Origin of the sequence: Streptomyces hygroscopicus (assembly GCF_026168105.1) — a bacterium.
In the GTDB taxonomy this organism is placed as follows: Bacteria; Actinomycetota; Actinomycetes; order Streptomycetales; family Streptomycetaceae; genus Streptomyces; species Streptomyces hygroscopicus_D.
This window is the reverse complement of sequence record NZ_LBMW01000015.1, coordinates 1-57,671: the sequence shown is the minus strand read 5'-3', so window position 1 is coordinate 57,671 and position 57,671 is coordinate 1. Positions and strand designations below refer to the sequence as shown.

Below are 57,671 nucleotides of genomic sequence, written 5' to 3'. Positions count from 1 at the left end.
CAGGCTCGCGTCGCAGACCGTGAACCAGCTGTCCTCGTCGAGCCGGAGCTGGACCTTCAGAGCGGTGGTCTCGAGTGTCAGGGTCATCGCTGGGCGCTTCCTTCCAGGGTTCGCGTGCCGATGGTCAGCAGCGGCAGGTCGGGCTTGATCTGGTCGCGCTCGGGGACGAAGGCGACCACCGGGTCGGGGGTGTCCGGCGCGTTCACGAAGGACACGAACCGGGCCAGCTTCTCCGGGTCGTTGACGGTCTCCGCCCACTCGTCGCGGTAGCCCGCGACATGGGCGGCCATCAGGGACTCCAGCTCCGCGCAGATGCCGAGCGAGTCGTGCACGACCACGTCCCGTACGTGGTCCAGGCCGCCGGGGATCCGCTCCAGCCACACGGAGGTCCGCTCCAGGCGGTCGGCCGTGCGGATGTAGAACATCAGGAAACGGTCGATCAGCCGGACCAGTTCGGCGTCGGACAGGTCCTGCGCCAGCAGGTCCGCGTGGCGCGGTGTGGCGCCGCCGTTGCCGCCGACGTACAGGTTCCAGCCGTTGGCCGTGGCGATCACCCCGAAGTCCTTCGACTGGGCCTCGGCGCACTCACGGGCACACCCGGAGACCGCAGACTTCAGCTTGTGCGGCGAGCGCAGGCCCCGGTAGCGCAGCTCCAGGTCGATCGCCATGCGCACGGAGTCCTGGACGCCGTAGCGGCACCAGGTCTGGCCGACGCAGGACTTCACCGTACGGAGGGCCTTTCCGTAGGCGTGCCCGGACTCGAAGCCGGCGTCCACCAGCCGCGCCCAGATCAGCGGTAGTTGCTCGACCCGGGCGCCGAACATGTCGATCCGCTGGCCGCCGGTGATCTTCGTGTAGAGGCCGAAGTCGCGGGCGATCTCGCCGATCACGATCAGCTTCTCGGGGGTGATCTCACCGCCGGGGATGCGCGGCACGACCGAGTACGAACCGTTCTTCTGCAGATTGGCCAGGAAGTGGTCGTTGGTGTCCTGCAGGGCGGCCTGCTCGCCGTCCAGGACATAGCCGTCGGCGCCGATCGTCGGGGCGAGCGAGGCGATGATCGAGGCCACCGCCGGCTTGCAGGTCTCGCAGCCGTCGCCGCCGCGCGCCCCCTCACGCCCGTACCGGTCGAGCAACTGCTGGTAGGAGGAGATGCGCAGGGTGAGAACGATCTCGTACAGCTCCTCGCGGGTCTGCGAGAAGCAGCCGCACAGCCCCTTGTCGACCTCGACGCCGCTCGCCTCCAGCTCGTCGTCGACCAGCCGGCCCAGCACCTTGACGCAACTGCCGCAGCCCGTGCCGGCCTTGGTGCACTTCTTCACCTCGGGCAGGGTCGTGCACCGGTGCTCGGTGACCGCGCCGCGGATCGTGCCCTTGGTGACGTTGTGGCAGGAGCAGATGACCGCCTCGTCCGGCAGGGCGGACGGGCCCAGCTGCGCCGGGGCGCCGGATCCGGCGGGCAGCACCAGCTGCTCGGGAGCGACGGGCGGTACCGAGCCGGTGAGGGCGCGCAGGGTGCCGTACGCCTCCGCGTCACCGACCAGGATGCCGCCGAGCAGCTCGCCGTCGCGGCCGATGACCAGCTTCTTGTAGGTGCCCGAGCGCGAGTCCGCGTAGACGACGTCCAGGCAGTCGGCGGTGGTGCCGTGCGCGTCGCCGAAGGAGGCCACGTCGACGCCGAGCAGTTTCAGCTTGGTGGACAGGTCGGCACCGGTGAAGGCGGCCTCGTCGGCGGCGATCGTGGCGGCGGCCGTCTCGGCCATCTCGTAGCCCGGCGCGACCAGGCCGTACACCCGGCCGTCGGCCGCCAGCGCGCACTCGCCGATCGCGAACACATGCGGATCGGAGGTGGTGCGGCACCGCTCGTCCACCGTGATGCCGCCGCGCTCACCGACGGCGAGCCCGCAGTCGCGGGCGAGCTGGTCGCGGGGGCGGACACCGGCGGAGAACACGACCAGGTCCGTGGGAAGTTCGGAACCGTCGGACAGCTTCATGGCCGTCACCGCGCCGTCCTCGCCGACGACGATCTCCTGGGTGCCCGTGCCGGTGTGGACGGCCAGGCCCATGTCCTCGATGGTGCGCAGCAGTGCGGCTCCACCGCCCTCGTCGACCTGTACCGGCATAAGACGCGGCGCGAACTCCACGATGTGGGTGGTGAGTCCCAGGCCCTTGAGCGCACCGGCCGCCTCCAGGCCGAGCAGGCCGCCGCCGACCACCGCGCCGGTCGTCGCCCGCCTCCTCGCGTACTCCTCGATCGCCAGCAGGTCCTCGATGGTGCGGTACACGAAGCAGCCCGTCGCGTCCTTGCCGGGGACCGGCGGGACGAACGGGTAGGAGCCGGTGGCGAGGACGAGGGTGTCGTAGGAGACCGTGAGCCCGGAGCGGGCGGTGACCGTCCGGGAGTCCCGGTGGATCGTCAGGGCCGGGTCGCCGAGGTGCAGCTCGATCCCGTGCGTCTCGATGAACTCCGCGTCCGTCATGGACAGTTCTTCGGGCGTGGTGCCCGAGAAGTACGAGGTGAGCTGGACCCGGTCGTAGGCGGGGCGCGGCTCTTCGCACAGCACGACCACGCGGTGCGTGGCGGTCAGGCCCCGTTCGGCGAGCGCTTCGAGGAAGCGGTGGCCGACCATGCCGTGGCCGACGAGCACGATCGTGGGGCGGGGGCCGGTCCCCACAAATGCGGTCGTGGACATCAGGAGCCTCCATCGTTGGTGAGCAGGTGGAGCAGAGGGGCGCCGTCGGCGGGGAGCGGCTCTGCTCCCTCCCAGGCACGGGCGAGCGCGCCGACGGTGCCGAGTTCGCCGACGAGTACGCCGCCGACCAGCCGGTCGTCGCGCACGACGACCTTGCGATAGGTGCCGCGGGTGGCGTCGGCCAACTGCACGACGTCGTCGCCGGGGCGGGGGTCCGTCTCGCCGAAGGCGGCGAGGTCGAGGAAGTCCTGCCCGGCGAGAGTGAGCCGGGTCAGGGACCGGGTTCCGGTGTAGCGGGCGCCCGGGTCGCCCGTGCCGCCGGCCTCGCTCGCGAGCAGTTCGGCCAGGACATCGGCCTGTTCGAGCGCGGGTGCGGCGAGTCCGTACACGGTGCCGTCGTGCTGGGCGCAGTCGCCGATCGCCCGGATGTACGGGTCGGAGGTGCGCAGTTCGTCGTCGACGAGAACGCCGTTGTGGACGGCGAGCCCCGCGTCCTGGGCCAGGCCCACCCGGGGGCGGACGCCGCAGGTCAGCACCACGAGGTCGGTGTCGAGGGCGTATCCGTCGGCCATCTCCACGGAGCGGACCGCGCCACCGAGCGTGCGTACGCCGCGGACACGGGTTTCGGTGTGGACCTCGACGCCCAGACCCGTGAGGTGGCGGCGCACCAGCCGGGAGGCGGACGGATCGAGTTGACGCTCCAACAGGTGTTCGGCCTGCTGGGCGAGGACGACCTGGGCGCCGCGGGCGGCGAGCGCGCGGGCGGCCGAGACGCCGAGGAGCCCGCCGCCGATGACCACGGCGCGTACGCCCTCGCGCACGGTCTTGGCGAGGCCCAGGCAGTCGTCCATCGTGCGGAACGCATGCACGCCCTCGGGGAGCTCGGGCCGACCGGGGGTGAGCAGGCCGCGCAGCGGGGGGAGGACGGGGTTGGAGCCGGTGGCGAGGACGAGCGTGTCGTATGCGATCAGCGAGTCGTCACAGCAGTGGATCTCGCGGGCCGCGCGGTCGATCAGGGTGACCCGGGCGCGGACGAGGCGCTCCGGGGCCGGGAGGGAGATCACCTCGGGCGCGTACCGGCCGGCCAGCACGTCGGCGAGCAGGACACGGTTGTACGGGGGGTGCTCCTCCTCGCCGACGAGCAGGGCGGACAGGCCGAGCTCGCCGAGCCGCCGGGCGAGACGGGCGCCCGCGAGTCCGGCACCGATCACCACCACACGCGTATTCGAGGTCATGCACCGCAGCGTGCGGTGCTTACGTTACCCGGCCGCATCACCACTGTTTCCCGCGGGGAACGCTGCCCTCAGTGGGGGCCGGGCGCGGGTGTGAGGGTTCCGTACGGGGGTGCGGGGCGGGTGTGAGGGGCCGTCCCCCGGCACCCGGGCGAGCCCCCGGGTGCGCTCAGCGGCCGGCCGTCAGATGGGCGAACACGACCACATTGCCCTGGTAGCCCGTAGTCCTCGAGTAGCCGCCGCCGCAGGTGATCACGCGCAGTTCGGGGCGTTTGGCCGCCCCGTACACCTTGTCGTCGGGGAAGTTCCTCGCCGCGTACACCTCGACCGCGTCCACCGTGAACACGGCCGTCGAGCCGTCACGGCGGTCCACCTCGATGGTGCTGTCCTTCCTCAGTGCGCCGAGATCGTAGAAGACGGCCGGGCCCTGGGCGTTGTCGACGTGCCCGGCGACGATCGCCGTGCCCGTCTCGCCGGGCATGGTGCCGGCCTCGTACCAGCCGGCGAGGTTCTTCTTCTGGGCGGGCGGCACGTCGAGGCTGCCGGAGCCGGTCAGGCCGAGGCCGATGAGGGGCGCGTTCACATGGATCGAGGGGATGCGGATGCGGTCGGGCGGCGAGGGCGCGAGCGCGGACGCGGCGGACCCCTCGTGGTCGGGGTCGGCGGCCGCCTGCGCGGCCGACGGCTGCGGCGGTGCCTCGCTCTCGGCGGCACTGCGCAGCAGCCATGCACCAGAACACAGGGCGACCACCGTGACGGACGCTATGGCGGCATCACCGACCGTGCCGGACCTGCCGACGTTGCGCACGTGAGCCTCCTTCCTGGATGCCGGTGTGCGGGGCCCCCTCCGGGCCGCGAGGGGCAGTCGGACCCGGAGGGGGAGGGGATGGCGGTACCGGCGGACGGACGGCGGAGGGTGTCCGTCAGATCCCGTCGCCTCTCGCCCGGCGATGCAGGAGCCAGGTACCGCCCGCGGCGGCGATGGCCAGAGCCGTCACACCGGCCGCGGTCTTCACCGGGTCGGGGCCGAGTGCGCCGCCGACCCCCGTCTTGACGCTGCCTCGCGGACGCGTCGGATCCTTGGCCGCGGCTGCGGTCAGGGCCACCACCAGATCGCCGGTCACGGTCGCGTGCCGGCCGGCCGAGCACTTGGCGACGATCTCGTACGTTCCCGGCTGCGCGCTCGGCGGCACCCGGAACCGCCCGATCGCGTCCTGCTCGTGCGCGCTGGGCGCGAGCATGAACGTGCCGCCGCCGACCGCTGTGGCGTCGCCCGCCGCCGAGCCGTCCGCGCCGCACGCCGCCGTGTTGACGGTGACCTCGGCTCCGGGCACGGCCGTGGAGGGGAAGACCTCCAGGCTCCTGGTGTCACCGCCGAACGCGGGCGTGGCGACCGTCGTCCCCGCGACGACGGCGAGCGCGGTACCGGTCAGCAGACGGGACGTACGTCGCATCGTGGTGCTCCTCCGAGAGGGCACGGCCCGCGGCACCCCCGGCGGGCCGCTGCGTCGGTCGTACCCCTGCCCTTCCGAGGAAAGGGCCGCTCGGTGACGGCCGCTCGCTGACGGTCTGTCAGAAATACGGTGAACGGGTGCCGCCAGGGGCGCTCCACGGGGCGGCCGCGGCGGCATTCGGCCAGGTCACCGCCGTGCGGCCGGTGGCATTCCGGGGAAGAGCCCGAAGGGCCGAGGGTCGTGCTGTGAACGGGTGACGGGTCGCGGCCGGGTCAGGGTCGCCCCGGCGCGCCCGCCACGGGTGTGGCGGCGGAGTCCTCGGAACCCCACGCCGGGCTGATCGGCGGGGGCGCCGCCGCGGTGCGTGTCGCGGGTGCCGCGGCCGTCGTCGGCTCACGGCGCCCACGGGCGACCGGGTCCCCACCCGCGAACCGTCGGCACAACCGACATCCCGGCGGACCGAGCCGTCCGTGAGCCCGAGCAGGAACGTCCTCACACCCGGTTCGTCGCTCTCGTGGAGGTGGAGGTGGAGGTGGAGGTGGAGGTGGAGGTGGAGGTGGAGGGCAGGCGGTCGGACAACGGGTGACGGCCGCCCCGGTACGACACCGAGGCGGCCGCTCACACACCCGGCGGGAGGGTCAGTGCACGTTCACCGCGCTCCACACCGCCGCCACCGCGTCGTACTCCGTGCTGCCCGCGCCGTACAGGTCCTTCGCCGCGTTCAGCGTCGCCGTCCGGGCGCCCGCGTAGTTCGTCGTGGACGTCATGTAGACGGTCAGCGCCCGGTACCAGATCGCGCCCAGCTTGTCCCGTCCGATCCCGGTCACCGTCGAGCCGTTGCAGGTGGGGGAGTCGTAGGAGACGCCGTTGACAGTCTTCGCGCCGCTGCCCTCCGCGAGCAGATACGCGAAGTGGTTCGCGACGCCCGAGGAGTAGTGGACGTCGAGGTTCCCGACCGTGGAACTCCAGCAGTCCGCGGAGTTACCGTCCTTGGACGGCTTGTCCATGTACCTGAGCGCCGTCCTGCCGAAGCCCGAGCGGACGATCTTCTCGCCGATGAGGTAGTCGCCGGGGTCGGCCGAGTTGCTGGCGTACCACTCCACCAGCGTGCCCATGATGTCCGAGGTCGCCTCGTTCAGACCGCCCGACTCGCCGGAGTACTGCAGCCCCGCCGTCTTCGACGTCACGCCGTGGGTCATCTCGTGCCCCGCCACATCCAGCGCCACCAGCGGTCCGAACGTCGTCCCGTCACCGTCGCCGTACGTCATGCAGAAGCAGTTGTCGTCCCAGAAGGCGTTGTTGTAGTTGGTGCCGTAATGCACACGGTTGTACGAGCCCTTGCCGTCGCCCGCGATGCCGTTGCGGCCGTGGACGTTCTTGTAGTAGTCCCACGTCATGTCGGTGCCGTACTGCGCGTCCACCGCCGCCGAGGAGCGGTCCGACGTCGTGCCGGAGCCCCAGTGGTTGTCGGAGTCCGTGAACAGTGTGGCGGGTGCGCGGCTCAAGCAGACCACGAGGTAGCACAGGTCCGACTTGTTCGCGGCGTCGCCCGTGTAGGTGTTGCCGCGCGTCGGGTCCTTGAGCTGGTACGTCGAGCCCGACGGTGTCGTCTCCAGCGGAACCGTGCCGCTGTAGAGGGACTTTCCGTCGCCGGTCGCCGTCTCGATGTTGTCCCACGCGTCGATCCGGCTGCCGGTGAGGGCGTCGGTGATGACGGTGCGGGCGACCGGGTTGCCGAGCGAGTCCTGTCCCGCCGCCTCGGTGCGCCAGGCCAGCCGGGGCGCGCCGTGCAGGGCGTCGACGACGAGCTGGGGCCTGGCGGTCACGTTCTTCAGCAGTTCACCGTTGTTGGCGGCGCGCAGCGCGGCGGTGGCGAGGTCCGCGGCCTTCGGCGCCTCGACCGTCGGGGTGGTCGTCGGCACGGAGATGTCGCGCCTGGTGGCCCGGTCCGCGCTGCGGTAGGAGCCGTTCGGGGCCAGGTGGACGACGAAGTCGCCGCCGAGCACCGGGAGGTGGAGGTAGGTCCGGTCGTAGCGCACGTGCTGGCTGCCGTCCGCGTCCACGACGACGTCCCGCACGCTCGTGCCCTGCGCCGAGGTCAGGCCCAGGCGCGCGGCCTGGTGCACAAGTGCCGCGGCGGCGTTGCCGATTGCGGTGGCCCGGCTGGGTCTTGCGGCGGCCCGGGCGGTGTGGGCCGGGGCCAGCGCGGAGGCCAGCAGGACCGCGGTGGTCGCGGCGGTACCGACAGCGGCGAGACGGGAACGTCGTATGTTCCGTATCTGACTCAAGGGACTCCTCGGGGGCGCCTGGGGAGGGCGAATGTGGGGAAGGGCCGGGACGGCGGCCCGGGTGTCCACATGGTTTAAGCGCCCACGACTTGTCGTGTCCAGAGTGTTTTCAGAGCATGGTGTGACGGTTGGGAATAGGTGTTGCAACGCCCCATGGACGCGGGAGAAGAGCGATCATGGTTGCGCCGGTAGGACCGACTGGGGAGCGGGCGTATGAGACTGCCGTTCTTCGTGTACGGGACGCTGCGTCCCGGCGAGCGCAACCACGACCTCTTCCTGCGCGGCCGCACCCGGTCCGAGGAACCGGGGCTGCTGCCCGGCGCGGTGCTGTACGAGGGCCCGGGTTATCCCTACGCCGTGGAGCAGGACGGCGGCACGGTATGCGGCGAGATCGTGACCGCGCTGCCCGAGGCGTACGGCGAACTGCTCGTCGCTCTCGACCGGTTGGAGGACTGTGTGCCGGGCGACCCCCGCAGCCTGTACGAGCGGGTGGAGCGGGAGGTGACGACCGCGGACGGCAGGACCGTACGGGCCTGGGTGTACGTCGCCGCGCCCGCCGTCGCGGCACGGCTGCGGGCGCACGGCAGGCATATCGGGGGCGGCGACTGGCACGCCCGCAGCTGAGCCGGCGTCCGGCCGGACAGGGCGGCGAGCGACTCGCGCACGGTCACCCGGTGAGTCACTGCGAGGGGACGCCGCCCACGCGCTCCAGTCGCACCGCGCACACCTTGAACTCCGGCATGCGGGAGGTGGGGTCGAGGGCCGGGTTGGTCAGCGAGTTCGCGCGGCCCTCGCCCGGCCAGTGAAAGGGCATGAAGACGGTGTCGGGCCGGATGGCGCGGCTGATCCGCACGGGTGCGACGGCCCGCCCCCGCCGTGAGACCACGGCCACCGCTTCCCCGTCCGAGGCGCCCAGCCGCTCGGCCAGGCGCGGGTGCATCTCGACGTACGGGCCGGGCGCGGCGGCGTTCAGCTCCTCGACGCGCCGCGTCTGCGCGCCGGACTGGTACTGGGCGACCACCCGTCCCGTGGTCAGCAGCACCGGGTACGCGTCGTCGGGCTCCTCGGCGACGCCCCGGTACGACACGGCGGCGAACCGCGCCCTCCCGTCCTCGGTGGCGAACCGGTCGAGGAAGAGACGGGGGGAGCCGGGGTGGAGCACGGGCGCCGCCTCGTCGTACGCGGGATCGTCGGGGAGCACGTCCAGCGAGGCGTCCTCGCACTCCTGCGCATCGGCCGGCGCCGGGCACGGCCAGAACAGGCCGTTCTCCTCGGCCAACCTCCGGTAGGTGATGCCGGAGTAGTCCGCCGGTCCGCCGGCGCTGGCGCGGCGGAGTTCCTCGAAGACCTCCTCCGGGTCCGTGGGGAAGCCCTTCTCCACGCCCAGGCGGGCCGCCAGTTCGTGCAGGACCTCCAGGTCGCTGCGGACCCCGGGCGGCGCTGGCAGGGCGCGGCGGCGCAGCAGTACCCGCCCCTCCAGACTGGTCGTCGTGCCCGTCTCCTCCGCCCACTGCGTGACCGGCAGCACGACGTCCGCGAGCTGAGCCGTCTCCGAGAGGACCACGTCGCACACCGCGAGGAAGCCGACCGAGCGCAGCCGGTCCTCGATGTGCGCGGCGCGCGGGGCCGACACCACCGGATTGGAGCCCATCAGGAGCAATGCACGGATGTCCGTGCCCAGCGCGTCGAGGAGCTCGTACGCGCTCCTGCCCGGACCCGGCAGCGCGTCCGGGTCCACCCCCCACACCTCGGCCACATGCCGCCGCGCCGCCGGGTCCGTCAGCTTGCGGTAGCCGGGCAACTGGTCGGCCTTCTGGCCGTGCTCGCGGCCGCCCTGCCCGTTGCCCTGCCCGGTCAGACAGCCGTAGCCGGACAGCGGGCGGCCCGCACGGCCCGTCGCCAGGCACAGGTTGATCCACGCGCCCACCGTGTCCGTGCCCTGCGACTGCTGCTCGGGCCCGCGCGCGGTCAGCACCATCGCGGCCTGAGGCGCGCAGAACAGCCGTACCGCCTCCCGCAGTTGGGGGACAGACACCCCCGTGATCCGTTCCACGTACTCCGGCCAGTGCGCCATCGCCGCCGCCCGCGCGTCTTCCCAGCCGCTCGTACGTTCCCGGATGTATGCCTCGTCCGTGCGCCCCTCGGCGACGATCAGATGCAACAGGCCGAGCGCCAGCGCCAGATCCGTGCCCGGCCGTGGTGCCAGGTGCAGATCCGCCTGCTCGGCGGTCCGCGTACGGCGCGGGTCGACGACGATCAACGTGCCGCCGTTCTCCTTGAGTTCCGTCAGATACCGCAGCGCGGGCGGCATCGTCTCCGCGAGGTTGGAGCCGACGAGGATCACACAGCCGGTCCTCGGGACGTCCTCCAACGGGAACGGCAGCCCGCGGTCCAGGCCGAACGCCCGCATGCCCGCTGCCGCCGCCGACGACATGCAGAACCGCCCGTTGTAGTCGATCTGCGAGGTGCCGAGGACCACCCTGGCGAACTTCCCGAGCGCGTACGCCTTCTCGTTCGTCAGACCGCCCCCGCCGAACACCCCGAGCGCGTCCGGGCCGTGCTCCGCGCGCGTACGTGAGATCTCCCCGGCGATACGGCCGAGAGCCTCGTCCCAGGTGGCGGGTACCAGGACGCCCTCGGAGCGCACCAACGGCGAGGTCAGCCGCACCCCGGGTGCGAGCAGCGCCGGAGCCGTCCGTCCCTTGCTGCACAGCGCGCCCCGGTTCACCGGGAAGTCCGTGCGCTCGGTCACCTCGACCCCTCCCTCCGGCAGGGGCGTCAGGTTCATCCCGCACTGCAGGGCGCAGTAGGGGCAGTGGGTGGGCGTCGAGACGGTCTGCATACCGCTCAGCGTGCTTCGGCCGTGTTACGTGCCGTGGCGGCTCCCTGTTACGCGGCCGGGACCAGGACCTCCCCGCCCGGCGGGCGGCGGCGTGAGGTCGCGACCCGTGCCTACGTTCAGCGAGCGCTGGCGGACGGCGCAGTGCGAAGGCGGGCGTGCCGGTGCACGGCAGCAACAGCAGCCAGGGCGGGTGTCGGATCCGTGAGGTCCACCCTCAGCCCCGCGCCGCCGCAAGGGCCTTCGCGACGCCTCGCTCCTTCGGGCCGAGGAACGTCGGATCCGGTTCGAACAGCACGTCCAGGGCGGCCTTGCCCGCCGCGAAGACCTCCCGGGTGCCGCCGTAGTACCAGGTCACGTCGTGCTTGTCGTCGACACCGACGCCGTACGACGTCACGCCCGCCGCCTGGCACAGGGCGACCGCGCGGCGGATGTGGAAGCCCTGGCTGATCAGGACCGCCCGGTCCACACCGAAGATCTTCTTCGCCCGGACACAGGAGTCCCAGGTGTCGAAGCCCGCGTAGTCGCTGACGATCCGGGACTCCGGCACGCCGTGCTTCGTCAGATAGGAGCGCATCGCGTCCGGCTCGTCGTAGTCCTTGCGGCTGTTGTCGCCCGTCACGAGGACAACCTTGATGCGGCCCGCCCGGTACAGCCGCGCCGCCGCGTCGAGACGGTGGGCGAGGTACGGCGACGGCTCGCCGTCCCACAGGCCCGCGCCGAAGACGACGGCGACCTGTGTGCGCGGCACGTCCTCGGTGGTGCGCAGCCGGCCGGCCGCGGCCAGGAACAGCCACGTCGCCGGCAGCAGCGCCAGGACACACAGCAGCACCAGCCCCTGCACGGCCCGCCGCCGCCCGGCACGCGTGCGCGGCAGTCCCCATCCCCGGATCCTCGGGCGCGGCAGGCCCATCGAAGCGTCCCCCCAGCTCGCGGCTTCACACGGCGTCGTCGATGTCGTCAATGTCTTCGTCGTCAATATCGTCAATGTCTTCAATGGGGACGCAGCGTATGGTGATCCGGTTTCGCGCGGGACGTGCGGGGCGCCCGAAACCTCCCACGCGCCCTCACCGCACCCGGCCTCTTGTCTCACACCCCCGGGCGCCCTCTCGTGAAACCCCGGAAAACACCCGTCACGGTTACGCAACCGCCCGGCAACGTCGTAGCGCCAGGATCGGTCCATGACGGCGTCGAACCCACCTCGCGACGAGTCCCACCTCCGCCCGGGCGGCCGGCCGCACCGCGGCGCCCACCTCGACAGCACGGCGCAACTCATGAACCGGATCACCAGCCAGCTCGGCAGCCAGCTCAGCCTCGTCTCCCTCGACGGCACCCGCCGCCCGGTCCCGCCCGCGCTCGTCCTCGTGGCACACGGCAGCCGCGACCCGCGCGCCCTGGCCACCGTGCGCACCCTGGCCGAACGCGTCCGCGAACTGCGCCCGCACCTGCCCGTGCAGCTCGGCCACATCGAGCTGAACGAACCCCTGCTGCCCGACACGCTCGCCTCCCTCGGCGACGGCCCCTCCGTCCTCGTACCGCTGCTCCTCGGCCGCGGCCACCACGTCAAGCGGGACATCCCCGAGGCGGCGGCCGCGGCGCGGGCCCACACCCGCGTGGCCGCCCCGCTCGGTCCGCACCCCCTGCTCGTGGAGACCCTGTACGCCCGGCTCGTCGAGGCCGGCTGGCGCACGGCACCGAGCGACGCCCAGCGCCGCGCGAGCGCGGTCGTGCTGGCAGCCGCCGGCTCCCGCGACCCGGACTCCGCCGTCGACACCCGCCGCACCGCGCAGCTCCTCGCCGAACGCCTCGGCGTCCCCGTCGTACCGGCCTACGCCTCCGCCGCCTCGCCCACCGTCCCCGCCGCGGTGCGTGCCCTCGCCGCCCGCGGCCGGCACCGGGTCGCCGTGGCCTCGTACTTCGCCGCGCCCGGCCGTTTCGCCGCCGAGTGCGCCGAGGCCGCTCCCTGGATCGCGGCGGCTCCGCTGGGTGCCCATCCGGCCATGGTCCGTCTGGTCGTGCACCGGTACGACCAGGCGCTCGCGGCCCCCGAGCCGGCCGCGGAACCGGCCCTGGCCTCGGCCTGACCGCCCCGCCCGGCGGAGCGAAACGCACCGGGTCGAACGGATGCCGACATCCCGATTGTCACCGGCTGCGTCTACTGTCGGGGCATGGACGGGACCGCACCGAAGGCCTACGACACCCCCGCGCCGTACGAGAACGGCTGGGCGGCCGGCTCCGCGTACGACGGCTCGGCGGTCGAGCGCTGGGCGCCCGAGCCCGACAAGCGCCCCGGCCGCACGGCCTTCCAGCGCGACCGAGCCCGGGTGCTGCACTCGGCCGCCCTGCGCCGCCTGGCGGGCAAGACCCAGGTCGTCACCCCGGGCACCCGGAGCCAGGTCTGGGACGCCAGCCCCCGCACCCGGCTCACCCACTCCCTGGAGTGCGCCCAGGTCGGCCGTGAGCTGGGCGCCGCCCTCGGCTGCGACCCCGACCTCGTCGAGGCCGCCTGTCTCTCCCACGACCTCGGCCACCCGCCCTTCGGGCACAACGGCGAACAGGCGCTGAACGAGTTCGCGGAGGACTGCGGCGGTTTCGAGGGAAACGCCCAGTCCCTGCGCCTGCTCGCCCGCATCGAGCCCAAGCGGTTCGTCCGCTCCGGACGGACCGGCGAACTCGTCAGCGTGGGCCTGAACCTGACGCGTGCGGCGCTCGACGCCGCCACCAAGTACCCCTGGCCGCGCGGCGACCACCCCACCGACCCCGGCTCCCGGAAGTTCGGGGTCTACGAGGACGACCGCCCCGTCTTCGACTGGGTCCGCAAGGGCGCCCCGGGCCACCGCACCTGCTTCGAGGCCCAGGTCATGGACTGGTCCGACGACGTGGCCTACTCGGTGCACGACTTCGAGGACGGTCTGCACGCCGGCCACATCGACCCGGGCTGCCTGCACGCCGAGCCCGAACGCCAGGCGGTCTTCGCCGTCGCCCTCGGACGGTACGTGCCGGCGGACACCGACCCCGAAGAGCTGGCCGAAGCCCTCGACCGGCTCCTCGCCCACGAGTGGTGGCCGCACGGGTACGACGGCTCCGCGGTCGCCCAGGCCCGGCTGAAGGACGCGACCAGCCAGCTCATCGGCCGCTTCTGCCTGGCCGCCGAGGGCGCGACACGGGCGGCGTACGGCAGCGGGCGCCTCACGCGGTACGCCGCCGAACTCGTCGTGCCGAGGAGCACCCGTATGGAGTGCGCGGTCCTCAAGGCCGTCGCCGACCGGTATGTGATGCAGCGCGCCGAACAGGAGCGGCTCCGAGCGGCCCAGCGCGTCGTCGTCGCCGAGCTGGCACAGGCGCTCACCGCCCGCGCGCCCGAAGGGCTCGATCCGCAGTTCCGGGCGCTGTTCGAGGAGGCGGCCGACGACCGCGCCCGCAAGCGCGCGCTCGTCGACCAGATCGCCTCGCTCACGGACGCCTCGGCCCGCTCCCTGCACGCCCGGCTCACGGGAGAACCCATGACCTGGACATGACCCTGAGTGGCCTGATCGGGCCACTCCCTCTTCCCGCATCACGCTGCGTGCGGGACGCTCCCATGTGGCGACATCGTTAAGAGGAGGCATCAAGTGGTCGACGCGGATCAGACATACGTCATCGTCGGGGGAGGTCTCGCCGGCGCGAAGGCGGCCGAGACGCTGCGTGCGGAGGGCTTCACCGGCCGCGTGATACTGATCTGCGACGAACGGGACCACCCCTACGAGCGGCCTCCCCTCTCCAAGGGCTATCTGCTCGGCAAGGAGGAGCGCGACAGCGTCTTCGTCCACGAGCCCGCCTGGTACGCGCGCAACGACATCGAGCTGCACCTCGGCCAGACCGTCGACGCCATCGACCGCGCCGCGAAGACGGTCCGCTACGGCGACGACGGCACGCTCGTCCACTACGACAAGCTGCTGCTCGTCACCGGCGCCGAGCCCCGCCGACTCGACATCCCGGGCACGGACCTCGCGGGCGTCCACCATCTGCGCCGCCTCGCCCACGCCGAGCGTCTCAAGGGCGTCCTGGCCGCGCTGGGCCGGGACAACGGCCATATCGTGATCGCCGGGGCCGGCTGGATCGGCCTGGAGGTCGCGGCCGCGGCCCGCGAGTACGGGGCGGAGGTCACCGTCGTCGAGCACGGGCCGACCCCGCTGCACAAGGTCCTCGGTCCCGAGCTGGGCAATGTCTTCGCCGAACTGCACCGCGAGCACGGCGTCCGCTTCCGTTTCGGCGTCCGGCTCACCGAGATCGTCGGCCAGGACGGCATGGTGCTGGCCGCCCGCACGAACGACGGCGAGGAGCATCCCGCGCACGACGTGCTCGCCGCGATCGGCGCGGCGCCGCGGGTCGCTCTCGCTGAGGCAGCGGGGCTGGAGCTGGCCGACCGTGCGCACGGAGGCGGAATCGTGGTGGACGCGCGCCTGCGGACGTCCGACCCCGACATCTACGCGGCCGGTGACGTCGCCTCCTTCCACCACCCCCTCTTCGGCACCCGGCTGCGCGTGGAGCACTGGGCGAACGCGCTGAACGGCGGCCCGGCGGCGGCCCGCGCGATGCTCGGCCACGACGTGACGTACGACCGGATGCCGTACTTCTTCACCGACCAGTACGACCTGGGGATGGAGTACTCGGGCTGGGCTCCGCCGGGGTCGTACGACGAGGTGGTGATCCGGGGTGACGCCGGGAAGCGGCACTTCATCGCGTTCTGGCTGAAGGAGGGGCGGGTGCTGGCCGGGATGAACGTGAACGTGTGGGACGTCACAGACGCCATTCAGCGCTTGATCCGGGAGCGGACCGTCGTGGACCAGGACGCATTGGCCGACCCGGGGGTGGCGCTGGAAAACGTGTCCGCCTGAGCGTGTCCGCCTGAGCGTGTCCACCCGAGCGTGTCCACCGGGCTCCGCCGCCGGGCGGGTGCGGGCCGTTCATGGCCCGTCGCGCCCACGCGTGCGGAGTCCCGCGCCGTCACAGGCCCGCGCTCCTTCGGGGCGCGGGCCTGTCGGTCCGTCCCCGTAGAATTCACGCGTGGCAGGACGGATCAACGACGAGGACGTGAAGGCGGTTCGGGACGCGGTCCCGATCGACGCCGTCGTGTCCGAGTACCTCCAGCTGCGCAACGCGGGCGGCGGGAACCTGAAGGGGCTGTGCCCCTTCCACGACGAGAAGTCCCCCTCCTTCCAGGTCAGCCCGGGCAAGGGCCTGTTCCACTGCTTCGGCTGCCAGGAGGGCGGCGACACCATCACCTTCGTGATGAAGGTCGACCACCTCTCCTTCTCGGAGGCGGTCGAGCGCCTCGCCGCCCGGGCGGGCATCACCCTGCGGTACGAGGAGGGCGGGTACAACCCCACCCACCAGCGCGGCGAGCGCATCCGTCTGGTCGAGGCCCACCAGCTCGCCGCCCAGTGGTACGCCGAGCAGCTGGACTCGGGGCCCGAGGCCGAGGCGGGGCGGAAGTTCCTGGCCGAGCGCGGCTTCGACCAGGCCGCCGCGGTCCACTTCGGCGTCGGCTACAGCCCCCAGGGCTGGGACCACCTCACCCGGTATCTGCGCGGCAAGGGCTTCAGCGACAAGGAACTGCTGCTCTCCGGCCTCTCCCAGGAGGGCCGCCGCGGCCCCATCGACCGTTTCCGCGGCCGGCTGATGTGGCCGATCCGCGACATCGGCGGGGACGTGGTGGGCTTCGGCGCCAGAAAGCTGTACGAGGCGGACAACGGACCGAAGTACCTGAACACCCCCGACACGGCGATCTACAAGAAGTCGCAGGTCCTCTACGGCATCGACCTGGCGAAGAAGGAGATCGCGAAGACGAGCCGGGCGGTGGTGGTCGAGGGCTACACCGACGTCATGGCCTGCCATCTCGCGGGTGTCACCACGGCCATCGCGACCTGCGGCACGGCATTCGGCGGCGAGCACATCAAGATCCTGCGGCGGCTGCTGATGGACAACGGCTCGGCGCGGGTGATCTTCACCTTCGACGGTGACGCGGCGGGCCAGAAGGCGGCCCTGCGCGCCTTCGAGGACGACCAGAAGTTCGCCGCCGAGACGTACATCGCGATCGCGCCGGACGGTATGGACCCCTGCGAGCTGCGCCTGGCGAAGGGCGATGAGGCGGTCGCCGACCTGGTCGAACCCCGCACGCCGCTCTTCGAGTTCGCGCTGCGCCAGATCGTGAGCCGCTACGACCTCGAGACCCCGGGGGGCCGCGCCGCCGCCCTGGACGAGGCGGCGCCGGTCGTCGCCCGGATCAAGAACAGCGGCGCCCAGCACGAGGTCGCGGTCCAGCTCGCGGGCATGCTCGGCATCCTCGACACCCAGTTCGTGGTCAAGCGGGTGGCGCAGCTGGCCCGTTGGGCACGCGACCGGGGCGGCAGAGGCCCCGCACCCGCCGGGTCCCGCGCCCCGCAGCCGTACCAGGCGGCTGCTCGCCCGGCCGTCTCGGGCCCCGCGCTCAACCTCCGCAACCCGGTCTACGCCACGGAGCGCGAGCTGCTCAAACTCGCCCTCCAGCAGCCCGAGTTGGTCTCCCCGGCGTTCGACGCGTACGGGGCCGACGAGTTCACCGCGGCGCCGTACGCGGCCGTCCGCGAGGCGATCCTGGAGGCGGGCGGCGCGGAGTACGGTGCGCAGGATCCGCAGGAGTACCTGGTCCGGGTCCGCGAGGCGGCCCCCGACGACACTGTCCGGGCCATGGTCACGGAACTGGCGGTCGAGGCGATCATGCGCAGGACGGTGGACGAGCTGTACGCGGGCACCGTGCTTGTCACGGTCCGCCGTCGCGCCGTCGAACGCCGCGTCCGCGACATCCAGAGCACCCTGACGCGCCTGGGCCACCAGGCCGACCCGGCCCATGCGTCCGCCGTGCAGAACGAGCTGTGGGTCCTCCAGAAGTACGACCAGGCGCTGAGGGAGAGGGGCGCGGCGGCGCTCTGAACACCCCATTGCGGGGAAGGGCCGGCTGCGTGTCCGGGCGCGGCTTTCCAACGGTACGGCTGGTTTGAACTCCCGTGGCGGACGCACCCGTCCGGCAGGGTAACCGCGCGGTCACGCAACGGACTCAAAAAGTGGTCGCACGCCCCTCGTGGCAGCGATGTGTCGTGCCCCACACTGGGTTCCGGTGCCTGAGTCCCCGGAGCGCGGCCGATCCGCCCATGGCGGGTCCGACACCCCCGCGGTTCCGCTCAACGACTACGGGATGGCCGGCGGGCGGACCGCCGGCCACATCCCCGACGTACCGCTGCCGCACTTTCCAGCAGCGACATTCCTGGAGGTCGCCCCCGTGCAGACCCAGACCCTGATAGAGACCGAGACCCGTGACGACGAGCCGGATGCCGACAGCGACGTCCTTCCGGCGATGCCACCGCAGGGCCGGCTCGCTCACCGCCCCGAGCCGGACCAGCCGCCTGCCGACGCCGCGGAGACCGAGCCGCCCGAACCCGTCGAACCGCTCCGCGGCCGTGCCGACACCGGCGGCCCCACCTCCGACCTGTTCCGCCAGTACCTGCGGGAGATCGGCCGTATCCCCCTGCTCACCGCCGCCGAGGAGGTGGAACTCGCCCGTCGTGTCGAGGCCGGCCTGTTCGCCGAGGAGAAGCTCGGCAACACCCCCGACCTCGACAGCGAACTCGCCCTGGACCTGGACCGGTTGGTGGTCATGGGGCGGATGGCCAAGCGGCGGCTGATCGAGGCCAACCTGCGGCTCGTCGTCTCCGTGGCCAAGCGGTACGTCGGCCGCGGGCTGACCATGCTCGACCTCGTCCAGGAGGGCAACCTCGGCCTGATCAGGGCCGTCGAGAAGTTCGACTACGCCCGCGGCTACAAGTTCTCGACGTACGCGACCTGGTGGATCCGCCAGGCCATGTCTCGCGCCCTGGCCGACCAGGCCCGCACCATCCGCGTCCCGGTCCACGTCGTCGAGCTCATCAACCGCGTCGTCCGCGTCCAGCGCCGTATGCTCCAGGAACGCGGCTACGAACCCACACCGGACGAGGTCGCCGCCCACCTGGAGCTGCCTCCCGAGCGCGTCACCGAGGTGCTGCGACTCGCCCAGGAGCCCGTCTCGCTGCACGCCCCCGTGGGCGAGGAGGACGATGTGGCACTCGGCGACCTCATCGAGGACGGCGATGCCACGAGCCCGGTCGAATCCGCCGCGTTCCTGCTGCTCAGGGAGCATCTGGAGGCGGTCCTGTCGACCCTTGGCGAGCGGGAGAGGAAGGTCGTCCAGCTCCGCTACGGCCTCGTCGACGGCCGCCCCCGCACGCTGGAGGAGATAGGCCGGATCTTCGGTGTGACCCGCGAGCGGATCCGCCAGATCGAGTCCAAGACCCTCAACAAACTCCGGGACCACGCCTTCGCGGACCAGTTGAGGGGCTACCTGGACTGAGCGGGGGCCGCCCGCACGAGCGGCCCCCCGGAACTCAGTCCACCTCGGCGACCGCCTGGGCGAACTGCGCCTTGTACAGCCGTGCGTACGCCCCGTCCGCCGCCAACAGCTCGGTGTGCGAACCCTGTTCGACGATGGACCCGTTCTCCATCACCAGAATCGTGTCCGCGTCCCGGATCGTCGACAGCCGGTGCGCGATCACGAATGACGTCCGCCCGGCCGCCAGCTTCGCCATCGCCTTCTGGATCAGCACCTCGGTACGGGTGTCCACCGAGCTCGTCGCCTCGTCCAGCACCAGGATCACGGGATCGGACAGGAACGCCCGCGCGATCGTGATGAGCTGCTTCTCGCCCGCGCTGACCCCCGTGCCCTCGTCGTCGATCACGGTGTCGTAGCCGTCCGGCAGCGTGCGGACGAACCGGTCGGCGTGCGCCGCCCGCGCCGCCTCCTCGATCTCCCCGCGCGTCACGTCCCGCGCCGCGCCGTACGCGATGTTCTCGGCGATCGTTCCCCCGAACAGCCAGGTGTCCTGGAGCACCATCCCGATCCCGGCCCGCAGCTCGTCCCGGGACATCTTCGCGATGTCCACCCCGTCGAGCGTGATGCGGCCGCCGGTGACCTCGTAGAACCTCATCAGCAGGTTCACGAGAGTCGTCTTCCCGGCTCCCGTCGGGCCGACGATCGCGACCGTGTGGCCCGGCTCCACCTTCAGCGACAGGTTCTCGATGAGCGGCTTCTCGGGGTCGTACCGGAACGACACGTTCTCCAGCGCGACCCGGCCGCGCAGTTCCTCAATCCGCAGCCCCGGCTCGGGGTCCGCCTCCTGCTCCTCCGCGTCAAGCAGCTCGAAGATCCGCTCCGCCGAGGCGACGCCCGACTGCACCAGGTTCGCCATCGACGCGACCTGCGTCAGCGGCATCGAGAACTGCCGGGAGTACTGGATGAAGGCCTGTACGTCACCGATGGACAGGGAGCCGGAAGCGACACGGAGTCCGCCGACCACGGCCACCAGCACATAGTTCAGGTTGGACACGAACATCATCAGCGGCTGCATCACACCGCTGTTGAACTGCGCCCTGAACCCGGCCTCGTACAGCTTGTCGTTCTGCTCGGCGAACTGCCGCGCCGACTCCTCCTGGCGCCCGAACACCTTGACCAGTGTGTGCCCGGTGTACATCTCCTCGATGTGTGCGTTGAGCTTGCCGGTGGTGCGCCACTGCTGCACGAAGTGCGGCTGCGAGCGCTTGCCGACGCGCGTGGCCACGTAGAAGGAGAGCGGCACGGTCACCAGCGCGACCAGCGCCAACAGCCACGACACCCAGAACATCATCGCCAGCACGCCGACGATCGTCAGCAGCGAGTTGATGAGCTGGCCCATCGACTGCTGGAGCGTCTGCTGGATGTTGTCGATGTCGTTGGTCGCGCGGCTGAGCACCTCACCGCGCTGCCGCTTGTCGAAGTACGACAGCGGAAGCCGCGACAGCTTCGCCTGTACGTCCTCGCGCATGCGGTAGACGGTCTTGTTGATGGCCCGGTTGGAGAGCCGGGTGGCGACCGCCATCAGCAGACCGGCCAGCATGAACGCGCTGAGCGCGAGCAGCAGTACGTTGCCGACGGCACCGAAGTCGATTCCCTTGCCCGGGGTGAAGTCCGTCCCGGAGAGCATGTCGGCGATGCCGCCCTGGCCCCGCTGCCGCATGGACTGAAGGACCTGCGCCTTGCTCACCCCGGACGGCAGCCGCCGCCCGATGATCCCGGCGAAGACCAGGTCGGTCGCCTTGCCGAGGATCTTCGGTCCGACCACGGAAAGACCCACGCTCAGCACACCGCAGACCAGCATCGCGATCATGGTGGCGCGTTCGGGCTTGAAGTGGGCGAGGAGCCGCTTTCCGGACCCCTTGAAGTCCATCGAGCGATGGTCGGGGCCGCCCCCGGCCATCATGCGTCCCATGGGCCCGGCCATCAGGCAGCCTCCGCTTCCGTGAGCTGGGAGAGCACGATCTCCCGGTAGGTCTCGTTGCCCGCCATCAGCTCGTGGTGGCGGCCGGTGCCGACGACCCGGCCCTCGTCCAGGACCACGATCCGGTCGGCCTCCCGGATGGTTGCCACGCGCTGGGCGACGATCACCACGGTCGCCTCGGCGGTCTCCCGCGAGAGCGCCGAGCGCAGCGCCGCGTCGGTCGAGTAGTCGAGGGCGGAGAAGGAGTCGTCGAAGAGGTAGATCTCCGGGCGCTGCACCAGCGTGCGCGCGATCGCGAGCCGCTGCCGCTGGCCGCCGGAGACATTGGTACCGCCCTGCGAGATCGGCGCGTCGAGGCCGCCCTCGAGCCGCTCCACGAACTCCGTGGCCTGCGCCACCTCCAGCGCCTTCCACAGGTCCTCGTCGGTGGCGTCCGGATTGCCGTACCGCAGGTTGGTGGCGACCGTGCCCGCGAAGAGATACGGCTTCTGCGGGACGAGTCCGACCGTCCTCGCCAGCAGCGCCGGCTCGATCTCCTGGACGTTCACGCCGTCCACGAGGACCTCGCCCTCCGTGGCGTCGAAGAGGCGGGGGATCAGCCCCAGCAGGGTCGACTTGCCACTGCCGGTGGACCCGATGACGGCCGTGGTCTCGCCGGGCCGCGCCACCACGTCGATCGCCTTGAGCACCGGTTCCTCGGCACCCGGGTAGCGGAACCCGGCACCGCGGATCTCCAGATGCCCGTGCCGCCGGAGCTCGGCCACGGGAGCGGAGGGCGGCACGACGCTGGACTCGGTGTCCAGGACCTCCTGGATGCGCTCGGCGCACACCTCCGCGCGCGGCACCATCATGAACATGAAGGTGGCCATCATCACGGACATCACGATCTGCATGAGGTAGGCGAGGAACGCGGTCAGGTCGCCGATCTGCATGCCGCCGCTGTCGATGCGGTGCGCCCCGAACCAGACCACGGCGATCGACGAGAGGTTCACCACGGTCATCACCAGGGGGAACATCAGCGCCAGAGTGCGGCCGGTGCCGAGGGCGACCTCGGTGAGGTCGGTGTTCGCCCCCCGGAAGCGGTCCTTCTCGTAGTCGTCGCGGACGAAGGCGCGGATGACCCGGTTGCCGGAGATCTGCTCGCGCAGCACCCGGTTCACCGTGTCGAGGCGCACCTGCATGGTGCGGAAGAGCGGCCGCAGCCTGCGCACGATCAGCGTCACGCAGATGCCGAGCACGGGCACCACGGCGACCAGGACACCGGACAGCGGCACATCCAGGCCGAGCGCCATGACGATGCCGCCCACGCACATGATCGGCGCCGACACCATCAGCGTGAACGTCATCAGGGCGAGCATCTGCACCTGCTGCACGTCGTTCGTGGTGCGGGTGATCAGGGACGGCGCCCCGAACTGGCCCACCTCACGCGAGGAGAACGACTGGACCTGGTCGAAGACGGCGGCCCGGATGTCCCGGCCGGCGGCCGACGCCGTACGGGCGCCGTAGTAGACGGCGCCCGTGTTGCAGACGACCTGGCCCAGTGAGACCCCGATCATCAGGCCGCCGAAGGTCAGGATGTAGCCCGTGTCCCCCTTCACGACACCGTTGTCGATGATGTGCGCGTTGAGGGTGGGCAGGTAGAGGGTGGCGCAAGTCTGCAGGAACTGCAGCAGCACCAGCAGGACTATGGGTTTTTTGTACGGGCCCAGATGGGCCCTCAGAAGTCGTATGAGCACGCGAGGTCTCTCGGGGTCGTCGACGGCAGGGGCGGTCGGTGATGCACCACCCCCTATCGTCGGACACTCCACCCGCGTTACCTCAACCGATTAATCCGACAGCGGGCAATGTGCTGACCCGGTTTCAGCCTCCGGGCCTAGGCCGAAGGGAGGACGGCGGGGGCGCACTACGAGCGGAACGCCGCCGGATGCGTCTGCTCGCGTACCGACACGTACTGCTGGCGCACGGCCTGTCCCACTGCCAGTTCCTCGCCCGGCTCCAGGACCTGTGCGACCGCGCCCTGCCAGGCGGGCGGGTGGCGCGGGTCGAGGGTGCCCTGCGAGACGCCGAGGGACCAGGCCGCCTGCCGGGCCGCGCCGATCGCCGCGTAGTCCGCGGGCTGTGGGACCACGATCTGCACGCCGAACAGCGCGGGCGCCGCCGCCTGCACGGCGGGCAGCTCCGCGGCGGCCCCCAGCAGGAAGATCCGCCGTACCTCCACCCCGCGCCCGCGCAGCACGTCCAGCGCGTCCGCGAGCCCGCACAGCATGCCCTCGAACGCGGCCCGCGCCAGATGCTCGGGCTTCATCGACTCGCGCCGCAGTCCGGCCAGGGTGCCCGCGGTGTGCGGCAGGTTCGGGGTCCGCTCGCCCTCCAGGTACGGGAGCATGACGAGCCCGTGCGAGCCCGGCGTCGACTTCATCGCCAGGTCGGACAGGGACTCCAGGTCGGGCAGGCCGAGCAGTTCGGCGGTGCCGCGCAGGGTGCGCACGGCGTTGAGGGTGGTCACCACGGGCAGATGCATGCCCGTCGCGTCCGCGAGCGAGGTGATCATCCCGCTGGAGTCCACGAGGGCCTCGGGGTGCACGGCCATCACGGACCCGGAGGCGCCGAGCGAGACGACCGCGTCGCCGAGTCCGATGCCCAGGCCCAGGGCGGCGGCCATGGTCTCGCCGGTGCCCGCGGAGATCAGCAGCCCCTCCGGTGTCGTGCCCGCGGCCTCGGACGGGCCGAGCACCTCGGGGAGCATGGCCTGGTGTCCGAGCGCCATCTCGACGAGGTCCGAGCGGTACGCGCCGGTCGCCGCCGACCAGTACCCGGTCCCCGAGGCGCCGCCGCGGTCGGTGGTTCTGCGCACGAGCCGCCCGAGCAGCTGCCACACGAGCCAGTCGTGGGCCTGCAACAGCACGGCCGTCCGCCGGGCGTTGTCGGGTTCGGTCCTTGCGAGCCAGCGCAGCTTGGTCACGGGCTGGGCGGCCCCCGGTACTGAGCCGACGGCCTCGGCCCAGGCCTGGCGCCCGCCGAGGGCGTCGATGAGATCGGCCGCCGCGACCTGCGCCCGCCTGTCGCCGCCGACCATGGCGGGCCGCACGGTGGCGCCCTGGGAGTCGAGCGGGACCAGCGCGTTCTGCTGCGACGACACGCCGATGGCCTGCACGCCCTCGAGGAGCCCGCCGCCGGCCGCCTCCCCCAGGGACAGCAGCCAGGCCTGCGGGTCGACGTCGGAGGGACGGCCACCCTCGGCGTTCTCCACAGGGTGCGGTGCATACCCCTGCCTGAGCACGGCGCCCGTGTCCGCGTCGCAGACGACGATACGAGTGAAATCGGGCGAACTGTCCAACCCGGCGACTATCCCCATGGCAGAAATTCTGCCGTACGGAGGGGGGTGTCCGCGCCGCGCCGGGAGGTCCACCCTGGCTCCCCCGGGGCGGCGGCGGTCAGGTGTTGCTGGTGCCCCAGTCGTCCTGGCCGGTGCCGTTCGCGCTGCGTTCACGCAGTGAGCGCACGCGGCCGGCCACCGAGTCGGGCATGCGGTCGCCGACCTTGTCGCTCACCGCGTGGAAGGCCTTGCCGGCGATCTCGCGCCCCTGCACGGCGGCCGTCTCGGCGGTGTTGCGTACGGCGGGGTTCTGCGCGACGAGGCGGGCCGACTTCTTCAGCTGCTCGTAACGTTCACGCCCGGCCCGCGTGCCCAGCACATAGCCCAGCACCAGCCCGGCGGCGAACGTGAGCCGATAGCGCATGGCGGCCACCCTTCCCTTGCGTCTGCGTCGTCCCTTGCGTGGGCATCGATCGCGGGGAGTACCGATTGGCGGAGCACCCCCCTGCTTGCGCTAATGTATGTGTCGCAGCGAGCGCGCGCCCCCTGGCGAATACCCAGGTAGGTACGTTCGATGCAACGAGGCATTCCTCCGTAGCTCAATTGGCAGAGCAGCCGGCTGTTAACCGGCAGGTTACTGGTTCGAGTCCAGTCGGGGGAGCTCGGTCCTCCGTAGCTCAATTGGCAGAGCAGCCGGCTGTTAACCGGCAGGTTACTGGTTCGAGTCCAGTCGGGGGAGCATGCTGAACGAGGACCCCGCTGGGGTCCTTTTTCATGTCCGCAGGAACCGCCGCGCTCACGGCGGAGTCCTCAAGGTCATGCGAAGCCGACCATCCGAAGCAGGAGATCGTATGAGCGGCTATGCTGCGGCAGACGGCGCGCACACGTGTACGCGACGCGCCGTAATGGGGCGGTAGCTCAGCCGGTTAGAGCAGCGGACTCATAATCCGTCGGCCGTGGGTTCGAGTCCCACCCGCCCCACCAGGCGCTACACGCGCAGAAGCGTTTCTACCCGTGGAGACGTAAGGGCGAGGGTCGACACGCCAGCGTCTCGACCCTCGCTCACTCGCCCGGACCAAGATCAAGTAGCCCGGCGGCGGCCCGGAGGGACCAACCGTGGCCCTGATGGCTCAGAGGGCGGCCCGATCGGTCTCCCGCTGAGCCACGCGGTGTGCCGCCCCCGCTCCGGATCTTGCTTTCCGGCCGTCCGCCTTGTTGTCGCCCGAGTCGCGGCCGGTGGCGCTCGGTGCCCGTGCCGAGGCCGGAGCAACGGCGGTCAGGACGGGGGAGGTTGTGCGGCGGGATCCTGTCGCGGAAAGGATCCGTGGCGATTGGGCCTGGCGGCCCCGCAACAGCCGCGAGCGGACCGTCGGACCTGTGCTCGTGTCGGCGCCGAACGCCTCCTCCGTCCGGACGCCTGCGGCAGCCCGGACTCGCCACCAGATCCTCTCGCCCGTGCAGGGCGGCGTACGCCATGAGCGTGCCTTGGGGGGTCCAGACGCCTGGGGATCCGGCCCGCTGGTGTACCGAGTGGGCCGCTGGTGTCGCTCATGGGGATCCGGTCACAACGGCCGAGGCGTGCCGGGTGGTGCGCCGCTGAGGCCACCTCCGACCCGCAGGTCGCACCGGCCGGCCCGCGCCATCGAGACGAAGATCACGGCAGACGATGCGGTCTTGGCCATGTTCCCGTCGCACGGTACGGTCTGTGCGACAACGACGACGGTGAGGCGGAAGCCGGTGGGAATCCGGCACGGTCGCGCCACTGTGAACGAGACGGACCGCTCGGCGGGCGGGCGTCTTGTGAGTCAGACCCGCAGCTGTCGTCCTGTGCACCACCGAGATGGGACGCGAACTCCCAGAGGAGGTCCTGCCATGGCGCAGACCGTCGCTCAGCCGACAGCCACCACCCCCGTCGTACCCGCCAAGTTGCCGCTGAAGGCGATCGCTCCGTGGGCGGTCTTCTTCGGCATCCTGATGCTGGTCCTGTTGTACTTCGTCGGCGCCGAGCAGGGCGCCACCTCCGTGTTCAACGGCACGGATGTTCACGAGTGGGTGCACGACGCCCGCCATCTGCTCGGTTTCCCCTGCCACTGACGAGGGGCGCCGCACAGCCATGAACTCCACGACCGTGCGAAATCTCCTCGTGCGGGGCATGCTCGCCGGCCTTGCGGCCGGCGTGCTCGCCCTGGTCGTCGCCTACTTCCTCGGTGAGCCGAACGTCGCCAGTGCGATCAGGTTCGAGGAAGCGCACTCCCACGAGCACGAGATGGAGATCGTCTCCCGCTCCCTGCAGTCCACGGCCGGTCTCGCCACCGGCGTCCTCATCTACGGGGTGGCCTTCGGCGGCATCGCCGCGCTCGCCTACTGCTTCGCTCTCGGCAGGGTCGGTCGCTTCAGCCCCCGGGCCACGGCACTGCTGCTGTCCGCATGCGCACTGCTGGCCGTGTACGTCGTGCCGTTCCTGAAGTACCCGGCCAACCCGCCGTCGGTCGGCAACCCCGACACCATCGGCAAGCGCACCACCCTGTACTTCCTGATGATGCTGCTCAGCGTGCTGCTGGCGGTCGCGGCCGTCATCCTGGGCAAGCGGCTCGCACCCCGGTGGGGCACCTGGCACGCCACCGTGGCCGCGGTAACGTTCTTCGTCCTCGTGATCGGACTCGCCTACGCGTTCCTGCCGGTCGTCAACGAGGTGCCGAAGGACTTCCCAGCCACCGTGCTGTGGCGGTTCCGGCTCTCCGCGCTCGCCATCCAGTGCACTCTGTGGACCGGATACGGGCTGATCTTCGGTGAGCTGGCGCAGCGTCTGCTGTCGCCGCGTCCCGCGGCGGTCGCGCCCCCCGCACAGGCAACTCCCGTACCGCACTAGCGGCACTCGTCGATCGCCACCGCAGTGGAGCCGCCGGACGGGATTCGGGGGAGGAACGTACTTCCGCCGTGCCCGCGCCGACAGTGATCGGTCCGTCGGCGGGCGAACGATGCTCCGTCAGTCCCCGGTGGCCGGCTGACCCAGCGCCTGCCCCAGCCGCAGGTTCCAACGGCCGGCTCGTCCGCTGAGCTCGGTCGCCGTCAAGGGCGGGACATCGAGCCGCCAGAATGCCGCCTCAGGCGCGTCGAAGACCCTGATCACCACGGCCCGTACGATCTCCGGCTCCACCACGGCGAGGGTCCTGCCGTCATTCTCGCGCAACGCCTCGAGCCAGTCGGCCACGCGCGCGCAGAGGGCACGCACCGACTCCCCGCCGTGGGGTGCGGCGCCCGGATCCGTCAGCCAGCGGGCGAGTACGTCCGGTTCCGCCGCGCCGACCTCGTCGAGCGTCCGGCCCCGCCAGCGGCCCACGTCCAGGCCCGCCAACTCCGGTGCACGCGTGGCGTCGAGACCGAGGGCCGACGCTGTCTCGCCGCAGCGCAGGCTGGGGGAGACCAGCACGCGGTCAGCCACCTGAAGTGTGTGGGCGGCGGACCGGGCACGGGCCGTGCCGCTCGCGTCGAGCGGACAGCCGTCGTCGAACCGGGCCTCTCGCAGTGATCGGTTCATGGCGGGTGAGATCAATGTGACACGGCTGGTCAAACCTTCGCTCCTGTCCTGCACGCACGACCCATACCGACGTTCTCTTCATACGGCATCACGGCCGAGGCGCCGATGTCCTCCCGGCCATGCGCCGGATCAGCAGCCGGAGGGCTCGTCGCGGACCGTTCGGGCCGCGGCAACCGGATTCTCCAGGGACGCGCGTGTCTCGGGCCAACCGTGCGTCTTCAGACGGCAGTCGGGGTTCACCCACAGCCGCTCGGCGGGGACGGCCTCAAGTCCATTGCGCAGCAAGGCGGCTGCCCCGGCCGCGCTCGGAACGCGCGGGGAGCGGGGATGCCGTACACGCCCGGTCCCGCCTCGCGCGCACAGCCGTGGGTGGTCAGCCGGAAGGCTTCGGCGGCCCATGCCAGGACCCCTGCCGGGACTTGGGACTCCGGCGCGGGGCCCGGCTCAGGCGGCCAGCGGGTTGAACGTCAGGGGCTGGATCCTGCCCTCCAGCATCTCGCCCAGGCCTTGGACGGCGCAGATGTCGGGGCGTTCGGCGATGTGCACGGGCATACCCGTCGCCTGGCGCAGCATCTGGTCGAGACCCGGCAGCAGCGCGCTGCCGCCGACCATCATGATCCCTCGGTCGGCGAGGTCGGCCACCAGATCGGGCGGACAGTCGCGCAGCACCTTGCCGATGCCGTCGAGGACGGCGGTGAGCGGGGTCTGGATGGCGACTCGTATGGCCGCCGTGTCGACCTTTACGGAGCGCGCGAGCCCGGTGGCCACGTCCCGGCCCAGGATCTCGGTGGAGGTGGGCCCGTGCGGGGAGAGCCCGTTGCCGGAGAGGGCGAGCCGCAGCGGTCGTACGGACTGACTCGGCAGCATCAACTCGTGCTCGTGGCGGAGCAGTTGAACGATCGCGTGGTCGACGGCCTCGCCGCCCACCGGGACCCGCTCGGCGGTCACGATGTTCCCCAGCGAAAGGACGGCGATCTGTGTGGCTGCGGCACCGCACACCATGATCATGGAAGCCTCGGGCTGCTCGACGGGCAGCCCGCACCCCACGGCGGCGGCGACGAGCGTGTCGACCAGTTCGACCCTGCGCGCGCCCAGTCCGACCAGGGTCTCGATGGTCGCGCGCTGGGCCAGTGGATCCGCGTCGTGCGGGGTGCAGGCGGCGGCCCGCAACCGGGGCTTGCGACGCAGGGAACGGCGCAGCTTCTCCCCCAGCAGATGGCGCAGCATGCGCTGGGCCATCTCTATGTCGACGACGGTGCCGCCCGAGACGGGCCGGACGACACGGATGTACGAGGGTGTGCGCCCCGTCATCTTCTCGGCGAGCTCGCCGACTGCGATCAGCGCGCCCGTGCGGGTGTTCACGGCTGCGGCACTGGGCTGGTCCACCACCAGCCCCGCGCCCTTGACGTAGACACGGGTCCTCGCCGCCCCCAGGTCGACGGCGAAGTGGCAACGGCGCAGCTGGTCCAGGCTGACGGTCATGGCGGTACCTCCCGAGAACATCGTGTGCCATGGACGTGCGCCGCGCCCGTTGGGAGCGGCCGGGAGGGGTTCACCCGAACGGGTGACGTCGGGCGCGTCGCGCCGCGGGAGGCTTGCGTTCGGGCGCGTGGCGCTCAAGGAGGCTTGCGTTCGGGCGCGTGGTCCCTCCCGGCCTGTGGCTTTCCCCCCCATCCCGGATCGGGTCACGGGCTGGAGGAGAGCCGCCGGACCGTCACGGCGTGGTGGGTTGCACCGCGTCACCGCCCACGATCCCCCGTACGACCCCCAGAGCCACGAGGTCCTGGGGCCGCAGACGGAGCTGGTCCGCCGTCGACCGCACCTGGTCGGCCGGGCGCTTGAGGATCGCGGCGGCGAGCTCCGGCGCGATGACGGAGAAGTAACTGTCCGGCGTGGCCCAGGTGTTGCCGGGCGCGGCCAGGGCGAGGGCTCCGCCGGAGCCGCCCTCGCCGATCAGCAGGGTGGTGAGCGGCGTACGGGCGGTGGCGACCGCGGCGAACAGGTCCGCGATCGCGGCGCCCACGCCTTGCCGCTCGGCCTCGGCGTCGTTGGCGGCGCCCGGCGTGTCCACCAGCGTGAGAACCGGGAGGGACAGCAGGTCCGCCAGACGGATCAGACGGGCGGCCGTACGGTATCCCGCCGGACGGGTCGCGGTGCCGGTCTGGGCGGCGTACGCGACCGTACGGCCCTCGTGGATGCCGAAACCGCACAGCATGCCGTCGTCCCTGCCGCCACAGCGGTCGCCGCTCAGGGCGGCCCGCCGGGTGAAGTACGCGTCCAGGTAGGCCTCGGCGCGCGGGCGCCCCGGATCCCGGGCGCGCCGGACGGCGTCCCAGCCGGTGGCGGGGAGGCCCGTGGCCGCGAGGGCGGCCGGGACGGGGGCGGGGGTGGGCTCGTTCGCGACGGCCGCCGGGCGGCCGGGGGCCTCGGGTTCGTCGGGGGCCTCGGGCGCGTCGGGGTTCCGGGACGCGCCGCCCGTCAGCAGGTGCAGCCAGAGCCCCAGCGTCTCCCGCAGTTCCTCGGGCCGTACGATCGCGTCGACCGCACCCGCCGCCAGCTGCGCCTGAGCGGTGTAAGCCGCCGGGTCCGCGTCCTGCGGGCGCACCCGGGACCCCGCGAAGCCCACCTGGACGTCCGGCAGGGCCAACACCACGTCGGCGCCCGCGCCCAGCGTGGCCCAGCCGCCGCCGGTCGTCGGGTCGCGCAGCACCGCGAGCTGCGGCAGCCCGGCCGCGCGGGTGAGCGCCGACTGCCGGGCCACCCGCTGGAGCTGGGTCAGCGCGAGCATGCCCTCCTGCATCCGGCTGCCGCCGGTCGCGACGAGCGAGACGACCGGCAGCCGGTGCTCACGGGCGTAACCGTGCGCCGCCTCCAGCCGATCGCCGGTGCGCTCGCCCAGGGAGCCGCCGAGGAAGCCGAACTCGAACGCGATCAGCACCGCTCGGGTGCCCTCGACGTTCGCGGTGCCGCAGACCACGGACTCCTCCTCGCCGGTGCGCTCGGCGGCGCGGGCGCGTGAGGCGTCGTAGCCCGCCCACCCCAGCGGGCCGTCCGGCGGTGACTCCCGGGCCGGGCCAGGGAGTTCGCGGAACTCGTCGGCGACGCGGGCGAGGGCCTCCCGCGCGGCCGGGCGCTCAGGCATCGCCCAGTGCCCGCTTCATGATCTTCCCCATCTCGTTGCGGGGCAGCGCGTCGAGATGGCGCACCACGCGGGGGCGCTTGTGCGGGGCGAGCCTGCGGGCCACGTGGTCGGCCAGCTCCTCCGCGCCGGGAGGGGCCCCGGGGTCGGTCGGCACCACCCAGGCGACGATCCGCTCGCCCAGGTCCTCGTCGGGCTCCCCGGTGACGGCGGCCTCCCGCACACCCGGGTGTTCGAGCAGCGCGTTCTCGATCTCGCCCGCCCCGATCTTGTATCCGCCGCTCTTGATCAGGTCGGTGGCCTTGCGGCCCACGATGCGCACATAACCGTCGGCCTCGCGCACCGCCATGTCCCCGGTGCGGAACCAGCCGTCGGCGGTGAAGGCGGCGGCCGTGGCCTCGGGCCGGTTGAGGTAGCCCGTGAACAGGTTCGGCCCGCGGACCTGGATCTCGCCCACCGTCTCCCCGTCGTACACGGTGATCGGCGAGCCGTCCTCCTCCACGAGCCGCAGCTCGACCCCGGGCAGCGGCACGCCGACCGTGCCGGGGCGCGGCTCCCCGTCCGCGCGCACACTCGTGTTCATCAGGGTCTCGGTCATCCCGTACCGCTCGACGACCCGGCGGCCGGTCGCGGCGGCGATCCGCTCGTGGTCGTGCACCGGCAGCGCGGCGGACCCGGAGACCAGCAGCCGGGCCCCGCCCAGCGCCTTGGCCAGCTCCGGGTCGGCGGGCAGGGCCTCGGCGATGCGGTGGTACATCGTGGGCACGCCGAACAGCATGGTCGCCCCCGCGCCCAGCTCGCGCGTCACGCCGTCCGTTCCGAACCGGCCCAGATGGCGTACGGCGCCGCCCCGGCGCAGCGGGCCGAGGACGCCGAGGACCAGCCCGTGCACATGGAACAGCGGCAGCCCGTGCACGAGCACGTCGTCGCCGGTCCACTGCCAGGCGTCCGCGAGCGCGTCGAGCGTGGCGGCCACGGCTCGGCGGGGGATGATCGCGCCCTTGGGCGGGCCGGTGGTTCCGGAGGTGTAGACGACGAGAGCCGGATCCTCGTCCGCGGCCCCGGCGGGAGCGAAGGGGCCCGCGCCGTGCACATCGACGTCGATACGCTCCAACTCCCTTACCGATGACGGAAGTTCATCGTCGGGGGCGGCCAGTACCAGCGGCGGTGCGCTGTCCGCCAGGATGTGCCGCAGTTCGCCCTCGCCGGACTTCGGGTTGAGCGGGACGACGGACATGCCGGCGGTCAGCGCGGCCACCACCGCGACGGCGGTCTCCAGGGAGGGCGTGGCCCACACGGCCACCCTTTTCCGGCCGCCGAGCCGCCCGGCGAGCGCACCCGCCGCCGCGGCCAGCTCCGCGTACGTCAGGGCCCGCTCACCGAAGCGCAGGGCGGGCCGTCGCGCGGCCCCCGGGTCGGTCAGGGCCGGAAAGAGGGAGGACACGCGGGACTCCTTGCGACGGGGCGGACGTACGGACATCAGGACCGTTCCTACCTCAGCGTGGGCGAAACCCGTCGCCACGGTGACGGAGACCTCACCTCGCCCCGGCCGACGGGGGCCTGCCTACGCATGGACCCACGATCGTGCCGCACGGCTCCCGTCCGCTACGCGGCCTCCATCACGTCCGCCACCACACAGCTCACGTTGTCCGGCCCGCCGGCCGCGTTCGCCGCGCCCACGAGCGTGCGCACCGCCTCGTCCGGGGCGGGCGCCGAAGTGAGCACACCGCGGATCTCCTCGTCGGGCACGACCCCGGACAGGCCGTCCGAGCACAGCAGATAGCGATCGCCCGGCCGTGCGTCGTGCAGTCGCAGATCGGGTACGGCGGTGGTCCCGCCGCCCGTCAGCGCCCGTAGCAACAGAGCCCGTTGGGGGTGGGTCAGGGCCTCCTCCGCGGTCAGCCGCCCCTCGTCGATCATCGACTGGACCACCGTGTGGTCGTGTGTGATCCGGAACAGCCCGCCCTCGCGCAGCAGATACGCGCGGGAGTCGCCGATGTGGACGAGCGCCAGCTGCGAGCCGGTCCACACGCCGGCGGTGAGGGTGGTGCCCGCCCCGGCGTCCGGACCCGCCGCCTCCCGGACGGCCTCGGTGGCGCCCCGCACCGCGTCCTCCAGCAGGCTCAGCACACCGCCCGCAGGCAGTGGCTCCCGGTCCAGGTACCGCAGCGCCTCGACCGCGGCCGAGCTCGCGGGCGCGCCCCCGGGGCCGAACCCGTCGGCCACGGCGAGGACGCGGGCGCCCGCGTATGCCGCGTCCTGATTGGCCGTGCGGACCAGACCGGGGTCCGAGAGGGCGCAGTAGCGCAGTTCCAGCATGGTGGTGTCCTTCCTCGAGGTGGACGAGAGGTGGTCCACGAGGAACGCCGCCAGCTCCCGGCGCATCGCCGTCTCGGCCTCGACCCGCGCCCAGTACACGCGGATCTCCCGGGCGGCGTCCGCGTCGTCCAGTGCGCACACCCGCCGGATGCGGGCCAGCGGCATCCCCAGTCGCCGCAGCCACGCCACCAGCCGGGCCTGCTCCAGCTGCTCGACGGCGTAGTACCGGTAGCCGGTCTCCGGGTCGACCCGGGCCGGGCGCAGCAGATCGAGCTCGTCGTAGAGCCGCAGCGCCTTCGGCGACAGCCGGCACGCCTTCGCGAAGGCCCCGATCGTCAACATCCCCACCGCCCGCATCCCGTCCCTCCGGCCGTTCCTCGTTCCGCCACCGAGGCTGTGGCTTCACCGAAGGTGAAGGTCAACAGGCTTGTCGTGGATTCCGGCGGCGTTGTTAGCCTGCGCGCAGCAGCCCTCGTACGAACAGGAGCCCAGCCGTGTCCCGCACCGCCGCCACCCGTGTCGCGCTCGTCACCTGCCGTCCCGGGCCGGAGGTGGCCGTCGACCGGGACATGCCCGGTCTGGTGGAGGAGCTGAGGGCGGCCGGGGCCGAGGCCGACGCGGTGCACTGGGACGACGCGGACGTCGACTGGGCCTCGTACGACCTGGCCGTGATCCGCTCCACCTGGGACTACAGCTGGCGCGCCGAGGAGTTCACGGCCTGGGCCGAGCGGTGCGGTGCGGTCACGCGGCTGGCCAATCCGGCGGACGTCGTGCGCTGGAATGCGGACAAGCGCTACCTCGGGGAGCTGGCTGCCGCAGGGGTCCCGGTCGTTCCCACGCGGTACCTCGCTCCCGGTGACGCCGTCGAACTGCCCGAGGACCGGGAGTACGTCGTCAAGCCCACCTCGGGCGCGGGCGCCCGCTTCGCCGCACGGTACACGCCCGGGGAACACGCCACCGCCGTACGGCAGCTCGCGCGGATGCATGCGGAGGGGTTCACCGCGATGGTGCAGCCCTATGTGCGGGGCATAGACGTCAGCGGGGAGCGGGCGCTGCAGTTCTTCGGCGGGCGGCTCCTGCACGCCAGCCGGAAGGGTGCCGTCCTCGCGCCGGGCACGCCCTACGACGAGCGGAAGGTGGCCCACCCCGGCCTGGAGCGCTGGACCCCGACCCCGGCCGAACTCGCCGTCGCCGAGCGCGCCCTGGCCGCCGTTCCCGGTGCCCCGGAGCTGCTCTACGCCCGCGTCGACCTCGTGGACGGCGAGGACGGCCGGCCGTGCGTGATGGAGCTGGAACTGGTCGAGCCGAACCTGTTCCTCGACCTGCACACCGGGTCGGTGCCACGGGTGGCGGAGGCGATCCTTGCCGCTGTCGGCGAGTAGCTCTTCCGAGGTCGCCTGACAACCCCGTGCCGTCGGCGCGGTACAAGTGCCGTCCACATCGAGTGGCCGGGAGTCGGGGCGCCGGCATCCGGCTCAGCAGTCTCCGACCAGACCGTTGATCCCAAGTCGGAACAGGCCCTAGTTGTGCTGTACGGACGGGTTGGTGACGCCCACCCGCTGCAACAACCCCCAGGTGAATTCCGCCGCTGTCTCGTGCCGCAGGCCCGACGCGTCCGGGGCCGTGAAGGCCAGGCCCCAGCGGGTGGGGGCCGTGCCCTCCAGGGGGCGGGCCGGGGCGAAGGCGCGGGCCACCTCGTCGACCGTGCAGGACCAGGGGGTCAGGTCCTCCAGGGTCTGCAGCTTCGGGACGGGGGCGCCCGGCGCCCGTACCAGCCACTCGTTCCACACCACCCCGTTCGGCGCCACCAGTGCCTCGAAGCGCAGGTCCGGCCAGAGGGGTACCGGCCACCGCAGGGCGTCGCAGGTGAGGTCGCCGATCCGGCGGGGCGTGGTGGACTCCGGCTCGCCCAGGACCGAGCGGAGCCGAGAGCAGGGGAGGGAGACGGCCGAACCGGTGTGCCGCGCGTGCAGCATGGCCTGCCAGCGGCGGTTCGCCTCGCGCATCTCGGCGACGGAGACGCCCAGCTCGCGGCGGGCACCCTCGACGAGGTCCGGGTTGTGGTCGGCCATGCGGCGCAGCAGGACCAGCTGGAAGTCAAGGGGAGTGAAGGGACCGGTGGGGCGCTTCGCGGGCGGCATGCGCTCCATCCTCGCGCACGGCACCGACAGCGGCATGGGCACGGGCATCCGGGCGGCGCCCGTCCGGCAGGAACAGCACCGAGTTCACGTACCGCGGGCCCCCGAACGGCAGGACCCGGCGCAGCAACCCTTGCGTGGCGACGTACGACAGCCTGGCCTGGTGGGCCTCCAGGCACCGGGGGTCCAGCGGGAGCCAGGAGCCGGACGGCAGGACCCAGCCCACGTAGCCGAGGTCCGCGAGGAAGGCGACGACCGGGGCGATCGGCTGGATGCGGGACTCCAGCTCGATGAAGAGGGCGGGCCGATCGCGTCTCAGGATCCCCCTCGCGCCGCGCAGGACCGCCGACTCGTTGCCGTCCACGTCGATCTTGATGAAACCGACGTCGCGCAGCCCCAGTCCGTCCAGGGTGACGCAGGGCACCTCGACCGCGTGGGTGTGGATGTCCCGCCGGACCAGCGAGGACACTCCCCGGTCGCCCGCGTCGCCCGGCGGCAGCCACAGCCGGACCGTGCCGCCCCGGTCGGAGGCCGCGGCCGGGATCACGCGGACGTTCGCCGGGGACGTCGAGGCCAGCAGCCGGGCCAGGTGGGGGACCGGTTCCACCGTCACCACCCGGCGGGACCGTCCCGCCAGGCGGTGGGTCCAGGGGCCGTACCAGCCGCCCACGTCCACCGCCGTGGCGCAGTCCGCCGGGCACAGATCGGCCAGGCGGGCCAGCTCCGGCTCGAAGCGCGGATACACGAGTCGCGCGGTCGCCGCCACCAGCCGCACGGGCAGGAACCGGGCCAGGCGGGCTGCCGCCGTCGTCACGGGACCATCCTCTTCAGCAGCCGCTCGTGCTCGTCCTCGCTCACCTGCTCGCCGGAGGTGGGCAGCAGCTGCGGTATCCCGTCCACGATCGGATAACGGCGGTGCAGCCGGGGGTTGTAGAGCGCCTCGGGGGCGCCCTCGTCCCGGAGCAGGCGCAGGGGGCCCTTGTCCAGCGGGCAGGCCAGGATCTTCAGCAGCGGGTCATCCGCGTTCATGGGGGAGTCAACTCCTTGGCCGGTGCGGGGGGTTGGGGAGGTGCCGCGTCGTGCTTGGGCATCGTGAGCAGGACCGTGACCGCGAGGGCCGTGCCCGCCAGGCGCAGGCCGAGCCGCAGCGGCTCGTGCGGCAGCGCCTCGCCGAACGAGAGCGTGCCGAGCACCGCCGTGAACAGACACGTCACCGTGGTGCACACCGGCACGATCAGCGAGGCCCGGCAGCGCTGGAGCGCCGCCTGTGACATGACGAGGCCGAAACCGCCGGTGAACAGGAGCAGATAGGGGTACGGGGAGTGCAGCACACCGAGCACCGCTCCCCCGGGGCCGCCGGCGGTCAGACAACTGGACACACCCTTGATGGCGAGCGAGCTGACGCCGTAGAGCAGGCCCACCGCCACGCCGTACTCGACTCCGGTCGTCGGCATCCGGTGCCGGTGCCGGGCGCGCCGCTCTGCGGCCCCGTACAGCCACACGCCCAGCGCCAGCGAGGGCACGCACACGGTGAGGATCAGCGGGTACGGGGCGCTGCGGCTCACGGTGTCGGAGCCCTCCCGCAGCGACAGCACCACCATCAGCAGGGCGAGCAGGATGGCACCGAGCGCGTATCTCTCCCGGCCGGTCGTCTCCTCGCCGAGCAGCCGCGCCGACAACAGCACCAGAAGCACCAGACCGGAGACGAAGATGCCCTGGGCGGCGGCGATCGGCAGGGTGCGGTAGACGGCGAGCTGTGCCCCGAATCCGGCGGCGAGCGACAGCGAACCGCCGATCCACAGGGGGCTGCCCAGGACCAGGCGCAGCAGCTGGGCCGGGCGCCGGAAGTCCACCTCCGGCAGTGCCGCGAGCGCCTTCTTCTCCAGCACGAACCCGGAGCTGTACAGCACGTTGGCCAGCAGGGCCGCGGCCACTCCCCACCACATGGGCTACGTCCTCCGGGCGTGCAGCAGCAGGATGGAGGCCGCCGACGGCAGAGCGCAGGCCAGGCGGTCCAGCGGGCGCAGCGGTCGGGGCACGCCGTGGAAGGGCGCGCCCTTGAGCGCCACGACCTCGAAGCCCGCCGAGGCCACGAACGCGCGCAGCGCGCGGGCGGTGCACAGCCGCAGATGCCCGACGACCTCCTTCCCCGGGCGGCCGTGGATCGCGCGCAGGCTCACTTCGGAGAAGACGGGCTGGACGCCCGCGAGGAGCAGGGCGCGGTTGTACCAGGCGGCGAGGTTCGGGGTGGAGAGCATGAGGTGCCCGCCGGGCCGCAGGACGCGGCGGATCTCGTCGAGGGCGGAATCGGGGTCGACGAGGTGCTCGATGACCTCGCTGAACAGGACGGCGTCCGCCGCGGCCGTGCGGAACGGCAGCCCGCCGTCGGTGAGTTCACCGCGGACGGTGTACGGCAGCCGGTTGTGCGCCCGTCTGAGGGCGTCCTGGGACCAGTCGACGCCGACGATCCGGTGCCCGGCGAGAAGGGGGGCGGCGGTGGCTGCGGCGGTGCCGTCGCCGCAGCCGATGTCGAGGACGGTCTTCGCGCCCTCGGTGGCCGGGCCGAGGGCGGTGGCCAGCAGGCGGGCCTGGCGCAGGCTGCGGGGGGTGCCGGAGGCGACGGGGACGGTCGGGTCCTCGTAGAAGTCGCGCAGCCCGCGGCGTACGGGGGCCGTGGTGGTCACGGGGCCTCCTCGGTCGTGTGGAGGTAGTGCTCGAAGAGGTCGCGGAGGTGGGCGCCGTCGCCGTGGCCGAGCAGGGCGCGGGACCAGCGCAGGGCGAGGTGCAGGCGGCCCGCGGTGGACGCGGTGGTGACGGTGAGGCCGCGGGGCATACGGGCGGGCGCCGAGAACCAGACGGCGTGGGCGCGGCCGGCGTCCTCGCCGAAGTCCAGGGCGTACGGGATGCGGCCGATGTTGCTGAGCAGGGTGGTCGAGGTCCAGGGGGTGGCGGCCCTGCGGAGGGTGCGGGTGACGGCGGCACGCCAGGAGACGGGCAGGACGGGGGCCGTGAGCAGGGCGGCGCCGTGGCCGAGCTGGGGGCGGGACAGGGACTTCAGGGCCCGGGTGCGGGTGGCCGTGCGGCGCAGCAGGGCGGCCATGTCCTTCGGGTCCAGCTCGTCGGCGGCGAAGGGGACTTCGACGAGACGGGTGCCGTTGCCGATGGGCATGGTGGTGTCGCGGGGGCGGTCGTCGACGGGCATGGTGATGCGCAGGGGGCGGGGGCGGGCGCCGTGCTCCCTGTTCCAGTGGGCGACGGTCAGCGCGGTGGTGACCATGAGCTGGTCGTTCACCGTGTAGGGCACGGACTTGGGGCGGCGGGGCAGAAAGAGCTCGGTGACGAGGAGGCCGTTGCCGGGAGAGGACTCGGGGGCTCCTCGGGCCACCCGGGCGGGCGGGACCCAGGTGGAGGGGGTGTCCGGCGGCTCCTGGACGGTCTCGGGCGGCCGTACGGGGGGTGCGGCGGGGGAGTTGTCCCTGCCGCCGTACAGTTCCGCCGCGGTGGCCAGGATGCGCAGGCAGGCGGGGCCGTCCAGGGCCGTGTGGTTGATGGTGAGGACGAGGACCGTGCCGTTGGCCGCGACCGCGGGGCCCGCCACCGGGGAGCCGGCCACCGCGGAGCCGCCCACCGCGGAGCCAGCCCCCTCCACCACCTCCAGGCGTATCGGCGGGGACAGGGCCAGGGGCGGGGCCTGGGACAGGGCCCGTGCCCTCGCGTCGCGCAGGGCGTCGTTGCCCTGCGGTGCGAAGCTCACCACCTCCGCCTCGGGGCCGGGTGTCAGCTCCCATGTGTAGCGGCGGCTGTACCAGCGGCCGGGCGCCTCGTGCACCAGGATGCGGGGATGGCGGTGCAGGGCCCCCGTGAACGCCGTGCGCAGCCGGGCCCGGTCGAGGCGGCCGGGGAGATGCACCTCGATGTGCACCGTCTCCGGCTCCTCCTCCTGGAGGCAGTGCCGGGACACCTCGTCCACGACCGGGAACGGGATCCGCTCCGGGTGGCGCCGTACCGGGTGTTCCACCGTCGTCATGTCGTCCCGTCCCTCCTCGTGCCGCCGCCGTCCTTGCCCGCACCGTCGCTCTCCGGCGCTGTGGCCCGCAGCCTCGGCCGGCGAAACGGCATTCGCGCCGCCGGCGGTTGCGGCTCCGGACGGCCGGGACCGCGCGCCGAGATCGTGCCGCTCGAGTCCACGTCGCCCGCCGGAGCAGGAGGCGGCTTCTCGCCGAGGTCGAGGCCGAGGTCGAGGGGGTGCGATACCGGCCGCCGACGCGGCAGCGGTTCCGTCGGCGCCTCAGCTGATCCCGGCGCCTCAGCTGATCCCGGCGCCTCCGGTGAGTCCGGCGCCTCCGACGAACCAGGCTGCCCGCCGGCCCCGCCCGCCGCGCCCTCGAACGTTGGCCCCGTCGGCTCCCGTACGCTCACCAGTCCCGCGAACAGGCCGATCAGCGCGAGCAGTTGGGCCGCGGGCCCGAACGCGCCCTCGCCCGCCGCCGCGGGCGACCCCGCTCCCGTCGCCGCCGCGATCCCCGCCCCGGTGAGCGCGAGGAACGCGATCGGGACGAGCAGGGCGTGCCGCTTCCAGGCCACCAGCGCCAGCAGCGGGACCAGGAGCGCGAACGGCCCCGCGATCACGGCGCCGACGAGCGTCAGCGCCACCGTGCCGAGCCACACCCCGCCGCCCGGCGGCACCGGCGACGGCTCGTCCGGGTTCGGGGAGCGCCGCCGCCACAGTGCGAAGAACGCGAGTGCCGCGACTGCGGCCCCGCCGGCGATCAGCCCGGCCTGGTAGGTGGTCGCGGGCGCGTACGACAGTTTGACGGTGCCGCCCGCCCCGGCCGGGATCCGCCAGCCCTGCTGCCAGCCGTCGAGCCGCACCGGGGTGAGCTTCCTGCCGTTCAGCGTGGCTTCCCAGCCCTTGTTGTAGTTCTCGTACGTCGTCAGGTACGCGGCCGCGCCCGACCCGACCGTCACCTCACGGCGGTCGCCCAGCCAGTCGACGACCCGCAGGTCACGTCCGGCCGCCGAAGGCGCGGTGACCGTGCCCCGGGTGAGCGTCACGTCCGACACCGTCAGCGGTCCGGCGTCGCCCGCCTCCACCCGGTGCGTGCCCGCGCCGAGGTCCACTGAGGTGGCCTCCCGGTTCTGCTGACAGAGCGTCAGCTCGACCCTCCGCCGCTCCACCAGGTCCCGTACCGTGCCCTGCGCGCTCGTCGCATAGAGCTTGCCGTCGATCGCCAGCGCCGGGCCCTGTCCGCACGGCAGCGAGAACGTCCGCGTGGCGGCCGGCTGGGGCGTGCGGTACTGCTCCAGCGCCGGGATGTACGCCTCCGTGAGGCCGACCGGCAGTTGCAGGTCGTCTCCCGCGACCGGACTGAGGACGGTCACCGGGGCCGTCTCCACGACCGTGATGTCCAGGTGGTCGGTGGTGATCGGGTCGAAACGGACCCAGCCGTTCTCGTCGACCCCGGCGACCGCCGCTCCGTCCGGAGAGCTGATCTCCACCTTCGTCGGACGGCTCGACAGACCTCCCGCCGGGGCCAGTACGAGGGAGCCCACCGGCTGTTTGCCCGGCCAGCTGAGGTGGATGGTCGGCCGGTCCCCGGCGATCCACGCGGTGGTCAGGTCGCCGTCGGTGAGGTTGCGCGCCGACAGACCGGGGCCGAGACGGGCCGTGGAGTCCGCCGTCGCGGTGATACGGCTCTGCTGGTCGGGTGCCACCCGGTAGAGAAGCTCGTCGAGCGCCTCCCCCGCGACCGGCACCGCGCTCGCCCTCACCTCGTACGGCCCCGCCGCCGATGCGGAGAAGAGCCGGTGCAGGCCCGCCTCCGTGCCCGTCGGGGAGAGCCCGGTGGGGTCGGCGGCGCGGTGCAGCGAGACGATCTCGGCACTCGCGTCGGACCGGCCGGCGTCCGTCGGGAGCCGCAGCAGACGGGTCACCTGGACACCGGGGATCCCGACCTCCGAGAAGCCCGCGCCCGTCAGGCCCGTCCTGCGCGCCACCGAGTCCAGGATCGTGATCTTCAGCCAACTCGTCGCGCCCGGCGGGGCCTTGACCCTCTGCGTCATGCCGCTGGGCTGGAGGTAGCTGGTCACCGAGCCCTTCGCGGTCTCCACCCGGATCCGGGTGGCGGCCGAACGCACCCCGTCCTGCGGCAGCGGTGTCACCGTGAACGACGACGGCATGTCCAGGGGCCCCGTGAACGCGATCCGCAGCCACTGCCCGTTCGCCGAACCCGGCGCGCCCTCCGCCCAGGCCGTGTCCGGATTGCCGTCGAAGGCGTTCACCGGATCGTACTGGGGCAGATGGAAGAGCCAGTTGCCGCTGGAGGACGCCGTGACCGAGCGGGCACCGCGCAGTTCCGCGACCGTCTGGTGGTCGAGGCCTTTCACCGGCAGGATCTGGTGCGGCTGCCTGCCCGCCTCCTGGACGCTGTCCGGGGCGTTCTTCTCGCCGGGTGTGTACGTGTACGAGGTGTTGGCGTCGACCAGGCCGAAACGGGTGTCGGCGCGCCGCAGCCCGTCACCCACGATCTGCACCCCGGAGGTACCGAGCCCGGGGTGGTTGTCGCCGGTGAGCACGGCGGCCCGGCCCCGCACGGCCGGGTCGGCGGCCAGCGGCAGCAGCGCCTCCGGGCCGCCGGAGACCACGGCGGTGTCGGCGACCGGCATCAGCCGGGCCTGCCCCGGCCGCGGTACGTCCCCGCTCACCGGCTCGTAGATCTCCACGGCCCGCGCGCGCGGATACAGGCCCTCGACCTGCAAGGGGGTGCCGTGCGCGATCCGCCCGCCCGTCATGACCGGTCCGAAGCCGGTGACACGCTGGTAGCCGGACTGCTCCAGCGTGCGCTCGACGGTGCTCGTCGGCACGTATCCGAGCTGGTCGGGGTCGAGGTCGTTGCGGACGACAACGTAGTAGAGCCCGGCCCGGCTCAGATAGTCGGCGAGGCCGGGGACCTCGCCGCCGGTCATCAGCGCCTGCTCCACGGCGTCCATCGCGCGCCGGTTGCCGGGGGTTCCGAAGGGCACGTAGTCCCGCTCGGCCCAGCGGGAGCCGGCGAGCACGTCGAGCGGCTCGTCGACGGGGGATCCCCAGGTGTAGAGGCCGTGCGCGGTCGCCGGGACGACGAGGGCACGGGAGTCGGGGGAGTACTTCTTCAGCCAGTCGGCCGTGGTCTGCCAGTACGCCGGGAGCTGCTGGAAGGAACCCGCCTGGAGGATCGAGCCGTTGAGGTACGGCCACGCAAGTCCCGGCAGTACCAGAACCGCCGCGATGAACGGGGTGAGGCGCCGGCCGCGGACCGGGCGCGCGCCGCGCGGCTCGGCGGCGACGCCCACGACATGTGCGAGACCGAGCACCAGTGCGAGCGCCGGTCCCGTCTGGAACTTGTAGATGTTGCGGAAGGGTGACAGCGGGCCGTCCAGCCACCCCTGCACGGTGCCGTGGAAGGGCGCGCCGAACGCACCGCCGTACCCGGCCAGCGTGACGAGCGCGCCCACCAGCACGGTCACCACCAGCCAGCGCCGCTCCGGCATGTCCCGTCTGGCGAGTCCCGCGAGACCGAGTCCGGCCGCGAGCGCCGAGCAGACGATGACGACCGCCGAGGACGCCACCGTCCAGCCCGCGGGCAGCCAGGCCTGGCCGAAGTGGAGGTAGGCCACCCAGTTCCCGGCGCCGCGCAGGGACTCGGTCGCCGACATGGTGGCCGTCGTGGTCTGCGCGTTCTCCACGTACGGAAGGAAGTTCTCCCCGTAGACGCCGAGCATCAGCAGCGGGATCACCCACCACGCCGTCGCCAGGACCACGCCGGGCACCCACCAGCCGATCAGCTTGCGCTGCCTCGGTCCGCGCGGACGGGACAGCAGATACAGGCCGGCCGGGAGCAGGGACGCGAGGGTGGAAGCCGCGTTGACCCCGCCCATGAACGGCACCACCAGCGCGGAGCGGAAGGCGGCGACGCGGGCGCCGTACCGCTCGTCCGTCAGCGGCAGCAGTACCCAGGGCAGGAAGGCGCCGGGCAGCGCGGCGGCCGACGTCGAGCCGACGACGATCGTGAACACCGGCCACAGCGCGTACGCCACCGCGCCGAGCAGCCGGGACGCGGGGGTGCCTACGCGCAGCCGCTCGCCCAGCCGCAGCGCGCCCCAGAAGGCGACCGACACGATCAGCGACATCCACAGCCGCTCCGCCGCCCACACCGGCAGATGGACGAGCCGGGTCAGCCCGTAGTACGGCAGCATCGGCCAGAGGTAGCCGACGTACTGGTCCTGGATACCGCCGAAGCCGCCCCGGTCCTGCCACAACTGGCCGAGGTCGGACAGGAACTGCCAGGGGTCGACGGTGACGCCGAGCTTGGTGTCGAAGGTCTGCCGCCCTGGCTGCACGGCCAGGAACAGCACGAACACCACGGCCCAGAACCCCAGCAGCCAGCGCCGCGAGCGCGGGCCCTCCGGCGGGCCCGAGGTCGCCGCGGTGGTGCGGGCGGCTGCCGGGGGAGGGGCCTGGACCGTGGTCGTCATGGGGGACACCGCCGGAGGATGAGAAGGAGGTTCCAGGTGGCGAACTCGCGCAACCCCGGCGCCTTCACGACGGCGGACGCGAGGAACGGCCAGTAGCGGGAGCGCGCCGAGACGACCGTGACGTCGTCGCGGGCGCGCACCTGCCGCAGGGTGGGGCCGATGTGCACGGCGAAGAGGTTCTCGCCGAGGGTGTGCTTGGCGGGCTTCCCGGTACGGCGGAGGTAGCGGGCGCGGGCTCGCTCGGCACCCAGGTAGTGCCAGGGCGCCCACTCGTGACCGCCCCATGGGGAGAGCCAGTTGGTGAACGACACGTAGATCAGGCCGCCGGGGCGGGTCACCCGCACCAGCTCGCTGAGGAAGGTCCCCGGATCGGCCACGTGCTCCAGCACGTTGGAGGAGAAGGTGACGTCGGCGGTGCCGTCCGCGAGCGGCAGCAGATAGCCGTCGGCGATCACCGCCCCGGCGGGCGGCTTCGGGCCCAGCTCCTCGGCGTCCGGTTCGAAGAGGTACGCGTACGCGCCGCGCCGCCGGAACTCCTCGGTGAAGTACCCGCCTCCGCCGCCGATGTCCACCACCGTGCGCTCGCGGACGGGCCCGTCGTACGCCTCCACCTGATCGGCGGCGTCCCGGGCGAGGAGCGAGTAGCAGGCCTCGGGGTCACCCTGCTCGCGCCGGAAGGCCCGGAAGAGAGCGAGGGAACGGCGTACGGATGGGTCCTTGAAACCGGTACCGGAGCTGTTCGTGCCGGAGCCTGAGCCGCCCGCGCGTGTGTGGGCGCCACCGTCGGAGGTTGTTGAGCCGGGGCCGGTGCCGGGGCAGCTGCCGGCAGTGCCTGTGTCCGGGGTGGAGCTGCCGGGGGTGCGCGTGCCCGGGCCGGGGCCGTCGGGTGAGGTGTCCGTGGCTGGGCCGGAATTGTCGACCACGGCGCTCGTGCCCGTGCCGGAACCGCCGCCGGAGGAGACCGCGTCCGGGCCCGGGTCGGAATCGTCGGCCGAGGTGCCCGGGCCGGTCGTCGCCCTCACGGGGTCCAGCCCCGCACCGCCTCCGCCGCCACCGCGCGGAAGCGGCGGACCGTGCGGTCCCAGCGGTACCGGGACGCGTGCTTGCGGGCCGCCTCGCCCATGAGCCGACGGCGCTCGTTGCTCAGGGCGAGGGTGCACCAGGCCGCCGCGAAGGACGACTCGCCCCGCGCCAGCACCCCGGTCTCGCCGTCCACCACGGAATCCCTGAGACCGGGTACGTCGAAGGCGATCGCCGGGGTCTCCCGCACCGCAGCCTCCGTCACCACCAGGCCCCAGCCCTCGATCGCGGAGGGGTGCAGCAGGATCCAGGCGGCGCACAGCAGCCGGTGCTTCTCGGCCTCGGAGACATGGCCGGTGAACCGGACGCCGGGACCGGCGAGTTGTTCCAGACGCTCGTGCTCGGGACCGTCGCCGACGATCACCAGACGGCCGCCGGTGACCGGACGGACCCGCTCCCACAGCCGCAGCAGCAGATCGATCCGCTTGTACTCGACGAGCCGTCCCATCGCCAAGAACAGCGGCTCGGGGGCCTTCGCGGCAAGCGGCCCCGGTTCCTCGACGCCGTTGTGCACGACCCTGACCCGCTCGCGCTCGACGCCGATCGCGCCCAGCGCGTGCGCCGTCGACGGGGAGACGGCGACCACCAGGTTGTCGCGCTGCGCCCCGGACAGGGCCCAGTGCTCCAGCCTTCGGCCGATGCGCGCGGCGGGCGCCAGCGGTCCGCCGAACCGCATCCGCCACAGGTCCGTGTGGACGTGGTTGACCAGGCACAGGGTCGGCCCGTGATACCACAGCGGGGTGAGGTACGGCATGCCGTTGCAGACCTCGACCAGCAGGTCGCAGTCGCCGATCTGGCGCTGGAAGGCGGGACGGGCGCGCAGGTAGTGAACCAGGTCGCCGCCCGCCGAGACGACCCGGTAGTCGCGGTACGACGCGGGGCCGCCGCACAGCAGGGTGACCTGGTGGCCGAGGTGTGTGAGGCCGTCGGCGAGGCGGTCGACCAGCAGTTCGGAGCCGCCCGCCGCCGGATTGGCGAGATCACGGCGGGCGAGGAAGACGATGCGGCGCGGCAGTGGGGGGAGCGCCGCGGGGCGCTGCGCGGCGCGGGGGTCTGCGCGCAGCGAGGACGGCACGTGCTGGGGCATGGGTGCTCCAACTCGTCTCGGGGTGCGGAACTCAGCGTGGGGGCAGGGCGCGATGCGGATCGGCCGGCCGGTGCGCGCGCTGCGGTCCGGCGGCCGGGTGCGGGAAGCGGCCGGGGCCCGCGGTGCGCGGTCGGTCGGTGCGGATGGTGCGTGGGTCGGGCTGTGGTGGGTGATCCGTTCGGTGCTCGCGGTGCGGTCTCGTGGGGGGTCTGAGCTCTTCTTGTCACGCCGGTGCGGGCAGGCTGTGCTCGGGTGGGGGTGGACAGTTTTCGCCCAGCGGTCGGCCCGGGGCTACTCACCGGGGTGACAATTTCCGGCCCTTTTGGAGCTGACGCCCCATCACATCGTGATCCCGGGGCGGGACGATCCGGATGTTTCGGGATCCGGGCGCCTTCGCAGCAGCAGTACGGCGCCTGCTGCCGCGAGGATCGGTCCGCCCACGACGGCGCTGATCGGCAGGGTCCGCCCCAGCAGCCGCAGCCGGCCGCTCTGCTGCCGTGCCAGCTCGACCTGGTCCTTCTGCGTGGCCGTGGTGAAGGCGATCTTCCGGCTGTCGAGGAGGACCACCGCGTCCGTCTTCGCGCCGGGTGCGCGCAGCGTACGTCGCGGGCCGACCTGGGCGTAGATCACCCGCCCGGTGCGCTGGTCGACGACCAGCTCGATGCCGTGGTTGGCGTACCACTCCTCGGCCAGAACCTGGCTGCTGCCGGGCCGGCCGACGAGCGCGCCGGGCACGAGCCGGGTGCCGATCCGGGCGGGGGCGACGGTGCCGGTGAAGCGGTAGCCCGCGTATCCCTGGATCTTCCGGGTGCCGCCGTAGGACAGCGTGACGGCGGAGCCGAGGGAGTTGTCCCACCACTGGTAGGCGTGTTTGCCCACGTCGAAGGGGAACTTCAGATAGGCGTCGCCCTCGTAGTACGGCTTCTCGCGGCAGCAGTGCACCGGCTTGTTTGTGGTGCGGTTCGTGACCCAGCGGCCCGGCATGAACTCGAGCGCGTCGTGCGGGTCCGCGGCCGGCAGCGATTTGTCGGTGTCCACCGTGGTGGTCACGTCCCAGATGGCGTTCCCGCTGCGCTCGCTGTCGGCGACGTCACCTCGGACCCGCTGGGTCACGGTGATCCGCTGACCGGGGACGGTCCGGACCTTGTCCGTGTCGAAGACGCTGCCCGTGCCGGTGTAGACGGCGGTCGTGTCGATGTTGATCGGATTGACGGCGGCCCGCGGCGTCACGTACCACGCGAGCAGCGGTGCCAGCACCAGCAGGAAGGTGCCGAGGCCCAGCAGGGCCAGGGAGAACGGTGGGACTCTACGGCGCATCCGGGCACTCCAGGGGCGTGAGGCGGCTCGACTCACGGGGCGGTACGGGTGGGTCGACACCAGGGGGAAAGTGCGCGTGCGGTCTGGGCCGGGAACCGTAGGCGCCCCTTGACGAAGTGTCAATGTCGTGTCGAGACTGGGCACTTGCCGGTGGGGGTCGGCAGGGACCGCGCGACGCCGGACCACGTTCGCGCGGGGTGCCGGGGTGGGGACGACCTCGACAGAGAGGCTGACCCTGCGATGTCCAGACTGCTCGCCGCAGTACTCACCATGACGGCCGCCGCCGTGCTCGCCGTGGGAGCCGCGTTCGGCATCGTCGCGATGCTGGAGACGACCCCGAAGCAGCCGAACACGCCAATGATCACGTACGAGAACGCCGGCCAGGGGCGCTGAGCCGTGACCTCCCGCCCGGGGACCGTCACGATGCGCTCGGCCTGGCGTGACGTGCCCCCCGCGCAGGTGCGGCAGTTCACGGCGCTGGCCATGGCCGAGGCGCCGGCGCTCGCCGAGGAGATCCTGGGCGAGATCCGCAGCGAGTACCCGCGGCTGCCGGTGGTGCTCGACGACTCCGGCGAACCCATGGCTCTGGTCGGGATCCGCCGCGCGATCGAGGTCTTCGTGCAGCACCTGGAATCCGCCGAGGGCCGCCCACGGGCGCACCCCGAGGTGTTCCAGGAGTTCGGGCGGGGCGAGGGCCTGGAGGGCCGCAGCCTCGACTCGCTCCAGGCGATCTACCGGCTCGGAGTGCGGCTCGCCTGGCGGCGCTTCGCGGAGATCGGACAGCGGGTGGACATCCCGCCACCGGCGATGTACGAGCTCGTCGACGCCGGATACGAGTACCTGGACGGCCTCGTCGACCAGTCCGTACGCGGCTACGCCGAGGCGGCGGCCCGGCAGGCGGGCGAGCGGCTGAGGCTCCAGCGCCGGCTGATGGAACTGCTGCTGGCCGAGCACCACCGGGGCGACCCCGCGGACGCGCTCGCCGAGCGTGCGGCGCGCGTGGGGTGGCCGCTGCCGGACAAGGTCGCAGTCGGTGTGCTGCTGCGCCCGGCGCGGGAGGCCGTGGCACCGGCGGTCGGGCAGGGCGTGCTCCTCGACATGGAGTACGAGCAGCCGCACATGGTCGTACCGGAGCCGGACGCGGCGGGTCGGCCCGAACTGCTGCACCGGGCGCTGAGCGGCTGGGCCGGGGCGATCGGGCCGCCGGTGCCGCTGGCCGACGCGGCGAAGTCGCTGCGCTGGGCCGAGGCCGCCGTACGTCTGATGGAGCGGGGGCTGTTACCCGGCGGGGAGGTGCTGCACTGCACCGAGCACACGGAGGCACTGGTGCTGTTGCAGCCGGAGGAGCTGATCGACGACCTGGCGCAGCGCTGTCTGGCGCCGCTGGCCCACTGCGGCCGGACCCATGCGCGCCGGCTGTCGGAGACGCTGCTGGCCTGGCTGGAGACCCGGGGAGGGGCACCGGAGGTGGCCGCCCGGCTGGGCGTGCACCCCCAGACCGTCCGTTACCGTCTGCGGCAGATCAGGGAGCTGTGGGGGGACGGGATCGACGACCCGGACCGCCGCTTCGAACTGGAGCTGGTGCTGCGCGCGCAACGCCTGCGCGGAGAGCTGGGGGACCCCGCGGCGCGACACCCGTGAGCGGCCCCTACCGCAGGCATCGCACGACCATTGCCCGGCCAAGCCCACCGTGACTAGCCTGTGTTCGTCATGCCGAAAGTCAGTTGAGATTTCGAACATAGAGAGGGGATCGGTCGTGGGACGCCTCGTACCTGCCGTGACCCGGGCTCTCGACATCCTGGAGCTCTTCCTCGACGGGGACGGGACGCTCTCCGCCCCCGACATCGTGCGCAAGCTCCAGCTGCCGCGCACCACCGTGCACGAGCTGGTCACCACGCTCGCCGCACGCTCGTACATCGTCCAGGTGCCGGGGCAGCCGGGACGCTACCGGCTCGGTGTGCGCCCGTACCAGCTCGGCAGCCGCTACGCCGAGCAGCTGGACCTCGCTGCCGAGGGCCAGCAGGTCGCCCGGTCGGTCGCCGAGACCTGCGACGAGACGGTCCACGTGGCCATCCTCGAGGGCACCGACGTCATCTACATCGCCAAGGTCGACTCCACGCACGCCGTGCGCATGGTGTCGGCGGCCGGGCGCAGGCTGCCCGCCCACTGCACCTCGGTCGGAAAGATGCTGCTCGCGTCGCTGCCCGAGCCGGAGCTGGCCTCCCGCATCCCGGACGGCGCCGAGCTGGCCTCGATGACCCCTCAAAGCATCACCGACCCGGCGGTCCTGCGCGAGGCCCTGGCCGCCATCCGCTCGCGCGGTGTCGCCGTGGAGAGCCGCGAGTCCAACCCCGACGTCAGCTGTGTCGCCGCCCCGGTGCGCGACCGCACCGGTCAGGTAGTCGCCGCGCTCTCCATCTCCGTGCCGATGATCCGCTGGAGCGACGAGCGCCGCGCCGAGCTGGAGAACCTCGCCGTCAAGGGCGCCGTGGAGCTCTCCGAGCGGCTCGGTCACCGGAGCGCCGGATGACGGGATACGAGGTCGTCGTGCGGGCGGAGGCGGCCCTCGGCGAGGGGCCGACCTGGGACGCCGCCGCCGGGCGGCTGATCTGGGTCGACATCCTGGGCTCGCGCGTGCACACGTACGACCCCGCCTCGGGGCGCCGCACCGTCATGGCGACCGAGCAGCACGTGGGCGCCGCCAAGCCGCGCGCGGGCGGCGGCCTCGTGGTCAACCTCCGGGACGGCGTGGGACTCTACGGGCCCTCGGGCGGCGACTTCCGCTGGCTGCACCGCGAACCCGTCCCCGGCCGCCGCGCCAATGACGCGGCCATTGCCCCGGACGGCGCTCTGTGGGCGGGCACCATGCGCTACGACGAGGCTCCGGGCGGCGGCACCCTGTCCCGGATCACCCCGGACGGCACGGTCCGCACCGTGCTGGACGGCGTCGCCGTCAGCAACGGCACGGGCTGGAGTCCCGACGGCCGCCTGATGTACCACATCGACTCGCCGACCCGCCGGGTCGACGTCTTCGACGTCGGGGACGACGGGCTCCCGGCCGGGCGGCGCCCGCTGGCCCACGTCGAGCGCGGCTTCCCCGACGGGCTCGCCGTGGACGCCGACGGCTGTGTCTGGGTCGCCCTGTGGGACGGCGGCGCCGTCCACCGCTACACCCCCTGCGGCGCACTGGACCGCGTCCTTGACCTTCCGGTGAGCCGCCCCACCGCCTGCGCGTTCGGCGGCGCGGACCTGGCCGACCTGTACATCACCACGGCTCGTACGGGTGTTGAGGCGCCGCATCCGGCGGCCGGCTCGGTGCTCGTGGTCCCCGGAGCCGGAAAGGGCCTGCCGCAGCCCGCGTTCGCGGGCTGACACCTGCCCCGGACCCCGTTGCGCAGCCGCCGTCCTGTCATCCCCTCGCCCGGCTCGGCCGGCGCGCCCGGCCGGGGGAGTCCACCGGTGTCACCGGGACTCCCCCGCCCGGCCCAGCAGCGTCAGCTCCACTCTCTTTGGCCCCGACGGTGTGGTCCCGTCGGACAGGACCGCGAGTGCGAGCGTGTTGTCGCCCCGCGTGTTCAGCACCCCGTTCGGCAGGACGAAGGTGTGCTGCGGGCCCACGTCGTTGATGTACTGACCCATGTTCCAGCCGTTGAGGAAGATCTGCGCCCGCCAGGCGCGGGCCGGGTCGTCCGCGAGGGTCAGCCCGACCGACGCGTCCGTGCCCGGATCGACGGTCAGCCGGAAGCGTGTCCGGAACCAGACCACGCCCTGCCGCCGTTCCGCGCGCGGGAAGCCCACGGACCGCCAGAGGCGGTCGGGGAAGCCGGGCAGATGCCAGCCCTCCCGCTCCCCGTACAGGCCGCCGTTGTTCAGCGGACCGCGCACGGGATCGGGTGCCGCCTCGCCCTGGATCCGCCAGCGCACCGCGGGCGCCGCCCCGCCGAAGGCGACGGAGACCAGGCCCCGCCCCGCCTTGTGGGTGTCGTCGGCCCGTCCGTCCTCGTCGTGCTGCATCCGGCGTACGAGGACGGACAGGACGTGGGGCCCGGGACCCGGGTCCACCGGGAACGTCGCCGTCGCCGACCATGTCCCCCGCCGGACCGTCCTCGCGTCCGGCACGGGCATCCGGTGGGTGCCCAGCGGCTTGCCGTCCAGCCACGCCATCAACAGCCCCTGGGTGCCCGTCACATAGGAGAGCGAGACCGACCCGGCGCCCGCCGCGCCCTCGAGGTGGCCTCGGTACCACACGTCCCCGTAGTGGAAGCCGTAGTCGTCGGCGAAGAGGACGGGCCCACCGGAGGGCACGGGCGTCATGCTGTACGAGGAGGTACGGTCGGCCGTCCGCCATGCCGAATCGTCGAACCCGGGGGCGGACTCGGGGTTCTCGTCCATCCGGCGCCAACCGGTCAGGACGGGCAGCCGAACCGGTCCCGCGCCCGGCAGCCGCCGCCGGGCGCGCAGACTGCCGGAGCGGGTGGGGCGCGTCGGCTGCGGGGTGCCGTTCCAGACGACGTCGCTCACCCCGCGCGGCGCCCACACCTCCAGGTCCGCCGCGTCGATCGTGTCGCCGGTCAGGTGGACGGCCGTGCCGCGCGGGGCGGCCGTGCGCAGCAGCGCGGGGCCGTACGCCAGCACCGGCCCCGAGGGGGTCTCGTACCGCCACAGCCGTACGGACGTCTCGTCGTCGGCGAGGAGGAGCAGCAGCGGCCGGGAGATGCCTGCGCCCGTCACCCGCACCCGGGTCAGTCCGCGAAGCCGGGCCGTCACGCGCAGGGCTCCGTCCCGGTACGCGTGCCCGGCGTTCCCCTCGAGGACCATGACGGCCGGCTCGCCCGCGCACTCCAGCACCGTCTCCGTCACCTCGCCCGTGCGGCCCGTGAACACGGCGATGTCCTGGCCCCCGGCGGTCAGCCGCAGCATGGGCTGGGCGGTGCAGTGGCGCAGCGTCCGCCGCCCCAGAGACAGCCGTGAGGCCAGCAGCCGGGCGTCGAGGGCGGGGACGGGCACGCGGACGGTTGCCCCGGCGAGCGGTACGGCGGCGACGGCCTCGGCGGACGTGTCGTTGCGCAGCACGTGGAAGTGCGTCCCGGTGTCCGGGTTGACGAGGTGATAGGCCTTGATCCCCTGGTGACCGCTGTCCACGTCCTGCGCCCGGTCCAGCTCGGCCAGCTCGGGCACGCACTGGAGCAGATGACCGATCTGGTGCATCGGGACCAGCTTGGCGGTCGGCTGCCGTGCCTCGTCGAGGGCGGCCCCGTAGTCGTACGACGTGTAGACGACCGGCGCGGGCAGCCAGCCCCAGGAGGTGCCGCCGAACGTCATGTAGACGTTGTGGACCTTGATGCCGTTGGCGAGGTTGGTCAGATGGAAGCGCCGCTCGTACGCCGCGTCCCGGGTGCGGCGCGACTCCGCGTACCCCTTGCCGTCGAACTCCACGCCGCCCCACGGGTCGAACCAGCCGCCCCCGAACTCGGCCAGGAAGCCGGGGGTCTCCGGACTCGCGCTCGCCCCGCCCTTCGGGCCGCCGGTCCCGAAGTAACCCCAGTCCGGGGGCGGTTGGGACGGCGACGGATAGCCGTCGAAGGCGTACAGCCAGTGCCCTCGCTCACCGCCCGTGTCGATGGTGCCGGGCGCCCAGTAGCCGTTCCTGCCCTTGTCGTTGTGGAAGAGCGGCACGTCGATGCCGTCGGCGCGGACCTTGCGGTAGAGGTGGGCCATATAGGCGCGGCCCTCCGTGCCGGTGACGTGGTTCGCGTACTCGTTCTCCAGCTGGTAGAGGACGATCGTGCCGGTGCCCTGGGTGTACAGGTGCCGCCTCGCGATCCGGTTCACGGCGGTCAGCCACTCGTCCGCGTACGACAGATACGTCGGATCGGAGGTGCGGGCCGTGCCCCCGGTGGCGGTCAGCCAGCCGGGGAAGCCGCCCGCGTCGACCTCGGCGTTGATGTACGGGCCGGGGCGCAGGATGACGTACAGCCCTGCCTCGGCGGCCGTGCGCAGGAACAGGTCCAGATCGCGGACGCCCGTGAAGTCGTAGGCGCCGGGCGCGGGGGAGTGGTAGTTCCAGGAGACGTAGACGCTGACCGTGTTGTAGCCGTGGGCGCGGAGTTTGTGCAGGACGTCCCGCCACAGCGACGGACTCGGCAGCCGGAACGGGTGCATCTCGCCGGACCACAGCACGAGGCGCCGGCCGTCGATGAGTATCGAGTACCGGTCGAATCCCACGGTGCGCGCCCGTCCGCCCGCCCCCGGCGGGCCGGGGGTGGGACCGGTCGGGGTCGCGGAGGCGGCGCACACCCCGCTGCCGAGGGTGAGACCGAGCGCGGCGCTGCCGGTGATCGCGCCGAAGGTACGTCTGCTCAGCACAAGGACCGTCTCCTTGGAGCCGTGTGTGCCGTCATTGTCCACAGTCGTCGGCCCGACAATGGGTCCATGAGGATCTCGGCACGGGCGGATTACGCGGTGCGGGCGGCGCTGGAGCTGGCCGTGCGGCAGGGCGGCGGCCCGGTGAAGGCGGAGACGGTCGCCTCCGCCCAGGGCATTCCGCACAAGTTCCTGGAGGGGATCCTCGGCGATCTGCGCCGCGGCGGCCTCGTCGACAGCCGGCGCGGCGGGAACGGCGGCTACCGGCTGGCCCGTCCCGCCGACGCGATCACGGTCGCGGACGTGATCCGCGCGGTGGACGGCCCGATCGTCTCCGTACGCGGCGAACGCCCCACCCAGCTCGCCTACACCGGCCCCGCCGAGCCGCTGCTGCCCCTGTGGGTGGCGGTCCGGGCGAACGTCCGCCGCATTCTGGAGGGCGTCACACTGGCGGACATCGCGACGGGCGTGCTGCCGGCACCGGTACGGGAACTGGCGGCGGAGCCGGCGGCCTGGGAGAACCCTTAGCGCTCGGGGTTCAGCGCGGTCCGTTCAGCATCTCGGCGAGCCTCCGGGCGGCGTCCGGGCCGAAGAGGAGGTCCAGGCCCGCCGCCGACTGGGCGGCGGCGTCCTCGGCGCGGGGGAACAGGGCCTCCTCGTAGGCGGCCAGGGCACTCTCCGGGTCGCCGGGGTGGGCGGCGAGCGCCGTCGCCAGTTCCGCGCCGTCCTGCAGGGCCGCGTTGGCGCCCTCGCCGGCGAACGGGGACATGAGGTGTGCCGCGTCGCCCAGGAGCGTCACGCCCGGGGTGCGGTCCCAGCGGTGGCCGACCGGGAGGGCATGGATCGGGCGCGGGATCAGCGTGCCGTCCGCGTCGGCGATCAGGGCGCGCAGTCGCTCGTCCCAGCCCTCGAATTGGGTCAGCAGGGTGTTCTTCGCGCCCTCCGTGTCCGTGAGGTCGATGCCGGACAGCCAGTCCTCGGGCTTCTTGAAGGCCACATACGCGTGGATCGAGCCGTCCGTTTCCAGGTGGGTGAGGATTCCCCTGCCGTCGGCGAGCGCGAACGTCATTCCCCCACCGAGGAGTTCGGCGGTCGCGGGATGCCGCACGGCCGCGTCGTGGAGATCCGTCTCGACGAAGGAGATGCCGGCGTAGGCGGGTACGGCGCGGGAGAGCAGCGGACGGATCCGGGACCGGGCGCCGTCCGCGCCGATCAGGAGATCCGTGGTGAACGCCGTGCCGTCCGCGAGCGTCACCTCGTGACGTCCCTCGCCCAGGGAGCGCGCGCCGGTGACCTTCGCGCCCCAGCGGACCGCGCCCTCGGGCAGCGAGTCCAGCAGGATGCGCCGCAGGTCGTTGCGGTCGACCTCGGGGCGCCCGCTCGCCTCGACGTCCTTGTGGCGGACCGTGCCGTCCGGGTCGAGGACGCGCGTCTCCTCGCCGCCCGGGTGGACGAGCCCGCGGAACTCCTCGAGGAGCCCGGCGGCCCGCAGCGCGGCCTGTCCCGACTCCTCATGGATGTCGAGCATGCCGCCCTGGTGCCGGGCGGCGGGGGAATCATCGCGCTCGTGGACGGTCGCCGCTATGCCGTGGACGTGCAGTACGCGGGCCGCGACGAGGCCGCCGAGGCCGGCGCCGACGATGGCGACGGGGTGGTGGGCAGTGCATGCGGACATGCTGACCTCCTCAAGGAGTTACCGGTGTGGTGGGCGGCTCGGGCGCCGCCGTGATGCCGCTGATCAGCACCTGGAAGCCCCAGGCAAGGCGTGCCTCGGCGGGGCCCGACAGCAGTACGGCGCCGAGCGCCGCGATCCGCGGATGCCGGTCCGGCGAGGCGTTCAGCAGGGCCATGGTCAGCGCGTCCCAGTCGTCCTGGGCTTCCGGTGCCTCGCCCCTGATGGAGTGCTCGGCCGCGCTCGCGGTCGCGTACTGCAGCAGCAGGTCGAGGCCCCAGGAGGCCCGCCCGGGCGCAACCCCGCCCTCGGCGAGCAGCGCGAGGACCGCCTCCACGAGATCGAGATAGTTCTCCCCGAAGGGGCGGGCCGCCAGGGCCGCGCGGGCAAGTGCCGGGTGCTCGAAGAGCACCTCGACGTACGACGTCAGCAGCCGCACGAGCCGCTCGCGCCAGTCCCCGGAGGCGCCCGGGGCATCCGCGGCGACCGCGGGCGACAGGTCCACCTCGCCGAGCAGCCGGTCGAGCACTGCCGCGTGCAGCTCCGCCGTGTTGCGGACGTAGACGTACAGCGAGGCCGGACCCGTGTCGAGCTCCTGCGCCAGGCGCCGCATGGTGACCCGGTCCAGGCCCTCGGCGCGCATGAGCCCGACGGCGGTGTCGACGATCCCGTCCCGGGTGAGGGCGGGTTTGGCGGGGCGTTCGCGGCGGCTTCGGGGGGGTGGGGGGTGTTCTCTCATGCGTTCCACGGTAACGAACATGTTCGCTCCGAACAAGTTCGTAGCGAACATGTTCGTCGTTCCGAGGTGGATACGACTGCGCCCCGTACCGGGGCCGGTGCGGGGCGCAGTGAGTGAACAGACAGGTCAGGACCGTACGCGTCGAGATCGATCACCGATGAAACGGAAGGACCCGCGCCGGTTCCCCGGACGCGGGTCCTTCGCTCACAGCGACCCTCGACTGGCCTGTCAGTAGGCGCTGTTGACGTTGTCGATCGAGCCGTAGCGGTGGTAGGCGTAGTTGCACGCGGCGGTGACGTTCGCGACCGGGTCGTAGATGTTCCACGAGGTGCCCGGCACGTGGTACGCGTTGAACGTCGGCTGGATCACCTGCAGCAGACCCTTGGAGGGAATGCCCTTCGCGGCGTTGGAGTCCCAGAGGTTGATGGCGTTCGGGTTGCCGGAGGACTCGCGCATGATGTTGCGGTGGATGCCGTTGTACGAGCCCGGGATGCCGTGCTGCGCCATGACCGCCAGCGACTGCTTGATCCAGCCGTCCAGGTTGTTGGCGTAGCCGCTGGCGGGCACCGGGGCGGGGGCGGGTGCCGGGGCGGACGCGGCCGAGCCCGTGGGCAGGGTCAGGACCTGGCCCGGCTGGATCGTGTACGGACTGGAGAGGTGGTTGGCCGATGCGATGGCCGGCCAGCCGCCCGGCACGTGCTGGGTGCGGGCGATCGAAGCGAGATGGTCACCGCGCTGGACGGTGTAGGTGGCCTTGCCGGCCGGAGCGGCGCTGGCGGCCTCGGCCGAGCCCAGCACGGCCGTGCAGGCCAGGGCGAACGCGCCGAGCGTGACGGCGCCGCCGGCGGAGAACCGGCGCGCCCGGGACGAGCGGTTGAAGGCAGGAATGGGCATGGTGCGGTCCTCGTTCCAGGGAATGCGTCGTCCGCAGTTGCCGGTTCCCCTCGACAAACAGCACCGCATTTCGATTAGCGGTGCCCTGCGGCGGAGTCATTCTTAGCTGCCCGGAATAAATCGACAATTCCCGTTTTTACTAAGTGGGCTAGTGGTGGAGGAGCACCATGCAAGATCCGACTGGTAAGAAATCGGGAATTCCAGGACCAGGTAAAGCACTAGGGTGCTTCGTAAGTGAAGTGCGTCACGCCGCGAAAAAATGGGATTTCGACCCCGCGTGGGAATGGGAATACCGCTCATTGTTGCCACTTAAGCGGCAGTTCAACCAAAGCATCTTAATGGCCAAGATAATGGCCTAATTGCGCTTTAAGGATTATCAGCCTTAATCGGACATACAGGGATGTCTCAGCCGACCTGGTCGTACATCGCGCCCGCCGCCGGCCAGCCCGTCGGCTCGGGGACCGGTTCCGGCTGGGTGCGGCCGCGGACCTGGGCGGCCGTGAGACCGCCCGCGGCGGGCACGCCCCGGCGGCTCTGCGCGGCTGCCGCCAGACCGGGCAGCCCGGTCTGCGCGACCGGCTGCAGCCCGGTCTGCGCGACCGGCTGCAGCCCGGTCTGCGCAACCGGCTGCAGTCCGGTGGCGGGTGCGGGCGTCATACCCGGCGGCATGGCGGGGGCCGGGGGGACC

The 57,671-nt window shown here is 72.5% G+C and carries 43 protein-coding genes, 3 tRNA genes, 4 pseudogenes and 1 riboswitch (1 of these 51 running past the window's edge); of the genes and pseudogenes, 17 read left to right on the top strand and 33 right to left on the bottom strand.

The features are described from left to right. The 6 genes from nirD to AAW14_RS16675 form a co-directional block, all read right to left on the bottom strand. Positions 1-87 carry the 5' portion of a nitrite reductase small subunit NirD gene (gene nirD / locus AAW14_RS16700; protein WP_265564633.1) on the bottom strand. The gene continues 267 nt to the left of window position 1, outside the view, so the window shows 87 of its 354 coding nt (coding positions 1-87); the start codon lies at positions 85-87; its stop codon lies off the left edge, out of view. Continuing rightward, a complete protein-coding gene (gene nirB / locus AAW14_RS16695) occupies positions 84-2,693 on the bottom strand; it encodes a nitrite reductase large subunit NirB (protein ID WP_265564632.1) in 2,610 nt (869 codons plus the stop codon). Before nirB ends, nirD begins: the two co-directional genes overlap by 4 nt. Then, a complete protein-coding gene (locus AAW14_RS16690) occupies positions 2,693-3,928 on the bottom strand; it encodes an NAD(P)/FAD-dependent oxidoreductase (RefSeq protein WP_265564631.1) in 1,236 nt (411 codons plus the stop codon). Before AAW14_RS16690 ends, nirB begins: the two co-directional genes overlap by 1 nt. Positions 3,929-4,094: 166 nt before the next feature. Continuing rightward, a complete protein-coding gene (locus AAW14_RS16685) occupies positions 4,095-4,733 on the bottom strand; it encodes a class F sortase (protein ID WP_265564630.1) in 639 nt (212 codons plus the stop codon). A gap of 115 nt (positions 4,734-4,848) precedes the next feature. Next, a complete protein-coding gene (locus AAW14_RS16680) occupies positions 4,849-5,379 on the bottom strand; it encodes a hypothetical protein (protein WP_265564629.1) in 531 nt (176 codons plus the stop codon). A 638-nt stretch (positions 5,380-6,017) separates the two neighbouring features. After that, positions 6,018-7,667 (bottom strand): M4 family metallopeptidase, encoded by a 1,650-nt coding sequence (locus tag AAW14_RS16675; RefSeq protein WP_265564628.1) that lies wholly within the window; start codon positions 7,665-7,667, stop codon positions 6,018-6,020. A 213-nt stretch (positions 7,668-7,880) separates the two neighbouring features. On the opposite strand from AAW14_RS16675, the gene AAW14_RS16670 reads away from it, so the two are divergent. Next, entirely contained in the window at positions 7,881-8,291 is a 411-nt protein-coding gene (locus tag AAW14_RS16670; protein ID WP_265564627.1) for a gamma-glutamylcyclotransferase family protein, read from the top strand. A 55-nt stretch (positions 8,292-8,346) separates the two neighbouring features. Here AAW14_RS16670 and AAW14_RS16665 read toward each other — a convergent pair whose 3' ends face one another. Together AAW14_RS16665 and AAW14_RS16660 are read right to left on the bottom strand one after the other, a co-directional pair. Further along, positions 8,347-10,509, bottom strand: a complete 2,163-nt coding sequence (locus tag AAW14_RS16665; RefSeq protein ID WP_265564626.1) for a molybdopterin oxidoreductase family protein — start codon at positions 10,507-10,509, stop codon at positions 8,347-8,349. A 214-nt stretch (positions 10,510-10,723) separates the two neighbouring features. Next, on the bottom strand, positions 10,724-11,419 hold the full coding sequence (locus AAW14_RS16660; RefSeq protein ID WP_265564625.1) for a SanA/YdcF family protein: 696 nt from the start codon (positions 11,417-11,419) through the stop codon (positions 10,724-10,726). A 268-nt stretch (positions 11,420-11,687) separates the two neighbouring features. Between AAW14_RS16660 and AAW14_RS16655 the strand changes: the two genes are divergently transcribed. The 5 genes from AAW14_RS16655 (at position 11,688) to AAW14_RS16635 (ending at position 18,907) form a co-directional block, all read left to right on the top strand. Then, positions 11,688-12,590: a sirohydrochlorin chelatase gene (locus AAW14_RS16655; RefSeq protein ID WP_265564624.1), complete on the top strand. Its 903-nt coding sequence runs from the start codon at positions 11,688-11,690 to the stop codon at positions 12,588-12,590. Between the two features lie 84 nt (positions 12,591-12,674). Further along, complete coding sequence (locus tag AAW14_RS16650; RefSeq protein ID WP_265564623.1) at positions 12,675-14,024, top strand: deoxyguanosinetriphosphate triphosphohydrolase; 1,350 nt, start codon at positions 12,675-12,677, stop codon at positions 14,022-14,024. A 93-nt stretch (positions 14,025-14,117) separates the two neighbouring features. Continuing rightward, complete coding sequence (locus tag AAW14_RS16645) at positions 14,118-15,383, top strand: NAD(P)/FAD-dependent oxidoreductase (RefSeq protein WP_265564622.1); 1,266 nt, start codon at positions 14,118-14,120, stop codon at positions 15,381-15,383. 169 nt (positions 15,384-15,552) lie between these two features. Continuing rightward, entirely contained in the window at positions 15,553-17,457 is a 1,905-nt protein-coding gene (gene dnaG, locus AAW14_RS16640) for a DNA primase (RefSeq protein ID WP_265564621.1), read from the top strand. 184 nt (positions 17,458-17,641) lie between these two features. Beyond that, entirely contained in the window at positions 17,642-18,907 is a 1,266-nt protein-coding gene (locus AAW14_RS16635; protein WP_265564620.1) for an RNA polymerase sigma factor, read from the top strand. 34 nt (positions 18,908-18,941) lie between these two features. Here the strand turns inward: AAW14_RS16635 and AAW14_RS16630 are convergent, their stop codons facing one another. The 4 genes from AAW14_RS16630 to AAW14_RS16615 form a co-directional block, all read right to left on the bottom strand. Continuing rightward, on the bottom strand, positions 18,942-20,870 hold the full coding sequence (locus tag AAW14_RS16630) for an ABC transporter ATP-binding protein (RefSeq protein WP_265564619.1): 1,929 nt from the start codon (positions 20,868-20,870) through the stop codon (positions 18,942-18,944). Next, positions 20,870-22,603, bottom strand: coding sequence for an ABC transporter ATP-binding protein (locus AAW14_RS16625; protein WP_265564618.1), 1,734 nt, complete (start codon positions 22,601-22,603; stop codon positions 20,870-20,872). Before AAW14_RS16625 ends, AAW14_RS16630 begins: the two co-directional genes overlap by 1 nt. Positions 22,604-22,770: 167 nt before the next feature. Next, positions 22,771-24,222, bottom strand: a complete 1,452-nt coding sequence (locus AAW14_RS16620; protein ID WP_265564617.1) for a xylulokinase — start codon at positions 24,220-24,222, stop codon at positions 22,771-22,773. Positions 24,223-24,301: 79 nt separating this feature from the next. Continuing rightward, positions 24,302-24,607, bottom strand: coding sequence for a YtxH domain-containing protein (locus tag AAW14_RS16615; RefSeq protein WP_265564616.1), 306 nt, complete (start codon positions 24,605-24,607; stop codon positions 24,302-24,304). Between the two features lie 164 nt (positions 24,608-24,771). Between AAW14_RS16615 and AAW14_RS16610 the strand changes: the two genes are divergently transcribed. The 5 genes from AAW14_RS16610 to AAW14_RS16590 all read left to right on the top strand — a co-directional run bounded on the left by AAW14_RS16610 (position 24,772) and on the right by AAW14_RS16590 (position 27,052). Next, positions 24,772-24,844, top strand: a tRNA-Asn gene (locus AAW14_RS16610). 5 nt (positions 24,845-24,849) lie between these two features. Then, positions 24,850-24,922 (top strand) — tRNA-Asn (locus AAW14_RS16605). Between the two features lie 168 nt (positions 24,923-25,090). Beyond that, positions 25,091-25,167: transfer RNA gene (locus tag AAW14_RS16600), tRNA-Ile, on the top strand. A gap of 702 nt (positions 25,168-25,869) precedes the next feature. Further along, a riboswitch (cobalamin riboswitch) is annotated at positions 25,870-26,017 on the top strand. A 38-nt stretch (positions 26,018-26,055) separates the two neighbouring features. Further along, the gene (locus AAW14_RS16595) at positions 26,056-26,277 is read left to right on the top strand and encodes a CbtB domain-containing protein (RefSeq protein WP_191875862.1); all 222 of its coding nucleotides are present in this window, start codon (positions 26,056-26,058) and stop codon (positions 26,275-26,277) included. A gap of 19 nt (positions 26,278-26,296) precedes the next feature. Beyond that, entirely contained in the window at positions 26,297-27,052 is a 756-nt protein-coding gene (locus tag AAW14_RS16590; protein WP_265564615.1) for a CbtA family protein, read from the top strand. A gap of 117 nt (positions 27,053-27,169) precedes the next feature. Here AAW14_RS16590 and AAW14_RS16585 read toward each other — a convergent pair whose 3' ends face one another. From AAW14_RS16585 to AAW14_RS16560, 6 genes and pseudogenes are all read right to left on the bottom strand, one after another. Further along, a complete protein-coding gene (locus tag AAW14_RS16585) occupies positions 27,170-27,754 on the bottom strand; it encodes a histidine phosphatase family protein (RefSeq protein ID WP_265564614.1) in 585 nt (194 codons plus the stop codon). Positions 27,755-27,850: 96 nt separating this feature from the next. After that, positions 27,851-28,107 (bottom strand): annotated as a pseudogene (locus AAW14_RS16580) (5-methyltetrahydropteroyltriglutamate--homocysteine S-methyltransferase); the annotation flags it as partial. 58 nt (positions 28,108-28,165) lie between these two features. After that, the gene (locus AAW14_RS16575) at positions 28,166-29,203 is read right to left on the bottom strand and encodes a rod shape-determining protein (protein ID WP_265564613.1); all 1,038 of its coding nucleotides are present in this window, start codon (positions 29,201-29,203) and stop codon (positions 28,166-28,168) included. A 232-nt stretch (positions 29,204-29,435) separates the two neighbouring features. Further along, positions 29,436-30,863 (bottom strand): carboxyl transferase domain-containing protein, encoded by a 1,428-nt coding sequence (locus AAW14_RS16570; RefSeq protein ID WP_265564612.1) that lies wholly within the window; start codon positions 30,861-30,863, stop codon positions 29,436-29,438. Further along, positions 30,856-32,304 (bottom strand): acyl-CoA synthetase, encoded by a 1,449-nt coding sequence (locus AAW14_RS16565; RefSeq protein ID WP_265564611.1) that lies wholly within the window; start codon positions 32,302-32,304, stop codon positions 30,856-30,858. The genes AAW14_RS16570 and AAW14_RS16565 overlap by 8 nt, the downstream gene beginning before the upstream one ends. Positions 32,305-32,465: 161 nt before the next feature. Continuing rightward, positions 32,466-33,527 (bottom strand): MerR family transcriptional regulator, encoded by a 1,062-nt coding sequence (locus AAW14_RS16560; protein WP_265564610.1) that lies wholly within the window; start codon positions 33,525-33,527, stop codon positions 32,466-32,468. Positions 33,528-33,748: 221 nt separating this feature from the next. Between AAW14_RS16560 and AAW14_RS16555 the strand changes: the two genes are divergently transcribed. After that, entirely contained in the window at positions 33,749-34,561 is an 813-nt protein-coding gene (locus AAW14_RS16555) for an ATP-grasp domain-containing protein (RefSeq protein ID WP_265564716.1), read from the top strand. A 138-nt stretch (positions 34,562-34,699) separates the two neighbouring features. On the opposite strand, the gene AAW14_RS16550 is transcribed toward AAW14_RS16555, so the two are convergent. The 10 genes and pseudogenes from AAW14_RS16550 to AAW14_RS16505 form a co-directional block, all read right to left on the bottom strand. Beyond that, the gene (locus AAW14_RS16550; RefSeq protein WP_416223315.1) at positions 34,700-35,329 is read right to left on the bottom strand and encodes a hypothetical protein; all 630 of its coding nucleotides are present in this window, start codon (positions 35,327-35,329) and stop codon (positions 34,700-34,702) included. Further along, entirely contained in the window at positions 35,277-36,131 is an 855-nt protein-coding gene (locus tag AAW14_RS16545) for an FkbM family methyltransferase (protein ID WP_265564608.1), read from the bottom strand. The genes AAW14_RS16550 and AAW14_RS16545 overlap by 53 nt, the downstream gene beginning before the upstream one ends. Then, complete coding sequence (locus AAW14_RS16540) at positions 36,128-36,346, bottom strand: Trm112 family protein (protein WP_265564607.1); 219 nt, start codon at positions 36,344-36,346, stop codon at positions 36,128-36,130. Before AAW14_RS16540 ends, AAW14_RS16545 begins: the two co-directional genes overlap by 4 nt. Continuing rightward, positions 36,343-37,251: a hypothetical protein gene (locus AAW14_RS16535; protein ID WP_265564715.1), complete on the bottom strand. Its 909-nt coding sequence runs from the start codon at positions 37,249-37,251 to the stop codon at positions 36,343-36,345. Before AAW14_RS16535 ends, AAW14_RS16540 begins: the two co-directional genes overlap by 4 nt. Before the next feature lie 15 nt (positions 37,252-37,266). Continuing rightward, positions 37,267-38,001, bottom strand: a complete 735-nt coding sequence (locus tag AAW14_RS16530) for a class I SAM-dependent methyltransferase (RefSeq protein ID WP_265564606.1) — start codon at positions 37,999-38,001, stop codon at positions 37,267-37,269. Then, on the bottom strand, positions 37,998-39,344 hold the full coding sequence (locus tag AAW14_RS16525; RefSeq protein WP_265564605.1) for a condensation protein: 1,347 nt from the start codon (positions 39,342-39,344) through the stop codon (positions 37,998-38,000). Before AAW14_RS16525 ends, AAW14_RS16530 begins: the two co-directional genes overlap by 4 nt. Further along, the gene (locus AAW14_RS16520) at positions 39,341-43,831 is read right to left on the bottom strand and encodes an alpha-(1->3)-arabinofuranosyltransferase (RefSeq protein WP_265564604.1); all 4,491 of its coding nucleotides are present in this window, start codon (positions 43,829-43,831) and stop codon (positions 39,341-39,343) included. Before AAW14_RS16520 ends, AAW14_RS16525 begins: the two co-directional genes overlap by 4 nt. After that, a pseudogene (locus tag AAW14_RS16515) lies at positions 43,828-44,550 on the bottom strand (class I SAM-dependent methyltransferase); the annotation flags it as partial. The gene AAW14_RS16520 and the pseudogene AAW14_RS16515, both read right to left, overlap by 4 nt. Before the next feature lie 299 nt (positions 44,551-44,849). Further along, positions 44,850-45,998: a glycosyltransferase family 4 protein gene (locus tag AAW14_RS16510; protein ID WP_265564603.1), complete on the bottom strand. Its 1,149-nt coding sequence runs from the start codon at positions 45,996-45,998 to the stop codon at positions 44,850-44,852. A 339-nt stretch (positions 45,999-46,337) separates the two neighbouring features. Further along, complete coding sequence (locus tag AAW14_RS16505) at positions 46,338-47,315, bottom strand: DUF3068 domain-containing protein (RefSeq protein ID WP_265564602.1); 978 nt, start codon at positions 47,313-47,315, stop codon at positions 46,338-46,340. A 240-nt stretch (positions 47,316-47,555) separates the two neighbouring features. Between AAW14_RS16505 and AAW14_RS16500 the strand changes: the two genes are divergently transcribed. The 4 genes from AAW14_RS16500 (at position 47,556) to AAW14_RS16485 (ending at position 50,687) form a co-directional block, all read left to right on the top strand. Further along, complete coding sequence (locus tag AAW14_RS16500; protein ID WP_265564601.1) at positions 47,556-47,708, top strand: hypothetical protein; 153 nt, start codon at positions 47,556-47,558, stop codon at positions 47,706-47,708. Positions 47,709-47,738: 30 nt separating this feature from the next. Next, complete coding sequence (locus AAW14_RS16495; RefSeq protein WP_265564714.1) at positions 47,739-48,956, top strand: PucR family transcriptional regulator; 1,218 nt, start codon at positions 47,739-47,741, stop codon at positions 48,954-48,956. Positions 48,957-49,071: 115 nt separating this feature from the next. Then, complete coding sequence (locus AAW14_RS16490; protein ID WP_265564600.1) at positions 49,072-49,845, top strand: IclR family transcriptional regulator; 774 nt, start codon at positions 49,072-49,074, stop codon at positions 49,843-49,845. Then, positions 49,842-50,687, top strand: coding sequence for an SMP-30/gluconolactonase/LRE family protein (locus AAW14_RS16485; RefSeq protein ID WP_265564599.1), 846 nt, complete (start codon positions 49,842-49,844; stop codon positions 50,685-50,687). The genes AAW14_RS16490 and AAW14_RS16485 overlap by 4 nt, the downstream gene beginning before the upstream one ends. Before the next feature lie 37 nt (positions 50,688-50,724). On the opposite strand, the pseudogene AAW14_RS16480 reads toward AAW14_RS16485, so the two are convergent. Further along, a pseudogene (locus AAW14_RS16480) lies at positions 50,725-53,654 on the bottom strand (beta-galactosidase). 93 nt (positions 53,655-53,747) lie between these two features. On the opposite strand from AAW14_RS16480, the gene AAW14_RS16475 reads away from it, so the two are divergent. Further along, a complete protein-coding gene (locus AAW14_RS16475; protein ID WP_265564598.1) occupies positions 53,748-54,206 on the top strand; it encodes an RrF2 family transcriptional regulator in 459 nt (152 codons plus the stop codon). Positions 54,207-54,216: 10 nt separating this feature from the next. Here the strand turns inward: AAW14_RS16475 and AAW14_RS16470 are convergent, their stop codons facing one another. From AAW14_RS16470 to AAW14_RS16455, 4 genes and pseudogenes are all read right to left on the bottom strand, one after another. Continuing rightward, on the bottom strand, positions 54,217-55,353 hold the full coding sequence (locus tag AAW14_RS16470; protein ID WP_265564597.1) for an FAD-dependent oxidoreductase: 1,137 nt from the start codon (positions 55,351-55,353) through the stop codon (positions 54,217-54,219). 10 nt (positions 55,354-55,363) lie between these two features. Continuing rightward, positions 55,364-56,089, bottom strand: a complete 726-nt coding sequence (locus AAW14_RS16465) for a TetR/AcrR family transcriptional regulator (protein ID WP_265564596.1) — start codon at positions 56,087-56,089, stop codon at positions 55,364-55,366. 228 nt (positions 56,090-56,317) lie between these two features. Then, the gene (locus AAW14_RS16460; RefSeq protein WP_265564595.1) at positions 56,318-56,983 is read right to left on the bottom strand and encodes a LysM peptidoglycan-binding domain-containing protein; all 666 of its coding nucleotides are present in this window, start codon (positions 56,981-56,983) and stop codon (positions 56,318-56,320) included. 405 nt (positions 56,984-57,388) lie between these two features. After that, positions 57,389-57,671, bottom strand: a pseudogene (locus tag AAW14_RS16455) (histidinol-phosphate aminotransferase family protein); the annotation flags it as partial.

What these genes read in the sequence shown, in the direction of transcription:
- AAW14_RS16460 (WP_265564595.1), bottom strand. Translation starts at nt 56,983, where the DNA reads ATGCCCATTCCTGCCTTCAACCGCTCGTCCCGGGCGCGCCGGTTCTCC.
- AAW14_RS16470 (WP_265564597.1), bottom strand. Translation starts at nt 55,353, where the DNA reads ATGTCCGCATGCACTGCCCACCACCCCGTCGCCATCGTCGGCGCCGGC.
- AAW14_RS16590 (WP_265564615.1), top strand. Translation starts at nt 26,297, where the DNA reads ATGAACTCCACGACCGTGCGAAATCTCCTCGTGCGGGGCATGCTCGCC.
- AAW14_RS16475 (WP_265564598.1), top strand. Translation starts at nt 53,748, where the DNA reads ATGAGGATCTCGGCACGGGCGGATTACGCGGTGCGGGCGGCGCTGGAG.
- AAW14_RS16495 (WP_265564714.1), top strand. Translation starts at nt 47,739, where the DNA reads ATGCGCTCGGCCTGGCGTGACGTGCCCCCCGCGCAGGTGCGGCAGTTC.
- AAW14_RS16570 (WP_265564612.1), bottom strand. Translation starts at nt 30,863, where the DNA reads ATGCCTGAGCGCCCGGCCGCGCGGGAGGCCCTCGCCCGCGTCGCCGAC.
- AAW14_RS16665 (WP_265564626.1), bottom strand. Translation starts at nt 10,509, where the DNA reads ATGCAGACCGTCTCGACGCCCACCCACTGCCCCTACTGCGCCCTGCAG.
- AAW14_RS16680 (WP_265564629.1), bottom strand. Translation starts at nt 5,379, where the DNA reads ATGCGACGTACGTCCCGTCTGCTGACCGGTACCGCGCTCGCCGTCGTC.
- AAW14_RS16520 (WP_265564604.1), bottom strand. Translation starts at nt 43,831, where the DNA reads ATGACGACCACGGTCCAGGCCCCTCCCCCGGCAGCCGCCCGCACCACC.
- AAW14_RS16550 (WP_416223315.1), bottom strand. Translation starts at nt 35,329, where the DNA reads ATGGAGCGCATGCCGCCCGCGAAGCGCCCCACCGGTCCCTTCACTCCC.
- AAW14_RS16630 (WP_265564619.1), bottom strand. Translation starts at nt 20,870, where the DNA reads ATGGCCGGGCCCATGGGACGCATGATGGCCGGGGGCGGCCCCGACCAT.
- AAW14_RS16690 (WP_265564631.1), bottom strand. Translation starts at nt 3,928, where the DNA reads ATGACCTCGAATACGCGTGTGGTGGTGATCGGTGCCGGACTCGCGGGC.
- AAW14_RS16620 (WP_265564617.1), bottom strand. Translation starts at nt 24,222, where the DNA reads ATGGGGATAGTCGCCGGGTTGGACAGTTCGCCCGATTTCACTCGTATC.
- AAW14_RS16655 (WP_265564624.1), top strand. Translation starts at nt 11,688, where the DNA reads ATGACGGCGTCGAACCCACCTCGCGACGAGTCCCACCTCCGCCCGGGC.
- AAW14_RS16485 (WP_265564599.1), top strand. Translation starts at nt 49,842, where the DNA reads ATGACGGGATACGAGGTCGTCGTGCGGGCGGAGGCGGCCCTCGGCGAG.
- AAW14_RS16555 (WP_265564716.1), top strand. Translation starts at nt 33,749, where the DNA reads ATGCCCGGTCTGGTGGAGGAGCTGAGGGCGGCCGGGGCCGAGGCCGAC.
- AAW14_RS16660 (WP_265564625.1), bottom strand. Translation starts at nt 11,419, where the DNA reads ATGGGCCTGCCGCGCCCGAGGATCCGGGGATGGGGACTGCCGCGCACG.
- AAW14_RS16615 (WP_265564616.1), bottom strand. Translation starts at nt 24,607, where the DNA reads ATGCGCTATCGGCTCACGTTCGCCGCCGGGCTGGTGCTGGGCTATGTG.
- AAW14_RS16540 (WP_265564607.1), bottom strand. Translation starts at nt 36,346, where the DNA reads ATGAACGCGGATGACCCGCTGCTGAAGATCCTGGCCTGCCCGCTGGAC.
- AAW14_RS16670 (WP_265564627.1), top strand. Translation starts at nt 7,881, where the DNA reads ATGAGACTGCCGTTCTTCGTGTACGGGACGCTGCGTCCCGGCGAGCGC.
- AAW14_RS16505 (WP_265564602.1), bottom strand. Translation starts at nt 47,315, where the DNA reads ATGCGCCGTAGAGTCCCACCGTTCTCCCTGGCCCTGCTGGGCCTCGGC.
- AAW14_RS16575 (WP_265564613.1), bottom strand. Translation starts at nt 29,203, where the DNA reads ATGACCGTCAGCCTGGACCAGCTGCGCCGTTGCCACTTCGCCGTCGAC.
- AAW14_RS16500 (WP_265564601.1), top strand. Translation starts at nt 47,556, where the DNA reads ATGTCCAGACTGCTCGCCGCAGTACTCACCATGACGGCCGCCGCCGTG.
- AAW14_RS16465 (WP_265564596.1), bottom strand. Translation starts at nt 56,089, where the DNA reads ATGAGAGAACACCCCCCACCCCCCCGAAGCCGCCGCGAACGCCCCGCC.
- AAW14_RS16510 (WP_265564603.1), bottom strand. Translation starts at nt 45,998, where the DNA reads ATGCCCCAGCACGTGCCGTCCTCGCTGCGCGCAGACCCCCGCGCCGCG.
- AAW14_RS16595 (WP_191875862.1), top strand. Translation starts at nt 26,056, where the DNA reads ATGGCGCAGACCGTCGCTCAGCCGACAGCCACCACCCCCGTCGTACCC.
- nirB (WP_265564632.1), bottom strand. Translation starts at nt 2,693, where the DNA reads ATGTCCACGACCGCATTTGTGGGGACCGGCCCCCGCCCCACGATCGTG.
- AAW14_RS16650 (WP_265564623.1), top strand. Translation starts at nt 12,675, where the DNA reads ATGGACGGGACCGCACCGAAGGCCTACGACACCCCCGCGCCGTACGAG.
- AAW14_RS16525 (WP_265564605.1), bottom strand. Translation starts at nt 39,344, where the DNA reads ATGACGACGGTGGAACACCCGGTACGGCGCCACCCGGAGCGGATCCCG.